Annotated in this window: 47 protein-coding genes (1 of these 47 running past the window's edge); 26 read left to right on the top strand and 21 right to left on the bottom strand. The window is 70.2% G+C overall.

Features of this window, described 5'->3' with window-relative positions; translation table 11 throughout:
- The 5 genes in view from EJK15_RS16365 to EJK15_RS16345 are tightly spaced (at most 28 nt apart) and all read left to right on the top strand, a layout consistent with a single transcriptional unit that may run on beyond the window.
- A protein-coding gene (locus EJK15_RS16365) for a bifunctional 3-phenylpropionate/cinnamic acid dioxygenase ferredoxin subunit (RefSeq protein WP_138711280.1) crosses the window boundary here: on the top strand, positions 1-102 show its end. Its footprint begins 249 nt before the window's first position; only the last 102 of its 351 coding nucleotides appear in the window; its start codon lies beyond the left edge, outside the window; it ends in the stop codon at positions 100-102.
- Positions 99-1,343 carry an NAD(P)/FAD-dependent oxidoreductase gene (locus EJK15_RS16360; protein ID WP_171074343.1) on the top strand — a complete coding sequence of 415 codons (1,245 nt, stop codon included), beginning with the start codon at positions 99-101 and terminating at the stop codon, positions 1,341-1,343. Before EJK15_RS16365 ends, EJK15_RS16360 begins: the two co-directional genes overlap by 4 nt.
- A 14-nt stretch (positions 1,344-1,357) precedes the next feature.
- Complete coding sequence (locus EJK15_RS16355; RefSeq protein WP_138711279.1) at positions 1,358-2,443, top strand: S-(hydroxymethyl)mycothiol dehydrogenase; 1,086 nt, start codon at positions 1,358-1,360, stop codon at positions 2,441-2,443.
- On the top strand, positions 2,443-3,066 hold the full coding sequence (locus EJK15_RS16350) for an MBL fold metallo-hydrolase (protein ID WP_138711278.1): 624 nt from the start codon (positions 2,443-2,445) through the stop codon (positions 3,064-3,066). The genes EJK15_RS16355 and EJK15_RS16350 overlap by 1 nt, the downstream gene beginning before the upstream one ends.
- A gap of 28 nt (positions 3,067-3,094) precedes the next feature.
- Positions 3,095-4,210: an aromatic ring-hydroxylating oxygenase subunit alpha gene (locus EJK15_RS16345; protein ID WP_240777012.1), complete on the top strand. Its 1,116-nt coding sequence runs from the start codon at positions 3,095-3,097 to the stop codon at positions 4,208-4,210.
- 42 nt (positions 4,211-4,252) lie between these two features.
- On the opposite strand, the gene EJK15_RS16340 is transcribed toward EJK15_RS16345, so the two are convergent.
- The gene (locus tag EJK15_RS16340) at positions 4,253-5,026 is read right to left on the bottom strand and encodes an IclR family transcriptional regulator (protein WP_206060892.1); all 774 of its coding nucleotides are present in this window, start codon (positions 5,024-5,026) and stop codon (positions 4,253-4,255) included.
- A gap of 127 nt (positions 5,027-5,153) precedes the next feature.
- Here EJK15_RS16340 and betA point away from each other — a divergent pair, with 127 nt between their 5' ends.
- The gene (betA, locus tag EJK15_RS16335; RefSeq protein WP_138711277.1) at positions 5,154-6,794 is read left to right on the top strand and encodes a choline dehydrogenase; all 1,641 of its coding nucleotides are present in this window, start codon (positions 5,154-5,156) and stop codon (positions 6,792-6,794) included.
- Positions 6,795-6,872: 78 nt separating this feature from the next.
- On the opposite strand, the gene purU is transcribed toward betA, so the two are convergent.
- A complete protein-coding gene (gene purU, locus EJK15_RS16330) occupies positions 6,873-7,736 on the bottom strand; it encodes a formyltetrahydrofolate deformylase (RefSeq protein WP_138711276.1) in 864 nt (287 codons plus the stop codon).
- Positions 7,737-7,964: 228 nt separating this feature from the next.
- On the opposite strand from purU, the gene EJK15_RS16325 reads away from it, so the two are divergent.
- From EJK15_RS16325 to EJK15_RS16275, 11 genes are all read left to right on the top strand, one after another.
- Positions 7,965-9,425 (top strand): aldehyde dehydrogenase family protein, encoded by a 1,461-nt coding sequence (locus EJK15_RS16325; protein ID WP_138711275.1) that lies wholly within the window; start codon positions 7,965-7,967, stop codon positions 9,423-9,425.
- 24 nt (positions 9,426-9,449) lie between these two features.
- Positions 9,450-10,511, top strand: a complete 1,062-nt coding sequence (locus tag EJK15_RS16320) for a quaternary amine ABC transporter ATP-binding protein (RefSeq protein WP_138711274.1) — start codon at positions 9,450-9,452, stop codon at positions 10,509-10,511.
- Positions 10,508-12,505, top strand: a complete 1,998-nt coding sequence (locus EJK15_RS16315) for an ABC transporter permease subunit (protein WP_138711273.1) — start codon at positions 10,508-10,510, stop codon at positions 12,503-12,505. The genes EJK15_RS16320 and EJK15_RS16315 overlap by 4 nt, the downstream gene beginning before the upstream one ends.
- 37 nt (positions 12,506-12,542) lie before the next feature.
- Positions 12,543-13,520 carry an ABC transporter substrate-binding protein gene (locus tag EJK15_RS16310; RefSeq protein WP_240777011.1) on the top strand — a complete coding sequence of 326 codons (978 nt, stop codon included), beginning with the start codon at positions 12,543-12,545 and terminating at the stop codon, positions 13,518-13,520.
- Positions 13,521-13,701: 181 nt separating this feature from the next.
- Positions 13,702-16,104, top strand: a complete 2,403-nt coding sequence (locus EJK15_RS16305) for a GcvT family protein (RefSeq protein ID WP_138711272.1) — start codon at positions 13,702-13,704, stop codon at positions 16,102-16,104.
- 13 nt (positions 16,105-16,117) lie between these two features.
- Positions 16,118-17,374, top strand: a complete 1,257-nt coding sequence (gene glyA, locus EJK15_RS16300) for a serine hydroxymethyltransferase (RefSeq protein WP_138711271.1) — start codon at positions 16,118-16,120, stop codon at positions 17,372-17,374.
- Complete coding sequence (locus EJK15_RS16295) at positions 17,371-18,600, top strand: sarcosine oxidase subunit beta family protein (RefSeq protein ID WP_138711270.1); 1,230 nt, start codon at positions 17,371-17,373, stop codon at positions 18,598-18,600. Before glyA ends, EJK15_RS16295 begins: the two co-directional genes overlap by 4 nt.
- 9 nt (positions 18,601-18,609) lie before the next feature.
- Positions 18,610-18,888, top strand: a complete 279-nt coding sequence (locus EJK15_RS16290) for a sarcosine oxidase subunit delta (RefSeq protein ID WP_138711269.1) — start codon at positions 18,610-18,612, stop codon at positions 18,886-18,888.
- Positions 18,885-21,776 carry a sarcosine oxidase subunit alpha family protein gene (locus EJK15_RS16285; protein ID WP_138711268.1) on the top strand — a complete coding sequence of 964 codons (2,892 nt, stop codon included), beginning with the start codon at positions 18,885-18,887 and terminating at the stop codon, positions 21,774-21,776. The genes EJK15_RS16290 and EJK15_RS16285 overlap by 4 nt, the downstream gene beginning before the upstream one ends.
- Complete coding sequence (locus EJK15_RS16280) at positions 21,769-22,335, top strand: sarcosine oxidase subunit gamma (protein WP_138711267.1); 567 nt, start codon at positions 21,769-21,771, stop codon at positions 22,333-22,335. The genes EJK15_RS16285 and EJK15_RS16280 overlap by 8 nt, the downstream gene beginning before the upstream one ends.
- Positions 22,332-23,708 carry an L-serine ammonia-lyase gene (locus tag EJK15_RS16275; RefSeq protein ID WP_138711266.1) on the top strand — a complete coding sequence of 459 codons (1,377 nt, stop codon included), beginning with the start codon at positions 22,332-22,334 and terminating at the stop codon, positions 23,706-23,708. Before EJK15_RS16280 ends, EJK15_RS16275 begins: the two co-directional genes overlap by 4 nt.
- Here the strand turns inward: EJK15_RS16275 and EJK15_RS16270 are convergent.
- The 8 genes from EJK15_RS16270 to EJK15_RS16235 all read right to left on the bottom strand — a co-directional run bounded on the left by EJK15_RS16270 (position 23,705) and on the right by EJK15_RS16235 (position 31,668).
- The gene (locus EJK15_RS16270) at positions 23,705-25,081 is read right to left on the bottom strand and encodes an alkaline phosphatase family protein (protein ID WP_138711265.1); all 1,377 of its coding nucleotides are present in this window, start codon (positions 25,079-25,081) and stop codon (positions 23,705-23,707) included. The genes EJK15_RS16275 and EJK15_RS16270 overlap by 4 nt on opposite strands.
- Complete coding sequence (gene eboE / locus EJK15_RS16265) at positions 25,081-26,193, bottom strand: metabolite traffic protein EboE (protein ID WP_138711264.1); 1,113 nt, start codon at positions 26,191-26,193, stop codon at positions 25,081-25,083. Before eboE ends, EJK15_RS16270 begins: the two co-directional genes overlap by 1 nt.
- A gap of 2 nt (positions 26,194-26,195) precedes the next feature.
- Positions 26,196-27,038, bottom strand: a complete 843-nt coding sequence (locus tag EJK15_RS16260) for a TatD family hydrolase (protein ID WP_138711263.1) — start codon at positions 27,036-27,038, stop codon at positions 26,196-26,198.
- Positions 27,039-27,545, bottom strand: a complete 507-nt coding sequence (locus EJK15_RS16255) for an EboA domain-containing protein (RefSeq protein ID WP_138711262.1) — start codon at positions 27,543-27,545, stop codon at positions 27,039-27,041. It abuts the gene before it with no gap.
- Positions 27,490-28,368, bottom strand: a complete 879-nt coding sequence (locus EJK15_RS16250) for a sugar phosphate isomerase/epimerase family protein (protein ID WP_240777010.1) — start codon at positions 28,366-28,368, stop codon at positions 27,490-27,492. The genes EJK15_RS16255 and EJK15_RS16250 overlap by 56 nt, the downstream gene beginning before the upstream one ends.
- Complete coding sequence (locus tag EJK15_RS16245) at positions 28,365-29,210, bottom strand: SCO3242 family prenyltransferase (RefSeq protein ID WP_138711261.1); 846 nt, start codon at positions 29,208-29,210, stop codon at positions 28,365-28,367. The genes EJK15_RS16250 and EJK15_RS16245 overlap by 4 nt, the downstream gene beginning before the upstream one ends.
- Complete coding sequence (locus EJK15_RS16240) at positions 29,207-30,346, bottom strand: inositol-3-phosphate synthase (RefSeq protein ID WP_138711260.1); 1,140 nt, start codon at positions 30,344-30,346, stop codon at positions 29,207-29,209. Before EJK15_RS16240 ends, EJK15_RS16245 begins: the two co-directional genes overlap by 4 nt.
- Positions 30,347-30,465: 119 nt before the next feature.
- Entirely contained in the window at positions 30,466-31,668 is a 1,203-nt protein-coding gene (locus tag EJK15_RS16235; RefSeq protein WP_206060891.1) for an ROK family protein, read from the bottom strand.
- 113 nt (positions 31,669-31,781) lie between these two features.
- On the opposite strand from EJK15_RS16235, the gene EJK15_RS16230 reads away from it, so the two are divergent.
- From EJK15_RS16230 to EJK15_RS70605, 8 genes are all read left to right on the top strand, one after another.
- Positions 31,782-32,876 (top strand): Gfo/Idh/MocA family protein, encoded by a 1,095-nt coding sequence (locus EJK15_RS16230; RefSeq protein WP_138711258.1) that lies wholly within the window; start codon positions 31,782-31,784, stop codon positions 32,874-32,876.
- A gap of 2 nt (positions 32,877-32,878) precedes the next feature.
- Positions 32,879-34,312: a sugar ABC transporter ATP-binding protein gene (locus EJK15_RS16225; protein ID WP_171074346.1), complete on the top strand. Its 1,434-nt coding sequence runs from the start codon at positions 32,879-32,881 to the stop codon at positions 34,310-34,312.
- Positions 34,309-35,280, top strand: coding sequence for an ABC transporter permease (locus tag EJK15_RS16220; protein WP_138711257.1), 972 nt, complete (start codon positions 34,309-34,311; stop codon positions 35,278-35,280). The genes EJK15_RS16225 and EJK15_RS16220 overlap by 4 nt, the downstream gene beginning before the upstream one ends.
- Entirely contained in the window at positions 35,277-36,227 is a 951-nt protein-coding gene (locus tag EJK15_RS16215) for an ABC transporter permease (RefSeq protein WP_138711256.1), read from the top strand. The genes EJK15_RS16220 and EJK15_RS16215 overlap by 4 nt, the downstream gene beginning before the upstream one ends.
- Complete coding sequence (locus tag EJK15_RS16210; protein WP_138711255.1) at positions 36,214-37,440, top strand: ABC transporter substrate-binding protein; 1,227 nt, start codon at positions 36,214-36,216, stop codon at positions 37,438-37,440. Before EJK15_RS16215 ends, EJK15_RS16210 begins: the two co-directional genes overlap by 14 nt.
- A 37-nt stretch (positions 37,441-37,477) precedes the next feature.
- Positions 37,478-38,311 (top strand): sugar phosphate isomerase/epimerase family protein, encoded by an 834-nt coding sequence (locus tag EJK15_RS16205; RefSeq protein ID WP_138711254.1) that lies wholly within the window; start codon positions 37,478-37,480, stop codon positions 38,309-38,311.
- Positions 38,312-38,380: 69 nt separating this feature from the next.
- Complete coding sequence (locus EJK15_RS16200; protein ID WP_206060890.1) at positions 38,381-43,009, top strand: ThuA domain-containing protein; 4,629 nt, start codon at positions 38,381-38,383, stop codon at positions 43,007-43,009.
- A gap of 194 nt (positions 43,010-43,203) precedes the next feature.
- Positions 43,204-43,710, top strand: coding sequence for a galactose-1-phosphate uridylyltransferase (locus EJK15_RS70605; protein ID WP_171074342.1), 507 nt, complete (start codon positions 43,204-43,206; stop codon positions 43,708-43,710).
- Here the strand turns inward: EJK15_RS70605 and EJK15_RS70600 are convergent.
- Positions 43,703-43,870: a hypothetical protein gene (locus EJK15_RS70600; protein ID WP_171074341.1), complete on the bottom strand. Its 168-nt coding sequence runs from the start codon at positions 43,868-43,870 to the stop codon at positions 43,703-43,705. The genes EJK15_RS70605 and EJK15_RS70600 overlap by 8 nt on opposite strands.
- Positions 43,871-43,930: 60 nt before the next feature.
- Between EJK15_RS70600 and EJK15_RS16195 the strand changes: the two genes are divergently transcribed.
- The gene (locus EJK15_RS16195; RefSeq protein ID WP_171074340.1) at positions 43,931-45,202 is read left to right on the top strand and encodes a ferritin-like domain-containing protein; all 1,272 of its coding nucleotides are present in this window, start codon (positions 43,931-43,933) and stop codon (positions 45,200-45,202) included.
- Between the two features lie 135 nt (positions 45,203-45,337).
- On the opposite strand, the gene EJK15_RS16190 is transcribed toward EJK15_RS16195, so the two are convergent.
- The 10 genes from EJK15_RS16190 to EJK15_RS16145 all read right to left on the bottom strand — a co-directional run.
- Complete coding sequence (locus tag EJK15_RS16190; protein ID WP_206060889.1) at positions 45,338-46,756, bottom strand: 8-oxoguanine deaminase; 1,419 nt, start codon at positions 46,754-46,756, stop codon at positions 45,338-45,340.
- Positions 46,753-47,787 (bottom strand): ABC transporter substrate-binding protein, encoded by a 1,035-nt coding sequence (locus tag EJK15_RS16185; protein WP_138711252.1) that lies wholly within the window; start codon positions 47,785-47,787, stop codon positions 46,753-46,755. The genes EJK15_RS16190 and EJK15_RS16185 overlap by 4 nt, the downstream gene beginning before the upstream one ends.
- A 33-nt stretch (positions 47,788-47,820) precedes the next feature.
- Complete coding sequence (locus EJK15_RS16180; protein WP_138711251.1) at positions 47,821-49,395, bottom strand: ABC transporter permease; 1,575 nt, start codon at positions 49,393-49,395, stop codon at positions 47,821-47,823.
- 43 nt (positions 49,396-49,438) lie between these two features.
- The gene (locus EJK15_RS16175; RefSeq protein WP_240777015.1) at positions 49,439-50,221 is read right to left on the bottom strand and encodes an ABC transporter ATP-binding protein; all 783 of its coding nucleotides are present in this window, start codon (positions 50,219-50,221) and stop codon (positions 49,439-49,441) included.
- Positions 50,222-50,502: 281 nt separating this feature from the next.
- Entirely contained in the window at positions 50,503-51,894 is a 1,392-nt protein-coding gene (locus tag EJK15_RS16170; RefSeq protein WP_138711249.1) for an amino acid permease, read from the bottom strand.
- 141 nt (positions 51,895-52,035) lie between these two features.
- A complete protein-coding gene (locus tag EJK15_RS16165) occupies positions 52,036-52,866 on the bottom strand; it encodes a carbohydrate ABC transporter permease (protein ID WP_206060888.1) in 831 nt (276 codons plus the stop codon).
- Positions 52,863-53,804, bottom strand: coding sequence for a carbohydrate ABC transporter permease (locus EJK15_RS16160; RefSeq protein ID WP_206060887.1), 942 nt, complete (start codon positions 53,802-53,804; stop codon positions 52,863-52,865). The genes EJK15_RS16165 and EJK15_RS16160 overlap by 4 nt, the downstream gene beginning before the upstream one ends.
- A gap of 3 nt (positions 53,805-53,807) precedes the next feature.
- Positions 53,808-55,100: an ABC transporter substrate-binding protein gene (locus tag EJK15_RS16155; protein WP_138711248.1), complete on the bottom strand. Its 1,293-nt coding sequence runs from the start codon at positions 55,098-55,100 to the stop codon at positions 53,808-53,810.
- Positions 55,101-55,266: 166 nt separating this feature from the next.
- A complete protein-coding gene (locus EJK15_RS16150; RefSeq protein ID WP_138711247.1) occupies positions 55,267-56,277 on the bottom strand; it encodes a LacI family DNA-binding transcriptional regulator in 1,011 nt (336 codons plus the stop codon).
- A 115-nt stretch (positions 56,278-56,392) separates the two neighbouring features.
- The coding region (locus EJK15_RS16145; RefSeq protein WP_138711246.1) for an ABC transporter substrate-binding protein at positions 56,393-57,671 on the bottom strand (1,279 nt) is incomplete at its 5' end.

Below are 57,671 nucleotides of genomic sequence, written 5' to 3'. Positions count from 1 at the left end.
CGCACGCATCAGGTCGTCGTGGAGGACGACGTCATCTACGTCGTGCCGTCGGACGCGCCGCCCAACCTGCCACCGGGTGTCACCTTGAAGGGCCAGGCGTGAACACGGTCTGCGTGGTCGGCGCCTCGCTCGCCGGGCTGCTGACGGCCCGCGCCCTGCGCAAGCAGGGCTACGAGGGACGGCTCGTCGTCATCGGGGAGGAGCGGCACCGCCCCTACGACCGCCCCCCTCTGTCCAAGGACTTCCTCAAGGGCGCGATCGACGAGGCCGACCTGGCTCTGGAGGGCGACGGCGAGGATCCCCGCATCGAATGGCGGCTCGGCGTGGCCGCGACCGGCCTGGACGCGGCCTCCCGCCGTATCACGCTGAGCGACGGCACCTCGCTGGTGGCGGACGGCATCGTGATCGCCACCGGCGCGGCCGCGCGCAGGCTCCCGGGCACCGAGGGGCTGCGCGGCGTGCACACGCTGCGTACCCTCGACGACGCCCGCGCCCTGCGCGCGGAGCTGGAGACCGGCAGGAGACTGGTGGTGATCGGCGGCGGTTTCATCGGCGCCGAGGTCGCCGCCACGGCCCGCGAGCTCGGCCTGGGCGTCACCCTCGTGGAGTCGGGACCGGCGCCGCTGGCCGGCGTCGTCGGCCTCACGATGGCGCAGGCCATCGCCGCCCGGCACGAGCAGCGGGGCGTCCGGCTGATCGGCGGCGCCTGCGTGACAGAGGTGACGGGCACGGAGAGGGCCGACGGCATGCGACCGGGGGGCGGCTCGCTCCCGGCCGACGGCGTGCGGCCGGGTGACGGCTCGCTCCGGGCCGACGGTGTGCGGCTGGGGGACGGCACGCACCTGCCCGCCGACGTCGTGGTGGTCGGCATCGGAGCGGTGCCCAACACCGCCTGGTTGCGGGGGAGCGGCGTCGAGCTGGGTGACGGTGTGCTCTGCGACGAGGGCGGCGGCACCTCGGTCCCGGGGATCGTCGCCGCCGGCGACTGCGCGGCCTGGTGGGACCCCGCGCAGGGCCACCACCACCGGATCGAGCACTGGACCGGCGCCCGCCAGCGAGCCGCCGTCGCGGCGGCGACGCTGCTGTCCGGCGGCACCGCGCGCCCGGAGCCCGCGCGCCCGGCCTACTTCTGGTCCGACCAGTTCGACATGAAGATCCAGTTCATCGGGCGTGCCGGTGAGGCGGACACGGTGACGGTGGAGGAGGGTGACCCGGCCGAAGGCAGCTTCCTCGCCGTCTACCGGCAGGCAGCTCGCCCGGTGGCGGTGCTGGGCGTCAACCAGGTCCGGCTGTTCACCCGCTGGCGTCGCAATATGGAGACCGCGCCGGTTCAGGCCGGCTAGCACAGGAGTGAAACATGGCTCATGAAGTACGCGGCGTGGTCGCGACGGGCAAGGGCAAGCCGGTCAGCCTGGAGACGATCCTCGTGCCGGATCCGGGTCCCGGCGAAGCGCTGGTGAAGGTGCAGACGTGCGGCGTCTGCCACACCGACCTGCACTACCGCGAAGGCGGCATCAACGACGAGTTCCCGTTCCTGCTCGGCCACGAGGCCGCCGGTGTGGTGGAGGCCGTCGGCCCCGGCGTCGTCGACGTCGCGCCCGGCGACTTCGTCATCCTCAACTGGCGGGCCGTGTGCGGGTCCTGCCGTTCCTGTCTCAGGGGCCGCCCGCAGTACTGCTTCAACACCCACAACGCCACCCAGAAGATGACGCTCGCGGACGGCACGCCGCTCAGCCCCGCCCTGGGCATCGGCGCGTTCGCCGAGAAGACGCTGGTGGCCGCGGGCCAGTGCACCAAGGTCGACCCGGCCGCCTCCCCGGCCGCCGCCGGACTCCTCGGGTGCGGTGTGATGGCCGGCCTCGGCGCGGCGGTGAACACCGGCGGGGTCGGCCGGGGCGACTCCGTCGCGGTCATCGGCTGCGGCGGGGTCGGCAACGCGGCGATCGCCGGGGCCCGGCTGGCCGGCGCCGCCACGATCATCGCCGTCGACGTGGACGACCGGAAGCTCGACTGGGCCCGCGGCTTCGGCGCGACGCACACCGTCAACGCCAAGGAGGCCGACCCCGTCGAACGGATCAGGGAGCTCACCGGCGGTTTCGGCGCGGACGTGGTGATCGACGCGGTCGGCCGGCCCGAGACGTTCAAGCAGGCGTTCTACGCCCGTGACCTGGCCGGGACCGCGGTGCTCGTGGGTGTCCCCACGCCCGAGATGACGCTCGGCCTGCCGCTCCTCGACGTCTTCGGCCGCGGCGGCGCGCTCAAGTCGAGCTGGTACGGCGACTGCCTGCCGAGCCGCGACTTCCCCATGCTGATCTCCCTCTACCTGCAGGGTCGTCTCGACCTCGACGCGTTCGTCACCGAGACCATCGGCCTGGACGACGTCGAGGAGGCCTTCGCCAAGATGCACCACGGCGAGGTGCTCCGCTCCGTGGTGGTGCTGTGATGCGGATCGAGCGCCTGGTCACCTCCGGCACCTTCAGCCTGGACGGCGGCACGTGGGACGTCGACAACAACGTCTGGTTGCTGGGTGATGACGACCAGGTCCTCGTCGTCGACGCGGCCCACGACGACGCGGCGATCGCGGAGGCCGCAGGTGACCGCCGGGTCGCCGGGATCGTGTGCACGCACGCCCACAACGACCACGTGGCCGCCGCGCCCGAGCTGGCCGCGCGCACCGGGGCGCCGGTGCTGCTGCACCCGGACGACGAGGTGCTGTGGAAGCTCGCGCACCCCTCCGCGTCGCCCGACCGGCCGCTGGTGAACGGGCAGATCCTGCGGATCGGCGACTGCGCCGTCCACGTCCTGCACACCCCGGGGCACGCCCCGGGAGCGGTGTGCCTGTACGTGCCCGAGCTCGGCGCGCTGTTCTCCGGCGACACCCTCTTCCAGGGCGGGCCGGGAGCCACGGGCAGGTCGTACAGCGACTTTCCCACGATCATCTCGTCCATCAGCCAGACCCTGCTCACGCTCCCCGCCGAGACGGTGGTGCACACCGGGCACGGCGACGACACCACCATCGGAGCCGAGGCTCCGCAGCTAGAGGACTGGATCCGCCGCGGACATTGACCCGGCCTGTACCCAGAGGAGTACTCCCGTGACCACCGCAACGACCTCCAGCGTGATCCCCACCCTGCCGGGCCGCTACTACACCGATCCGGAGATCTTCGCGCTGGAGCAGAAGAACATCTTCGAGACGATGTGGTTCTGCGCGGTGCGCTCGTCCGACCTGCCCAAACCGGGCTCGTTCAAGACGGTGCAGGTCGGCACCGAGAACCTGATCATCAGCCGAGCGCGTGACGGGTCGGTCCGCGCCTTCTACAACGTCTGCCGGCATCGCGGCGCGACCCTGTGCACGGAGGAGTCCGGCGAGGTCAAGCGGGCCTTCCAGTGCTCCTACCACGCGTGGACGTACGACCTGGACGGCAAGCTGATCGCGGCGCCCAACCTGACCAAGATGGCCGACCTGGACCGGGTGCGGTACGGGTTGGTCAAGGTGCACGTGCGGGAATGGCTCGGCTACGTGTGGGTCTGCCTGGCCGACGACCCGCCGTCGTTCGAGCAGGACGTGCACGGCGCGGTGGAGGAGCGGCTGGGCGCGCTGCAGCTGATCGACAACTACGACGTGGCGAACCTGGAGGTCGGCCGGCGGATCGTCTACGACGTCAAGGCCAACTGGAAGCTCATCGTCGAGAACTTCATGGAGTGCTACCACTGCGCCACGATCCACCCCGAGCTGACGGAGGTGCTGCCGGAGTTCGCCGACGGCTACGCCGCGCAGTACTTCGTCGGCCACGGCGCGGAGTTCGGCGAGCGGGTCGAGGGCTTCACCGTGGACGGCTCGGAGGGGCTCGACCGCATCCCGACGCTGAGCGAGGAGCAGGACCGGCGCTACTACGCGATCACCGTCAAGCCGCAGGTCTTCATCAACCTGGTGCCCGACCACGTCATCCTGCACCGCATGTTCCCCCTCGCCGTCGACCGCACGGTGGTCGAGTGCGACTGGCTCTATCTCCCCGACGTCGTGGCCGGCGGCAAGGATCTGGACAAGTCGGTCGAGCTCTTCCACCGGGTCAACGAGCAGGACTTCGACGCCTGTGAGCGCTGCCAGCCCGCGATGAGCTCGCGCACGTACGCCCAGGGCGGCGTGCTGGTGCCCAGCGAGCACCACATCGGCGGCTTCCACGAGTGGGTCCAGGACCGGATCGGATAGCGGCGAGCGGCGAAGGCCGCGTGGCGATGAGGCCGGAGCGGGTCAGCCCGCGTAGCCGAGCCGCCGGCTGATCTCGGCGGCCCCGCCGATGAGGACGGGCGCGAGCTCGTGAATGCGCTCGGCGCTGAAGCGGTAGGCAGGCCCGGAGGCGCTTACCGCGGCGACGACCTCGCCGTGGTAGGCGCGGATGGGCGCGGCCACGGCGTTCAGCCCGTCCTCCAGCTCCTCCAGGCAGAAGGCGTAGCCCGTCTGGCGCGTCTCGGCGAGCTGCTTCTGCAGCGCGTCGACGTCGGTGATCGTCCGGGAGGTGAAGCTCTCCAGCGTCCCGTCCGACAGCAGCCGGGCGAGCTCGTTGTCGTCGAGGTGGGCGAGCATCGCCTTGCCGCTCGAGGTGGCGTGCAGAGGGGTGATCTGGCCGACCCAGTTGTAGGCGGTGACGGCCGACGGGCCGCGGACCTGGTCGAGGTTGACCGCGCACGCGGAGCGGAGCACGGCGATGTTCACCGTCTCCCCGATCTCCTCGGCCAGCCGGTGGCAGACGGGCCGGGCCCGCTGGATGATGTCCATCTGCGTGCTGACCCCGCCGGCCAGCCGGATGATGCCGAAGCCCAGGCGATATTTGCCGCGGTCCTCGGCCTGCTCCACCAGGCCACGTGCTTCCAGCGCGCCGAGCAGCCGGAAGGCGGTCGACTTGTGCACGTCGATCTCCGCCGCCACCTCGCTGACTCCGGCCTCGCCCCGGCGGGACAGGATCTCCAGCACGCTGATCGCCCTGTCAACGGACTGCACGCCTCCACTGCCCGAGTCGTTGCTCATAGCGAAACTGTAAGTGCTACAAGGAACTCGCGTCGAACGTAACGCCAAAAGATCTCATGTTGCACCTAGTGAAACGCGGTGCGTATAGCGATACAATTCGGTGAAACGTGCGATGAGACGAGGCACCATGACGTCACAGCAGTACGACTTCGTCATCGTCGGAGGTGGCTCGGCGGGCTGTGCCCTGGCCAACCGGCTCTCCGCGGACCCTGCCACGCGCGTGCTGGTCCTGGAGGCCGGCCGCCCGGACTATCCGTGGGACGTGTTCATCCACATGCCCGCGGCCCTGCCCTTCCCCATCGGCAACCGCTTCTACGACTGGCGCTACGAGTCCGAGCCCGAGCCTCTCATGCACGGCAGGCGGATCTACCACGCCCGCGGGAAGGTGCTCGGCGGCTCCAGCAGCATCAACGGCATGATCTTCCAGCGGGGCAACCCGATGGACTTCGAGCGCTGGGGTGCCGACCCGGGGATGAAGAACTGGGACTACGCGCACTGCCTGCCGTACTTCAAGCGGATGGAGAACTGCCTGGCCGACCCGGGCACCCCCTTCCGCGGCCACGACGGGCCGCTGGTACTGGAGCGCGGGCCCGCAGGCACGCCGCTCTTCGGGGCGTTCTTCGAGGCCGTCCAGCAGGCCGGCCACCCGCTCACCGACGACGTCAACGGCTATCGCCAGGAGGGCTTCGCCCGCTTCGACCGCAACATCCGCGGCGGCCGCCGGCTCAGCGCCGCCCGCGCCTACCTGCACCCGGTGCTCAAGCGCCCGAACCTCACGGTCAAGACCCGCGCGTTCGTGTCGAGAGTCCTCTTCGAGGGCACGCGAGCGGTCGGCGTGGAGTACGACGGCGGCACTGTCCGCGCCAAAGAGGTCATCCTGTGCGGCGGCGCCATCAACTCGCCGCAACTGCTGCAGCTGTCCGGCGTCGGCAACGCGAGTGAGCTCTCCGCGCTGGGCATCGGCGTGGTGCACGACCTGCCGGGCGTCGGCGAGAATCTGCAGGACCACCTGGAGGTCTACATCCAGCACGGCTGCTCCCAGCCGGTCTCGATGCAGCCCAACTTGCAGAAGTGGCGCCATCCGTGGATCGGCGCGCAGTGGCTCTTCCTGCGCAAGGGGCCTGGGGCGACCAACCACTTCGAGGCCGGCGGCTTCGTCCGCAGCAACGACGACGTCGGCTACCCCAACCTGATGTTCCACTTCCTGCCCATCGCCGTCCGCTACGACGGCTCGGCGCCCGCGGGCGGGCACGGCTACCAGGTGCACGTCGGGCCGATGTACTCCGACGCCCGCGGCTCGGTGAAGATCAAGAGCACCGACCCGCGGCAGCACCCCGCCCTGCGCTTCAACTACCTGTCCACCGAGCAGGACCGCCGGGAGTGGGTGGAGGCCGTCAGGGTGGCCAGGAGCATCCTCGGCCAGCCCGCGCTGGCCGAGTTCAGCACGGGGGAGCTGTCGCCGGGACCGTCCGTCGCGACCGACGAGGAGATCCTCGACTGGGTCGCGAAGGACGGCGAGACCGCCCTGCATCCCTCCTGCACGGCCAAGATGGGGATCGACGAGATGTCCGTGGTGGACCCGGAGACCATGCGCGTGCACGGCGTCGACGGGCTGCGTGTGGTGGACGCCTCCGTCATGCCGTACGTCACCAACGGCAACATCTACGCGCCGGTCATGATGCTGGCGGAGAAGGCGGCCGACCTGATCCTCGGCAACACTCCGCTCTCGCCGGAGACCGCCGGTTTCTACCGGCACCAGAAGACGTGAAAAGAGGCGGTGGGGCCCGCCGCGGCCCCACCGCCTCTTTTCGCGCGTCTCAGCGGGCGCGATTTCTCCGCTGAAGCCTCAGCGGAAGACGACCGTGCGGTCGCCGTTGAGCAGCACGCGGTGCTCGCTGTGCCACTTCACGGCGCGGGCCAGCACCTGGGCCTCGACGTCCCGGCCCGCCGCGATCAGGTCGTCGGGGTCGAGCTCGTGGTCCACCCTGGCGACGTCCTGCTCGATGATCGGGCCCTCGTCGAGATCCGCAGTGACGTAGTGCGCGGTCGCGCCGATGAGCTTCACTCCGCGCTCGTGGGCCTGGTGGTACGGCTTGGCGCCCTTGAACCCCGGCAGGAAGGAGTGATGGATGTTGATGGCCCGCCCTTCTAGTCGTTTGCACATGTCGTCGGACAGGACCTGCATGTAGCGGGCGAGCACGACGAGGTCCACGTCGTACTCCTCGACCAGCTCCAGGGTCCTGGCCTCCGCCTCGGCCTTGGCCGCGGAGGTCACCGGCACGTGGTGGAACGGCAGGCCGTAGGAGGTCGCGAGCGGCTCCAGGTCGGGGTGGTTGGAGACGATCGCGGGGATCTCGATGTTCAGCCCGCCCACTTGCCGGCGGAAGAGCAGGTCGTTCATGCAGTGGCCGAACTTCGACACCATGATGAGCGCCCTGGTGGGGGTCGAGGCGTCGTTGAGCCGCCAGGTCATCTGGAAGGAGTCGGCGACGTAGGCGAAGCCGGCGCGCAGTTCCTCCAGCCCGTGCTGGGCCGCGAAGTGCACGCGCATGAAGAAGCCGCCGCCCCTGCGGTCGTTGAACTGCTTGCTCTGCAGCATGTTGCCGCCGTGCTGCACCAGGAAGCTGGTCACGGCGTACACGATGCCTGGCTTGTCGGTACAGGAGACCGTGAGGATGAACTCGCGTCCAGGATCGGGCCGAGGAGACATCGCACCTCCTAGCGTGTTGCGCATGGCGCACAATGGTGGTCTATGCGCAACAGGGTGTCTCTCCAGGCATGCTGTAGTCAAGAGGCCAGGGCGCGACGCAGCGGAAATAACAGCGAGGCGATTCGTCAAGTGATTTCTGCTAGGCCTTGACTAATGCGTGGAGGGCGTCAATCCTGTTCCTCAATCAGCATTGACTTGCGCCATACGCAACGATCAAAAGGTGTGCCGATGACCGATCTCTATATCGGCGGCACGTGGACCAAGCCGGCCGACGGTGGACAGCGCGGCATTTACTCGCCCGCCGACGGCAGTCTCGTTACCACGGTCGCAGAAGCCTCCGCGACCGACACCGTGGCCGCTATCCGGTCTGCCAGACAGGCCTTCGACCGGGGTCCGTGGCCTGCCACCCCCGCCCGCGAGCGCGGAGCCCTGCTGTCCAAGGTGGCCGGCCTGCTGGAGCGCGACCGCGCGGTCTTCGCCCGCGCCGAGTCGGGCGACACCGGCAAGCGCCTGGTGGAGAGCGAGTACGACGTCGACGACTCCGTCGCTTGCCTGCGCTACTTCGCCGGCGTCGCGGGCACCGACGCGGGCCGCGTGATCGACACGGGGCGCGACGACGCGATCAGCCGCATCGTCTACGAGCCGGTCGGCGTGTGCGGCCTGATCACACCGTGGAACTACCCGCTGCTGCAGGCCACCTGGAAGGTGGCGCCCGCGCTCGCCGCCGGCAACACCTTCGTGCTCAAGCCCAGCGAGCTGACCCCGAGCACCGCGATCCTGCTGATCCGCGCGCTGGAGGAGGCCGGCCTGCCCGCGGGCGTCGCCAACCTGGTCCTGGGCGCCGGCCCGGCGGCGGGGGCGCCGCTCGCCGAGCACCCGGACGTGGACCTGGTGTCGTTCACCGGCGGCGTGGACACCGGGCGGCGGATCATGGCCGCGGCGTCCGCCACGGTCAAGCGGGTGGCGCTGGAGCTCGGCGGCAAGAACCCCAACATCGTCTTCGCCGACGCCGACTTCGAGACCGCGGTCGACTTCGCGCTCACCGCCGTGTTCCTGCACTCCGGCCAGGTCTGCTCGGCCGGGGCACGGCTGCTGGTGGAGGACTCGCTGCACGACGCGTTCGTCGACGAGGTCGTCCGGCGGGCCGAGCTGATCCGGCTGGGCGGGCCGTACGACGCCGAGGCCCACACCGGCCCGCTCATCTCCGCCGCGCATCTGGCCAAGATCGAGGAGTACGTGGCGGCGGGGCTCGCCGAGGGCGCCGTCCTGCGCTGCGGGGGACACCGGCTCGACGGGCCCGGCTTCTTCTACCGGCCCACCGTGCTGGACGAGTGCAAGCAGGGCATGCGCGTGGTCCGCGAGGAGTCGTTCGGCCCCGTGCTCACCGTGGAGCGCTTCACCACCGAGGACGAGGCCGTCCGCCTCGCCAACGACACCGAATACGGCCTGGCGGGCGGCGTCTGGACCCAGGACGCCGGCAGGGCGCAGCGGGTGGCGGGCCGGCTGCGGCACGGCACGGTGTGGATCAACGACTACCACCCCTACGTACCCCAGGCCGAGTGGGGTGGCTTCAAGCAGTCGGGCATCGGCCGCGAGCTCGGCCCGACCGGCCTGGACGAATATCGCGAGATCAAGCATGTGTGGCAGAACACCCGCCCGCGCCCCCAGCGGTGGTTCCCAGCGAACTGACGCTCCGACGACCAAGAGGTAGTCATGACCGTGCCGTCAGTGGCCGAACGTAGTGGACTCGACATCGATGCCCCTCCCGTCCTCTCTGTGCGCGGACTGTGGAAGGTGTTCGGCCCCAAGGCCGAAAGCGTCGTCGGCAGCTCGCTCACGCGCAAGGAGCTCAAGGAGCAGACCGGCTGCGTCGCCGCCGTCCGCGACGTCTCCTTCGAGGTGCGCCGGGGCGAGGTGTTCGTCGTCATGGGACTGTCCGGCTCGGGCAAGTCCACCCTCGTCCGCTGCCTGACGCGGCTGATCGAGCCCACCGCGGGCGAGATCCTGCTCGACGGCGAGGACGTGGGCAAGGCCGACGACCGCCGGCTGCGCGAGCTGCGCAGGCACCGCATGGCCATGGTCTTCCAGCACTTCGGCCTGCTGCCGCACCGGTGCGTGCTCGACAACGTCGCCTTCGGGCTGGAGATCCGCGGGGTCGCCAAGCGGGACCGGTACGAGCGGGCGCGCGAGGTGGTCGGCCTCGTCGGCCTCAACGGCTTCGAGAACTCCTACCCCGACCAGCTCTCCGGCGGCATGCAGCAGCGCGTCGGCCTGGCCCGGGCCCTCGCGGCCGACCCCGAGGTGCTGCTGTTCGACGAGCCGTTCTCCGCGCTGGACCCGCTGATCCGGCGCGAGATGCAGAACGAGGTCATCCGGCTGCACCACGAGGTGGGCAAGACGATGGTGTTCATCACCCACGACCTCAGCGAGGCACTCAAACTCGGTGACCGCATCCTCATCATGCGCGACGGCGAGCTCGTCCAGGTGGGCACGCCCGACCAGGTGGTGGGCGCGCCGGCCGACGACTACGTCAGGGACTTCGTCAGCGACATCCCGCGCTCGCACGTGCTGACGCTCCGGTGGATCATGCGCCCGCCGCTGCCCGACGAGCCGCTCGACGGGCCCGAGCTCGGCCCCGACGTGGTCATCCGGGACGCCGTCCACGCGGTGCTCTCCGCCGAACGGCCGGTGCGCGTCATGGACGGCGAAAGCCTGCTCGGCGTGGTCACCAGCGCGGAGATCCTCGAGGTGATCGCAGGGGGGCCGCATCAATGACGGCCGCCTCCGCGACCACGTCCTTCGCCGCCCGGCTGCCCGCCCGCAGGTACCTGATCGCCCTCGTGATCGCGTTCTGGGCGGCGGGCTGGGTGCTGCTGCGCGGGCGCGACACGCTGGCGCTCGGCGGAGCCGAGCTGACGCCGCTGCACGCCGGGCTCAGCGCGGCCATGGACGCCATCGACGACAGCCGCAACAGCAATCCGTTCTTCCTCTACTTCATCAACTACATCCGGCTCTTCCTCGACGAGGCCGTGACGTTCGTCCAGGCCCTCATCAGCCAGCCCGCCATGGGCCGGCCGCTCCCCGTGCTCGGCTGGCTCGGCGTGGTCGGCCTGGCCGCCGCGATCGCCTGGCTGTACGGCAACCTGAGGGTCACGCTGCTGACCGCCGCCGGGTTCCTCGCCTTCGGCGTGCTGGGTCTGTGGCAGGAGAGCATGGACACGCTGGCGCTCACGCTGACCGCGGTGGTGCTGTCGCTGGCCGTCGGCATCCCGCTCGGAGTGTGGGCGGGACTGAGCGACCGGTTCCACCGGCTGGTCACCCCGGTGCTCGACTTCATGCAGACCATGCCGACGTTCGTCTACCTGGCGCCGCTCACCCTGTTCTTCCTCATCGGCCCCGCCAGCGCGACGGTCGCCACGATGATCTACGCGATCCCGCCGGCCATCCGGATCACCGCGCACGGCATCCGGCAGGTCTCGCCCGACACGCTGGAGGCCGGCACCTCGCTCGGCGCCACCTCCGCGCAGGCGCTGCGCCACGTGCGGCTGCCGATGGCCAAGCAGACGATCATCGTCGGCGTCAACCAGACCATCATGGCCGCCCTGTCCATGGCCACCATCGCGGCGCTCATCGACGCGCCCGGCCTGGGCCAGACGGTCCTGAAGGCGCTGCAGACGCTCGACGTCGGGACGGCGTTCAACGCCGGGCTGGCCATCGTGATCATGGCGGTGGTGCTCGACCGGGTGACCTCGGCGGCCAGCCGCCGCCTGGAGGTCGCGCGCCGGGCCGGGCGGTTGCGCACGGTGCGGGGCCGCCGCCTGGAGGTGACGGGCGTCCTCGGCGTCGCCGCCGTGCTGGCCTACCTGTCCTACACCTACGTCTGGGCGGCGGAGTTCCCCATCGACGCCAACCTCGGCTCGTACGTGCGCCGCGCCGCCGACGCCGCGAGCCTGTGGGTGCAGGACAGCCTGGTCACCTACACCGACGCCGTGAAGAACCTGCTCACCAACGGTCTGCTCAACCCGTTCCAGGCGCTGCTGACCGGCTCTCCCTGGTGGCTCGTCACCGCCGTGGCCGTGGCCGTCGCCCTGCTGGTGGGCAGCGCGCGGGCCGCGCTGGCCACCGCGGCCGGCCTGTTGCTGCTGGTGGTGCTGGGGTTGTGGCAGGACAGCATGGTCACGCTCGCCTCGACGCTCGTCGCGACCGTCCTGGTCATGCTGCTCGGCATGGTGGCCGGGGTGTGGATGGGCCGCAGCGACCGGGCCGACATGGTGCTCCGGCCCGTGCTGGACGCGGGGCAGACGATGCCGGCCTTCGTCTACCTGGTGCCCATCCTCGGCCTGTTCGGCCCGACGCGGTTCACCGCGATCATCGCGGCCGTGGTGTTCGCGGCGCCCGTCGCGATCAAGCTGGTCGCCGAGGGCATCAGGGCCGTCTCCCCGACCACCGTCGAGGCCGCCACCTCGGCGGGGGCCAGCAGCTGGCAGCTCATCTCCAAGGTGCAGCTGCCGATGGCGCGCAGTGCCGTGACCCTGGCGGCCAGCCAGGGACTCATCTACGTGCTCTCCATGGTGGTCGTCGGCGGCCTGGTCGGCGCGGGAGCGCTCGGCTACGACGTCGTGGCCGGATTCTCGCAGCACCAGCTGCGGGGCAAGGGGCTTGCCGCCGGGCTCGCGATCGTCGTGCTCGGCATCGTGCTCGACCGCATCATGCGGGCCGCCACCGAGCGGGCCGACAAGGCGGCGCACGGTGGAACACATCAGAACTGAACCCGGCCGCCGGCCGGAGGACATACAGGAGGACCAGGTGTCAGTTACCAGGAGCGGAAAGGTACGGGCCGCCGTGCTCATGACCGGCGCAGGCCTCCTGCTCACCGCGTGCGGAGGAGCGAAGGTCGGTGAGGCCCAGCCCGCGGCCAGCGGTGGCGCGAAGGCCTGCGGCACCGTGAACATCGCGATCAACCCGTGGGTCGGCTACGAGGCCAACGCCGCGGTGATCGCGTACGTCGCCGAGAAGCAGCTCGGCTGCAAGGTGGTCAAGAAGGACCTGAAGGAGGAGGTGGCCTGGCAGGGCTTCGGCACCGGCGAGGTCGACGCGGTCGTCGAGAACTGGGCTCACGACGACCTCAAGAAGAAGTACATCGAGGACCAGAAGGTCGCCGTGTCCGCCGGGCCGACCGGCAACAAGGGCATCATCGGCTGGTACGTGGCGCCGTGGATGGCCGAGAAGTACCCCGACATCACCGACGGGAACAACCTCAACAAGTACGCCTCCCTGTTCAAGACCTCGGAGTCCGGCGGCAAGGGCCAGCTCCTCGACGGCGATCCCTCGTTCGTCACCAACGACGAGGCCCTGGTCAAGAACCTCAAGCTCGACTACAAGGTCGTGTACGCGGGCAGCGAGACCGCGCTCATCACGGCCTTCCGCCAGTCGGAGAAGCAGCAGAAGCCGATCCTGGGCTACTTCTACGAGCCGCAGTGGTTCCTCTCCGAGCTCAGGCTGGTCAAGGTCAACCTGCCCGCCTACAAGGAGGGCTGCGACGCCGATGCGGAGAAGGTGGCGTGCGACTATCCGCCGTACGAGCTCGACAAGATCGTGAGCAAGAAGTTCGCGGACTCGGGCAGCCCCGCCTACACCCTGGTCAAGAACTTCACCTGGACGAACGACGACCAGAACCTCGTGGCCAAGTACATCGCCGAGGACAAGATGTCGGCCGACGAGGCGGCCGCCAAGTGGGTGACCGACAACCCCGACAAGGTCAAGGCCTGGCTGCCCAGTAGCTGAGATCCTCCCCTTCGCGCCCGGCCCGGTCGACGACTCGATCGGGCCGGGCGCGCGCGTGTGCGCAGGCACCGCAAACCGTACGGAATAAGACAGAACACACCCTTGACACCCGGAACGCGGCGAGCGACGCTTGTTGCGAACAGTGCGCTTGGTTGCATGCATCGCAACAACGGAGGTGGCTATGACGGGCCCCAGCGTCGTCATCATCGGCGCGGGCGTGGTCGGCGCGGCTCTCGCCGACGAACTGTCCGCTCGCGGCTGGACCGACGTGACCGTCGTCGACCAAGGAGACGTGCCCGCCACCGGCGGATCCTCCTCCCACGCCCCCGGTCTGGTGTTCCAGATCAACGGCTCGAAGACCATGACCGAGATGGCCCGTTACACCGTCGAGAAGTTCGTCGAGCTGGACAGCTTCCACCAGGTCGGCGGGCTCGAAGTGGCCACCACCCCCGAACGGCTCGCCGAGCTGCGCCGCCGCCAGGGCTGGGCCGCCTCCTGGGGGATCGAGACCCATCTGCTCTCGCCCGAGGAGAGCGTGGCCAGGCACTCCCTCCTCGACCGCGACAAGGTGCTCGGCGGGCTGTACATCCCCACCGACGGCCTGGCCAGGGCGGTCAAGGCGGTCGACGCGCAGCTCTCCCGGGCCCGCGAGCGCGGCGTACGGGTGCTGCCCCGGCACGAGGTGCTGGACGTCAGGACCGAGGGCGGCCGGGTCACCGCGGTGGTGACCGACCAAGGGGAGATCCCCGCCGACATCGTGGTGTGCTGCGCCGGGATCTGGGGGCCGCGGGTCGCCCGCATGGTCGGCATGGAGCTGCCGCTCACCCCGCTCGCCCACCAGCTCGCCTGGACGGGGCAGGTGCCCGACCTGGCCGGCCAGGCCGTCGAAGCCTCCCGGCCCATCCTCCGCCACCAGGACGCCGACCTGTACTACCGCGAGCGCTTCGACACCCTCGGCATCGGCTACTACGGCCACCGCCCCATGCCGGTCGACTCCGACGACATCCTGTCCGTCGACGCCGCCGAGGTGATGCCGTCGGTGCTCACCTTCACCCCCGACGACTTCGCCGACGCCTGGTCGCAAACCCAGGAGCTGCTCCCGTCCACCCGCTCGGCCAAGATCGAGGAGGGCATCAACGGGCTGTTCTCCTTCACCACCGACCACCTGCCGCTGATGGGCCCGTCGCGCGAGGTCGAGGGCTTCTGGGTGGCCGAGGCGGTCTGGGTCACCCACTCCGCCGGAGTCGGCCGCGCGATGGCCGAGTGGCTCATCGACGGCCACTGCGCGTCGTTCGACCTGCACGAGTGCGACGTCAACAGGTTCGAGCCGCACCAGATCGCGCCCGACTACGTGCTGGCCCGCGGCTGCCAGAACTACGTCGAGGTCTACGACATCATCCACCCGCTCCAGCCGATGGAGGATCCCCGCCCGCTGCGCACCAGCCCCTTCCACCCCCGCCAGCAGGAGCTCGGCGCGGTCTTCCTGGAGGCGTCCGGCTGGGAGCGCCCGCAGTGGTACGGCGCGAACGAGCCGCTGCCGCAGGGCCGCGAGATCCCCGTCCCCGGCGACTGGGCGGCCCGGTACTGGTCGCCGATCGTCGGCGCGGAGGCGCAGGTCACCCGCGAGTCCGTCGCCATGTACGACATGACCGCGCTCAAGCGGCTGGAGGTCGGCGGCCCCGGAGCTGTCGCCTTCCTGCAGCGCCTCACCACCGGCGACGTGGACAAGTCTGTCGGCTCCGTGACGTACTGCCTGCTGCTCGACACCGACGGCGGCATCCGCAGCGACGTCACCGTGGCGCGGCTCGGCCCGCAGCACTTCCAGGTCGGCGCCAACGGCAACCTCGACCTCGACTGGCTGGAGCGGCACCGCCCCGCCGACGTGTACCTGCGCGACGTCACCCCCGGCACCTGCTGCATCGGCGTCTGGGGACCCAAGGCGCGCGACCTCGTCCAGCCGCTCACCACCGCCGACCTGACCGCGCTGCGCTACTTCCGCGGCACCCGCGCCTACATCGGCAACGTGCCCGTCACGATGCTCCGCCTGTCCTACGTCGGCGAACTCGGGTGGGAGATCTACACCACCGCCGACCTCGGCCTCAAGCTGTGGGACACCCTCTGGGCGGCCGGCCGCGACCACGGCGTCATCGCCGCCGGCCGCGGCGCCTTCACCAGCCTGCGGCTGGAGAAGGGGTACCGCTCCTTCGGCACGGACATGACGTTCGAGCACGACCCGTACGAGGCCGGGCTCGGGTTCGCGGTCAAGCTGGACAAGGGCGACTTCATCGGCCGCGACGCGCTGCTAGCCCGCAAGGAGTCGGTCACCCGCCGGCTCGCCTGCCTGCTCACCGGCGAGGTCGTCATGGGCAGGGAGCCGGTGTACGACGGCGAACGCGCGGTCGGCTACGTCACCAGCGCCGCCTACGGATACACGATCGGCAAGGGCATCGCCTACGCGTGGCTGCCCGCTTCCCTCGCCACCCCGGGCCAGAGTGTCCACATCGGCTACTTCGACCGGCGCGTCGAAGCCGTGGTGGCCGAGGAGCCCCTGTTCGACCCGGCGATGACCCGGCTGCGCGGTTAGGAAAGGACGTCACATGATCGACACCCCGCTGGACGTGGCGGACCCGGAAGTCCACGCCGCCATCGAGGCGGAGCTGGCCCGGCAGCGCTCGACGCTGGAGATGATCGCGTCGGAGAACTTCGCGCCCGTGGCGGTCATGGCCGCCCAGGGCTCGGTGCTCACCAACAAGTACGCCGAGGGCTACCCGGGCAGGCGCTACTACGGCGGCTGCGAGCACGTCGACGTGATCGAGCGGCTCGCCGCCGACCGGGTCAAGGCGCTGTTCGGCGCTGAGGCGGCCAACGTGCAGCCGCACTCCGGCGCCCAGGCCAACGCCGCGGCCATGGCCGCCCTGCTGGAGCCCGGCGACGCCATCCTCGGCCTCGACCTGGCCCACGGCGGCCACCTCACGCACGGCATGCGCATCAACTTCTCCGGACGCCTCTACAAGGTCGTCGCCTACCACGTGCGCGAGAGCGACCACCTGGTCGACATGGACGAGGTGGAGCGGCTGGCCCGCGAGCACCGGCCGAAGCTCGTCATCGCCGGCTGGTCGGCCTACTCCCGGCAGCTCGACTTCGCGGCCTTCCGCCGGATCGCCGACGAGGTGGGCGCCTATCTCATGGTCGACATGGCGCACTTCGCCGGCCTGGTCGCGGCCGGCCTGCACCCCTCTCCGGTGCCGCATGCCCATGTGGTCACCACCACCACGCACAAGACCCTCGGCGGCCCGCGCGGCGGAGTCATCCTGTCGACCGAGGACCTCGCCAAGAAGATCAACTCCTCGGTGTTCCCCGGCCAGCAGGGCGGGCCGCTGGAGCACGTCATCGCCGCCAAGGCCGTCGCTTTCAAGATCGCAGCCGAGGAGTCGTTCCGCGAGCGGCAGCGGCGCACGGTGGAGGGCGCGCGGATCCTCGCCGACCGGCTGCTGGCCCCCGACGCCGTCGCCGCCGGGGTCAAGGTGCTCACCGGAGGCACCGACGTCCACCTCGTCCTGGTGGACCTGCGCGACTCCGAGCTGGACGGCAAGCAGGCCGAGGACCGGCTGCACGCCGCGGGCATCACGGTCAACCGCAACGCCGTGCCGTTCGACCCGCGCCCGCCGATGGTCACCTCAGGGCTGCGGATCGGCACGCCCGCCCTGGCCACGCGCGGCTTCGCCGCCGGCGACTTCAAGGAGGTCGCCGACGTCATCGCGGGCGCCCTGATCCCCGGCGCCGACCTGTCGTTCCTGCGCGGCAGGGTCGAAGCCCTCGCCGGCAAGCACCCCCTCTATGGAGAGGCCCGATGACGCGTCCCCCCGGAGCCGACCTGCCCGACCACCCCGACCGGTTGTGGAGCGCCGCCGAGCCCAAGGCCGCCTACGACGTGGTGATCGTCGGCGGGGGCGGCCACGGCCTGGCCACCGCCTACTACCTGGCCAAGAACCACGGCATCACGAACGTCGCGGTCCTGGAGCGCGGCTGGCTGGCCGGCGGCAACATGGCCCGCAACACCACCATCATCAGGTCCAACTACCTGTGGGACGAGAGCGCGGGCATCTACGAGCACGCGCTCAAGCTCTGGGAGGGGCTGGAGGAGGAGCTCGGCTACCCGCTGCTGTTCAGCCAGCGCGGCGTGCTCAACCTCGCGCACAGCCTCCAGGACGTCCGCGACAGCGTACGCCGGGTGGAGGCCAACCGGCTCAACGGCGTCGACGCCGAGTGGCTGGATCCGGCGCAGGTGAAAGAGGTCTGCCCGATCGTCAACGTCTCCCCGGACGTCCGCTACCCGGTGCTCGGCGCGACCTTCCAGCCGCGCGCGGGCATCGCCAAGCACGACTACGTCGCGTGGGGGTACGCCCGGGCCGCGGCCGCGCTCGGCGTCGAGTTCATCGAGAACTGCGAGGTCACCGGGCTGCGGGTGAGCGGCGGCCGGGTCACCGGCGTGGACACCACCCGCGGCGCGATAGCGGCCGGCCGGGTGGCGCTGTGCGCCGCCGGGCACACCTCGGTCGTCGCCGCCACGGCCGGCATCGACCTGCCGCTGCAGAGCCACCCGCTGCAGGCGCTGGTCTCCGAGCTGCTCGAGCCCGTCCATCCGACGGTCGTCATGTCCAACGCCGTCCACGTGTACGTCAGCCAGGCCCACAAGGGAGAGCTGGTGATGGGCGCGGGCATCGACACGGCCAACTCCTACCGCCAGCGCGGCGCCTTCCACATCATCGAACGGCAGATGGCCGCGGCGCTGGAGCTGTTCCCGGTCTTCGCCAGGGCGCACGTGCTGCGCACCTGGGGCGGCGTCGTGGACGTCTCGCCGGACGCCTCGCCGATCGTCGGGCTGAGCCCGGTCGACGGCCTGTACCTCAACTGCGGGTGGGGCACCGGCGGTTTCAAGGCCACCCCCGGCGTGGGCTGGTGCTTCGCCCACACGGTGGCCCACGACGACCCGCACCCCCTCGCCGCCCCCTTCTCCCTTGATCGATTCGTCACCGGGGCGCTCGTCGACGAGCACGGCGCCGCCGCGGTCGCCCACTGAGGACGTCACATGATGCTGATCCCTTGCCCATGGTGCGGCCCTCGCGAGGAGGCCGAGTTCCACTACGGCGGGCAGGCCCACGTCGCCTACCCGGAGAACCCGGCCGCGCTCTCCGATGAGGAGTGGGCCCGCTACCTGTTCTTCCGCGACAACCCCAAGGGCGTGTTCGCCGAGCGCTGGAGCCACTCCGCCGGCTGCCGCCGGTGGTTCAACGCGCTGCGCGACACCGCGACCAACGAGCTCCACGCCGTCTACCGCGTCGGCGAGCCGCGGCCGGTGGCCTCATGAGGCGGGACGGCGGCGGCCGGATCGACCGCTCCCGCACCCTGCGCTTCCGGTTCGACGGGCAGGAGTACACCGGCCACCCCGGTGACACGCTCGCCTCCGCGCTGCTGGCGGCCGGTGTGCGCCAGGTCGCCACGAGCGTCAAGCTGGGCCGCCCGCGCGGCGTGTTCTCCGCCGGCAGCGAGGAGCCCAACGCGGTCGTCCAGATCGAGGAGCCGTTCCCGGAGCCGATGCTCCCCGCCACCACCGTCGAGCTGTACGACGGCCTGGTCGCGAGGAGCCTGGCCGGGCAGGGACGGCTGGCCGCCGAGCCGGACCCGGCCCGCTACGACGCCGTCCACGCCCACTGCGACGTCCTGGTGGTCGGCGCCGGCCCGGCGGGGCTGGCCGCGGCCCGCGCCGCCGCCGACTCCGGCGCGCGGGTCATCCTCGCCGACGAGCAGCGCGAGCCGGGCGGCGGCCTCCTCGGGTCGCCGGACGCGGTGGACGGCGTGCCCGGCGCGGAGTGGGCCGCCGCGACCGCGGCTCACCTGGAAGGGCTCCCTGAGGTGCGGGTCCTGCGGCGCACCACCGTCTTCGGCTACTACGACGACAACTACCTGGTCGCCGTCGAGCGGCGGACCAACCACCTCGGCGCGGCGGCCCCCGCGCACGTGGCGCGCGAGCGGGTCTGGCGGATCAGAGCGCGGCAGGTGGTGCTGGCCACCGGCGCGCACGAGCGGCCGATCGCCTTCGCCGGCAACGACCTGCCCGGCGTGATGCTGGCCGGCGCGGCCCGCACCTACGTCAACCGGTACGGGGTGCTGCCGGGCCGCCGGGCGGTGGTGTTCACCGCGAACGACAGCGCCTACGCGGCCGCTCTTGAGCTGTCGGAGGCGGGCGTCGAGGTGGCGGCCATCGTGGACGTACGGACCGCTCCGGGCGAGCGCTGGGCCGCCCGGGCACGCGAGCGCGGCATCGAGCTCCTGACCGGGCAGGTGGTGACAACCGCCCGCGGCGACGGACAGCTCTCCTCGGTCGTGGTCGGGGAGCCCGGCGTCAGCGGCGTCATCGGCGACGGCGACGGCGACGGGAGCGTCTCACGTGAGCGCTCGATCGACGCCGACCTGCTGCTCGTGTCCGGCGGGTGGAATCCGGTCGTGCACCTGTTCAGCCAGTCGGGCGGCACGCTGCGCTACGACGAGGCGCTCGGCACGCTCGTCCCGGACACCTCCCGCCAGGCGGTCAAGGTGGCGGGTGCGGCCGGAGGCGTGTTCACGCTGCCCGGCTGCCTGGCAGGCGGCACCACCGCCGGAGCCCGCGCCGCGTCCGCGGCCCGCTCTCCGCAGGCGGTGCCGCCGCGCGAAGCCGCACCCCCTTCGCCCGCCGGGCCCTCCCTCCGGGAGGCGGCGGAGCCGGAGGCGGTCACCGCCCTGGCGTACTGGCTGGTTCCCGCGACCGACTACTCGGCGCACTTCGTGGACCTGCAGCGGGACGTGACCGTGGCCGACATCCACCGGGCGACCGGTGCGGGGCTGCGCTCCGTCGAGCACATCAAGCGCTACACCACCGCGGGCACGGCCCACGACCAGGGCAAGACCTCCGGGCTGCTCACCTCGGCGGTCGTGGCCCACGCCGTGGGCGCGTCGGTGGCCGAGCTGGGCACCACCACGTTCCGCGCGCCGTACCTGCCCGTGAGCTTCGCGGCGCTGGCCGGTCGCGACCGCGGCGCGCTGCACGACCCGGTCAGGGTGACGGCGCTGCACGAGTGGCATGTCGCGGGCGGCGCGCTGTTCGAGAACGTCGGCCAGTGGCAGCGGCCCTGGTACTTCCCCCGCCCCGGCGAGGACATGGAGGCCGCGGTCCTGCGGGAGTGCCGGGCCGCGCGCGAGAGCGTGGCGGCGATGGACGCCTCCACGCTCGGCAAGATCGACGTGATCGGGCCCGACGCCGGGGAGTTCCTGGACCGGCTCTACACCAACCTGATGAGCTCGCTGAAGGTCGGCTCGATCCGCTACGGCGTGATGTGCCGGCCCGACGGAATGGTCTTCGACGACGGCACGGTCATCCGCCTGGCCGGCGACCACTTCCTCGTCACCACCACGACGGGCAACGCGGCCGCCGTGCTCGACTGGATGGAGGAGTGGCTGCAGACCGAGTGGCCCTGGCTGCGGGTCCACTGCACGTCCGTCACCGAGCAGTGGGCCACGGTCGCGCTCGTCGGCCCGAGGTCGCGCGAGGTGCTCGCCGGGCTCGCGCCCGGACTGGCGGTGGACGCGGCCGACTTCCCGTTCATGACCTGGCGGGAGGCGGACGTGGCGGGGATCCCGGCGCGGGTGTGCCGGATCAGCTTCTCCGGCGAGCTGGCGTACGAGATCAACGTGACCTCCTGGGACGGCCTGCGCCTGTGGACGGCCATCATGGACACCGGGCTCGTGACCCCGTACGGCACCGAGACCATGCACGTGCTGCGGGCCGAGAAGGGCTATCCCATCGTCGGCCAGGACACCGACGGCACCGTCACCCCGCACGACCTGGGGATGTCCTGGGTGGTGTCGAAGAAGAAGCCCGACTTCATCGGCAAGCGCTCCTTCGCACGGGCCGACACCGCGCGGGCGGACCGCAAGCAGCTCGTCGGGCTGCTGCCGGAAGATCCGGAGCTCCTGCTGCCCGAGGGGACCCACCTGGTCTCCACGGCCACGCTGCCGGAGCCCCCCGTACCCATGCTCGGCCACGTGACGTCCAGTTACCGCAGCGCCGCCCTGGGCCGTACGTTCGCCCTCGCCCTGGTGAAGGGCGGGCAGGGCCGTCTGGGGGAGCGGCTGTACGCGCCCGTCGCGGGCACGCTGGTGCCCGTCACCGTCACCTCCCACGTCCTGTACGACCCGGAAGGAGCGCGCCGTGATGGCTGAGCGCAGGAGCCCGGCCGCGGCCTACACCGGCCGGTTCGAGGCCGCGTCGCGGGGAGAGGGGCTGCGGCTGGCGGAGCTGCCCTTCCTCACCCACGTCAACGTGCGGGTCGACCCGGCGAGCCCGGCGGCCGGGGACATCGCGGATGTGCTGGGAGTGCCGCTCCCCGCCGAGCCCTGCACCGCCGTCCCCGCCGGCTCCGGCGTCACCGTGGCCTGGCTCGGCCCGGACGAGTGGCTGGTGATCGCACCCGAGGGCTACCAGCCCGAACTGCTGCGCAAGGCGCTCGGCGAGCGGCACGGGTCCATCGTGGACGTGTCGGCCCAGCGCACCACCCTGCTCGTGGCGGGCCCGCGCGCGCGTGACCTGCTGGCCCACGGGTGCGCCCTCGACCTGCACCCGAGCGTGTTCGGCCCGGGCAGGTGCGCGCAGACCGTGCTGGCGCGGGCCCAGGTCGTGCTGCTTCCCCGGCAGGACGGGTTTCTCGTGCTGGTCCGCTCGTCCTTCGCGGCCTACCTGTCGGAGTGGCTCCTCGACGCGGCCACGGAACACGTGACATGAGCATCGGCGTCTTCGACCTGTTCAAGATCGGCATCGGGCCGTCGAGCTCTCACACCGGTGGACCGATGGCCGCCGCGCACAAGTTCGCGCGGGGGCTGCACGAGGACGGGCTGCTGGCGCGCACAGCCCGCGTCCAGGTGATCCTGTACGGCTCGCTCAGGCTGACCGGGAAGGGCCACGGCAGTGACAAGGCCGTCCTGCTGGGCCTGTCGGGTGACAAGCCCGAACTGGTCGACGTCGACGGCATCGAGGCCCGCCTGGCCGAGATGCGCTCCGCGGGCACCGTCCGGCTGTACGGCACGCGCGAGATCCCCTTCGTCGTCGGCGAGGACCTCGTCTTCGAACGCAAGATCGCCCTGCCGGGGCATCCCAACGGCATGCGCTTCACCGCCCTGGCCGCCGAGGGCGCGGTGCTGTGCGAGAAGATCTACTACTCGGTGGGCGGCGGCTTCGTGGTGGATGAGAACGCCACCGGTGCCCAGCGCATCAAGCCGGACGACACCGTCCTGCCCTACCCGTTCACCACCGCCGAGGAGTTGCTCAAGCACTGCTCCGCCACCGGGTTGTCGATCTCGGGGCTGATGCTGGAGAACGAGAAGGCCTTCGGCCGCACCGAGCAGGACATCCGCGCCGGGATCTTGCACCTGTGGCAGGTGATGTCGGAGTGCGTGCGCCGCGGCATCGCCAAGGAAGGCGTGCTGCCGGGCGGCCTCAAGGTCAGGCGCCGCGCCAACCAGCTCCACCGCCGCCTGCAGTCGGAGCCGCCGGAGAAGGACCCGCTGCAGGCCATGGACTGGGTGGCGCTGTTCGCGCTGTCGGTCAACGAGGAGAATGCCGCCGGCGGCCGGATCGTCACCGCCCCCACCAACGGCGCGGCGGGCATCATCCCGGCGGTGCTGACGTACTACACGCGCCTTGTCCCGGGTGCGGACGACGACGGGGTGATCCGCTTCTTCCTGACCGCCGCCGCGATCGGCGTGCTCTTCAAGGAGAACGCCTCCATCTCCGGCGCCGAGGTGGGTTGCCAGGGCGAGGTCGGCTCGGCCTGCTCGATGGCCGCCGCCGGGCTGACCGAGGTGCTCGGCGGAACCCCGGAGCAGGTGGAGAACGCCGCTGAGATCGGCATCGAGCACAACCTGGGGCTGACCTGCGATCCGGTCGGCGGACTGGTGCAGATCCCGTGCATCGAGCGCAACGCGGTGGCCTCCATCAAGGCCATCGCCGCCGCCCGCATCGCCCTGCGCGGCGACGGCCGCCACTTCGTCTCGCTGGACAAGGCCATCAAGACGATGCGCGACACCGGCCGCGACATGCTCGACAAGTACAAGGAGACCTCGCGCGGCGGCCTCGCGGTCAACGTCATCGAATGCTAGGCCCCGCCGATGTCCGTCTCCTTGCTGTTCGTCCTGGTGGTCCTGAGGCGATCCCGTGCCAGGCCGGCCAGTAGTTCCTTGATTTCGGTCGCCTCGTAGGCGTCACGGTCGAAGGGGCCGATGATCAACGGGCCGTCGTCGAGGAGGTCGGGCAGCCGGCCGTGACTGCCCCGCACCGGTGCCGGGTCGAGCGGCACCACCGGCATCGTGTAGCGGAAGCCCAGTTTCTTCTTGGCCAGCGCCGCCGCGGCACGGAGTTTGACGAACGGATCGCTCGGGTTCATGAAGAGCTCGGCGGGGTCGTAGCCTGGCTTGCGGTGGATGTCCACGAGCCTGGCGAAATCCGGAGCCCGGTCGTCGTCGAGCCAGTAGTAGTAGGTGAACCAGGCGTCGGGCTCCGCCACCGCGACGAGCTCACCGGCGCGTTCGTGGTCGAGCCCGTATTTCGCCTTGCCCGCATGGTCGAGCACCTCGTCCACGCCGGCCAGGTCGGCGACGACCTCGCGGGCGCGGCCGAGGTCGGCGGGGTCGCGCACGTACACGTGGGCCACCTGGTGGTCGGCGACGGCGAAGGCCCGGGACGTCCACGGGTCGAGGTACTCCATCCCGGCCTGGGTGTAGACCTCCAGGAGGCCCGCGGTGCGCAGCGCCCGGTTGATGTCCACCGGGCGGGACGCCGGGGTGATGCCGTATTCCGAGAGTACGACCACCTCGGCGTCCTCGGTGAGGAGCGGAGCCAGCGCGGCGTCGACGGCGCGTGCCGCGGCGCTCGCCTCGGGGCCGGCGGGGCCGTACCGCTGCAGGTCGTAGTCGAGGTGCGGTACGTAGACCAGGAGCAGGTCCGGCCGTTCGCGTGCCAGGATGCGGCGGGCGGCGGCGATGATCCATTCGGAGGAGGCGATCCCCGCGGTCGGGCCCCAGTAGCTGAAGAGCGGGAACGGCCCCAGCGCGGCCTCGAGATCGTCGTGGAGTGAGGGCGGGCGGGTGTAGCAGTCGGGCGACTTGCGGCCGTCGGCGTGGTAGATGGGGCGCGGGGTGACGAGCAGGTCGGTCGGCGCGCCCATCGCGTACCACCAGCAGACGTTGGCGGTGCGCAGGCCCGGTGCGGCGGTCCACAGCTGGTCGCCCTGGATGAGCGCGTTGTGCTGGCGCCACAGCAGCACTTCGCCGAGGTCCCGGAAGTACCACCCGTTGCCGACGATGCCGTGGTCGCGGGGCATCGAACCGGTGAGCAGGGTGGCCTGCATCGAGCAGGTGACGGCCGGGAGCACGGGCCGGAGCGCGGCCGCCGCCCCCACCTTCGCCACGTTCGGCATGTGCGCCAGCAGGCGGGGAGTAAGCCCCACCACGTTGATCACGACCAGCGGTGCCATCACAGCTCCTTCAGTCCCAGCGAGGCCAACTGCCCCCGCATCCAGTCGAGCTCGGCGGCGATGCCGGCGGCGATGTCCGGCGGCGCGCCGGGGAGCACGTTCCAGGTGTAGGTCTCCACCTCGACGTGCCTGGTCAGCGGGGCGACGCCGCCGAGGAGCTCGTGCAGCAGGCCACGCAGATAGGGTGCGCTGGAGGTGAGTGGCGGCGGCGGGGCGGCATGCAGCGGGACGTGGAAGTGCACCCGCCAGCTCTCTTCCGTGGGCAGGCCGCCGGCCAGGGCCTCTCCCAGGTCGTCGGCGAAGCCGCTGGCTGAGCGCGTCTGGTGGAGGAATCTGGCCTCGTCGAACGCCGCGAGCGCCCGTTGCGTTCCCGGCGGGGCCTCCAGGGCGCACGATGCCTGGAGCTTCACGATCGGGAGCCCTGAGCCTGCGCCCGCGCCGGGTTCCTCGAAGCCCACGGCCATATGGCAGGCGTCCAGGCAGAGGCCGAGGTAGTCGTGATCCACGTCGCTCAGCAGGCCGGCCGCCTGGGGTGTCGTCTCGATGATGCAGCCGGGCTCCGGCTCGAAGCCCAGCCGGATCACCTTGCCGGTCCGCAGGGCCAGCGCGCGCAGACCCTGGGCGACCGCCTCGAGATTGGCCATGACCGCCGTCGCCTTCTCCCTGGTCCACCCGGTCCGCCAGGCGAGGGGGAGCGTCGAGATCGTTCCCTCTGCGACGTCGTCCGGCAGCAGCGCGGCGAGGATCTCGGCGAGCCCGAGCGTGTAGCGCAGCCGTTCCGCGTCGGCCCAGTCAGGGGTGTACACGCGGTACTTCACGATCTCGTCGTGGAAACCGCGGTAGGGGAACCCGTTGAGGGTGACGACCTCCAGCCCGAGCGCGGTCAGCCGCTCGCGCAGCCTGACCAGCTCGCCGGGCCGGGCGAGCAGGTCCGCGGCGGCGTGCTGGGACAGCCACAGGCCGAGACCGAGCCGTTCGGTGCCGAGCAGTTGCCTGACCTGCGCGGCGACGCCGGAGAGCTGACCGTGGATGCCGGGGAGATCCTCGGCGGGGTGCACGTTGGTGCAGTAGGACAGGTGCACCGTCGACCCGTCCGGATGCCGCAGCCGCATGGTCAGCCCCGCTTGATCGTGTTGCCGGCGTAGTCGGGGTCGGCGGGGACGGCCTCCAGGTCCAGCCGGCCGCTCTGCCCGTAGAAGGCGACGGGATTGCGCCAGAGCACCTGCTCCACGTCGTCCTCGCCGAAGCCGGCCGCGAGCATGACGTCGGCGACCTCGCGCGTCTTCAGCGGATCGCTGCGGCCCCAGTCGGCGGCCGAGTTCACCAGCATCCTGGCCGTGCCGTGCTCCTTGAGTACGGCCACCATCCGGTCCGGGTCCATCTTGGTGTCGGGGTAGATCGAGAATCCCATCCAGCAGCCCGAGTCCGCGACCATGCCGACGGTCAGCTCGTTGAGGTGGTCGACGAGCACCCGCTCGGGGGCCGTCCCCGCGGCCCTGACCACGTCGAGCGTCCGGCGGGTGCCGGTGACCTTGTCCCGGTGCGGCGTGTGCACCAGCACGGGGAGATCGTTCTCCTGCGCCATGGCGAGCTGGGCCTCGAAGGCCCGTTCCTCCTCGGCCGTCATCGAGTCGTAGCCGACCTCACCGACCGCGACGACGGAGTCCTTCAGCAGGTACCGCGGCAACTCGGCCAGCACCCCCGCGCAACGCGGGTCGTTCGCCTCCTTCGGGTTGAGCGCGAGCGCGCAGTGGTGGCGGATGCCGTACTGCGCGGCACGGTACGGCTCCCAGCCGAGCAGTGCGTCGAAGTAGTCGAGGAAGCTGCCCACGTTGGTGCGGGGCTGGCCCAGCCAGAAGGCGGGTTCGACCACGGCCCGGACGCCTGCGGCGTGCATGCGCTGGTAGTCGTCGGTGGTCCGGGAGGTCATGTGGATGTGGGGGTCGAAGATGCGCATTCAGATCCTCTCCATGACGTCGCTGGGGACGGGCCGGCCGGCCGCCCGCAGCTCCGCCGCGTAGTCCGACAGCATCCGGGCGAGCTCGGCGTCGAACCGGCGCTCCAGGCCGGCCACGGAGGCCAGCGGGATCGACATGAAGACGCACTTGAGCACTCCCTGGCGGAACGAATGGTCGTCCAGCCACTCCGAGCCGTACGGGCCGAGGGCCGCGGCGACCAGCCGGGCGTCATTGGCGCGCAGCGCGTCCTCCACCAGCCCGACCGCCGCCGCGCCCAGATCGAGCTCGGGCAGGGCGGTCAGGATCGCCAGTCGCTCGCCGGTGTCGCCGGTCTCGTACAGACGGCGGATCACCGCGTGGTCGCCGCGCAGCGCGCCGAGCAGAGCTCGCCGGGCGGCAGGGCCGCCCAGCCGTTCGGCCTGCGGGAAGAGCCGGTGGATGGCGAGCGGGTCAGTCTCGACCCGCAGTACGGCCTGTGCCAGCCACTCCTGGGCCGACTCCCTCATGTGCCCTCCTCAAGAAATCGATCGATCGGCGGGCGACCTGCGGGGCCGCATGGCTGTGCCGGGCCAGCTCCACGGCCACCAGACCGGAGTAGCCGTGCAGCGCGGCGAGCACCGGCACGAAGTCGATCTCACCCTCGCCGAACTCCAGGTGCTCGTGGACTCCCCGGCGCATGTCCTCGATCTGCACGTGCACGGTGTACGGCAGCGCCCGCCGGACGCACGCGGGCAGGTCCTCGAGCTCCACGCAGTGGCAGTGCCCGATGTCGAGGGTGAGGCCGAACCTGGGGTGGGCGCCGAGCATCCCGTGCAGCCGCTCGAAACCGTCCAGATCGGCGACGAGCATGCCGGGTTCGGGTTCGAACCCCAGGGTGACGCCGATCCGGTCCGCCTCGTCGAGGAGCCGCTCGCACTGTCCGGCCAGTCGCGTGAACGCCTCTGCCTCCGCCATGCCGTCAGGCCGGACCCCGCTCCACAGATGCACCACGGGAGCGCCCAGATCGGCGGCGACCCGCATCGCCGTGGTCAGGAACTCCGCCCTGCGCTCGGCGCCGTCGCTGATGAGGGTCGGATGGTGCTTGCGCCAGGGATCCAGGGTGTACCGCCCGCCCGTCTCGACGACGGCCTGGAGGCCGAGACGTCCGAGGAGCCCCGCGACCCGGGACACCTCCGCGGCCAGACCAGGGGAGTGGGGGTCCAGATGGCCCCGGTCGAGCGTGATCGCCGCACCGGCGTACCCCAGGTCGCACAGGACCGCGAGCGCCTCGGCGAGCCGGTGGTCGGCGAAACCGTTGGTGCAGTAGGCCCAGTTCATGGTGCCGGTCACGATGTCGCCATCCGGGACGAGAGCCACTTCCCGATGGGCAGCGAACACAGCAGCGCGCCCGCTGTCGCGAACCGCCCGCTGCCCGCGACCGCCGCCGCCTGGAGCGGGATCAGGCCGAGGATGCTCAGCCGGACGGCTTGCCGCACGTTCTCGGGGTCGGGGTGGGCCCGTAACCCGGCCTGGACCGGCAGGGTCGAGGCGAGATAGCCGGCGATGAGGACACCGGCGCTCACCCGGGCGGCGGCTCCGCTGCGCAGGCTGGAGGCGACCGCCAGACCGGCCGCCGCGGTGCTGGCGGCGAGCGCACGCCGAACGGTCTCTGGCGTCGCTCCCGCCACCTCGGCTCGGCCCAGGATGCTGATCCCGTAGGTGTGCGCGCCGACCGCCAGCGCCATCGGCACGGCGGCTCTTCCCTCCGCACCGGCGCCCAGCAGCACGTCCAGCACGCGGCAGGTCGCCATCGAGGCCGGTCCCGCCGGCGTCCGCTTGAGGCCCAGGTCATAGGCCCACACCGCCCCGGCCAGCAGGCCGGCGACGGTGAGGCCACGGCGGCCGCCGGTGAGGGCGGCGGTGACCAGGCCGGCGCCGGTCAGGGCGGCCGCGAGCCCGAGTGCGGCGCCCGGGCGGACCCTGCCGGACGGGATCGGGCGTTCCGGTCGCTCGATTGCGTCGGCCTCACGGTCGGCCCAGTCGTTGAGCGCCATGCCCGACCAGTAGATGAGCACCGATGCCAGGGCCAGGCCGGGCGCCGGACGCCGCCCCGCGGCGGCGGCCCCCGCCATGGTGTCGCCGGGAACCGACAGCGCGGCCGGCGCGCGCACCAGCTCCAGCACCGCCCTCACGACAGCTCCTCGGCGAAGGCGAGCAGCCGGGCGTACTGGCCGGCCAGGGCGTGCTCGTGCGTCCCCAGCGGGTTCTTGAAGAAGTAGCCGAGCTCGGGAAGCACACCACGCCGTCCTTTCTCGTGCGCGCGGGCGACCAGCCTGGCCAGGTCCAGGACGAGGGGAGCGGCCAGCGCCGAATCGCAGCCCTGCCAGGTGAACTGCAGCGCCATCCGCACGCCGAGAAAGCCCTCGAAGGTCACGTGGTCCCAGGCGGTCTTCCACTCTCCGAGGTCCTGGACATAGTCGATGTGCGTCTGCCCCTCGACGGGCTCTCCCATGACCTTGGCGACGACCTGGTCCTTCGAGAGCTGCTTGCTCGACCTGGCGGCCGGGTCGGCGAGCGTCGCCCCGTCGCCCCCGCCGAGCAGGTTGAGCCCGGACCAGGAGCGGACACGTAACGCCCGGCCGGCGAACATGGGCGCGAGTGCGCTCTTGATCAAGGTCTCGCCGGTCTTCCCGTCGCGTCCCGCGTACGGCACGTCCCGTAAGGCCGCGAGTTCCGCCAGCGCGGGCAGGGTCGGCCCGGTGGAGGGTGTGAACTCCACATAGCCGCACCCGGCGTGGAAGGCCGCATAGGCGTACAGGGAACTCGGCGGCAGGACGTCGTCCCCCGCCGCGAGCCGCTCCTCGAGGTCGGCCAGCCTCTCGAACTCCGGACGCGGGCCGACCGGCGGCTCGGTCGACGACACGTTGACGACGACCACCCGGGCCAGCCGGTGCCGGGCGCGAAAGCCGGCGATGTCGCCGATCAGGCGGGCCGCGGCCGCGGCCTGCCCGCCGTCGCCGGGGACGTGGCCCGGCCGGATCTCGGCGTCGGCGGCGTCCAGATCCGAAGCGAGCAACCGTGGCAGGTCCGGCGGGATCACCCCCGCCCTGCTCAGCTGTTCGGCGCGTTTGCGCAGAGAGATCTCGGTGACGTCGTGGCCGCCGAAGACCAGGTCGGCGAGTGGGACCAGGTGCCCGGGAAAGTCTGGCGACTCGGTCACGCATCCCTGCGGGGACGTCACCCCAGACCTGATGGCCGCGGCGCCGACGGTCGCAGTGGTCGCCACGGATCCCCGTGCCCCGATGAGCCACACGCCGACCTTGTCCATGCAAGCTCCAACTTGTCGGGCCTACCCCGGTATGCGGTAAGCATCCGGATGCAAGTAACCGCGATGTTAAGAGCTACTTTTGTCGACGGTCAAGCAGAAGTTCAGCCGAAACCGGCTTATCACCCACCGCTCAGGGCCATCACCGCCTGGTCCACCGCCTCGGGCGCCAGCACCTGCTCGATCACCATCACCGCCGCGCCGGTCACGCCGGCGCGGTCGCCGAGCTCGCTCGCCAGGATGCCGAGGTGCTGCGTGGCCAGCGGCAGCGACCTGCTGTAGATCACCTCGCGAATGCCCGCGAGCAGGTGCTCGCCCGCCTCGGCGAGGTCCCCGCCGACGACGATCAGCGAGGGGTTGAAGAAGTTGACGACGGACGCCAGGACCGTGCCGATCTCCCGGCCGGCCTGCCGGACCGCCTGAACCGCCCGGATGTTGCCCGCGCGGACCAGGTGGACGACGTCGCGGCTGACGGAGGTGTCCTCGCCCGCCGCGCGCAGGCGCGCGGCCAGCGCGCCGCCGCCTGCCACGGCCTCCAGGCACCCGGTGTTGCCGCAGCGGCAGGTGACGTCCTCGAAGGACGGGACCCGGATGTGGCCGATGTCGCCGGCCGCTCCTTGGGCGCCGCGATGCAGGCGGCCCTCGCTGATGATCCCGCAGCCGACCCCGGTGCCGATCTTGACGAAGATCATGTGCTCGACCTGCGATCTCACCGCCCAGTACTCGCCGAGCGCCATGATGTTCACGTCGTTGTCGACCAGCACCGGGGCGCCGAGCCGTTCGCCGAGCCACTCGGGCACCGCGAAGCGGTCCCAGCCGGGCATGATCGGCGGGTTGACCGGCTTGCCGGTGTCGTGTTCCACCGGGCCGGGGAGGCCGACGCCGATGCCGCACACGTCGCCGGCGTCGCGGCCGCATTCGGCGAGCAGCTCGTGGAAGGTCCCGACGAGCCAGGTCAGCACGTGCACCGGACCGCGATCGATGGGCAGCTCGGCGCTCCGCTCGGCGAGCACCATGGTCGCGAGGTCGGTCACGGCGAGCCGGGCGTGCGTCACGCCGAGGTCGGCCGCGAGCACGATCCGCGCGCTCTGGTTGAAGGCGAAGGTCGTCGCCGGACGGCCGCCGGAGGAGATCGCGCCGTCGGTCGGCACCACCCAGCGCTGATTCAGCAGAGCGTCCAGCCGGAGGGAAAGCGTCGAGCGGGCCCAGCCGGTGAGCTGCGCCAGCTCGGCACGGGTGCGTGGGCGCCCGTCGCGCAGGATCGAGAGCAGAGCCCCTGCTCCGGTTGCCGAGCTACCGGTGTCGATCGGCGTGCTCTCAGTCAACACCTGCTCCGTTCATCCAGGGACCATTTTTCGCGATCACAGACTGATTATGCCGCATCCACGGCCATCTTTTGCTTGACCATCGACATAAGACGCCTTTAGCATCCCGCAACATGAGGGATATAAGCCCGAAACCCCCCGATAGCCCAAGGGTGGGCATCATCGGGACAGGTTTCATGGGGCGGGTGCATGCCCGCGCCGCACGGCTCGCCGGTGCGACCATCGCCGGAGTGGCCGGATCGCGACCCGAGAAGGCGCAGCAGGCCGGTCTCGGCCCGGCGAAGGTGTTCGCCTCCGCCGATGAGCTCATCGAGTCCGGCGAGATCGATCTGGTGCATATCTGCACCCCCAACCACCTCCACGCCCCGTACGCCCTCAAGGCTCTGTCCGCCGGACTGGCCGTGATCTGTGAGAAGCCGCTCGCCACGGACGCGGCGACCGCGGTGCTGATGGCGGGCCGGGCGGCCGAAGCGGGACTGGTCGCGACGGTGCCCTTCGTGTACCGCTTCCACGCCATGGTCAGGGAGGCCCGGCAGCGGATCGCCCGCGGCGACGTCGGCAGGATCAGCCTGATCCATGGCAGTTACCTCCAGGATTGGCTGCTCAGCCCGGACGACGACAACTGGCGGGTGGACCCCGAGCTGGGCGGGCCGAGCCGGACGTTCGCCGACATCGGCTCCCACTGGTGCGATCTGGCGGAGTTCGTCACCGCCGACCGCATCGTCGGTGTCTGCGCGCAGACCGCCGTCGTCCAGTCCAGGCGTGCGAGCACGTCGCCCGTGATGACGGAGGACGTGGCCACCGTCCAGTTCCGCACCGCCTCCGGGGCCGTCGGCACGCTCGCCACCAGCCAGGTCTCCCCGGGCCGTAAGAACCGCCTGTTCATCGAGGTCTCCGGCACCGAGGCGAGCCTCGCCTTCGACCAGGAACAGCCCGAACTGCTCTGGGTGGGAGACCGCGCCGGATCGCGGGCCCTCATGCGCGATCCGCAGACCCTGTCCGAGGCGGCCCTGCCCTACTCCCCGCTGCCGGCCGGGCATGCTCAGGGGTACCACGACTGCTTCGACGCCTTCGTCGCCGACACCTACGCCGTGCTCCGTGGTGAGCACCGCGACGGGTTGCCGATGTTCGCGGACGGCGCCCGGGCCGCCGCGATCTGCGATGCCGTCCTCGCCTCGGCGCAGACGGGGAGGTGGACCGAGTGCTGAGCATGCGCGGCATCGGCAAGAGCTTCCTGGGCGTGCGGGTGCTGTCCGGAGTCGACCTGGACGTGACGGCCGGCGAGGTGCACGCCGTCGTCGGCGAGAACGGGGCGGGAAAGTCCACCCTGATGAAGATCATCTGTGGGGTGCACGCGCCGGACGAGGGCACGATCGAGATCGACGGGCGGCCGGTCTCCTTCGGTCACCCGCTCGACGCGCAGCGCTCCGGGATCGCGATCATCTACCAGGAGTTCAACCTGCTGCCCGAGCGCACCGTCGCCGAGAACGTCTTCCTGGGGCGCGAGCCGGTCAGGCGCGGCCTGGTCGATCGGGCCGCCATGGAGGAGGCGACCGCGCGGCTCCTCGACGAGCTAGGCGAGCGCTCCTTCGGACCGCGTGTCCCGGTGCGCCGGCTCTCGGTCGCGCAGCAGCAGGTCGTCGAGATCGTCAAGGCGTTATCGATCAACGCCCGGCTCGTCGTCATGGACGAGCCCAGCGCGGCACTCGCCGAGCACGAGGTCGAGCTGCTCTACCGGTTGATCGGGCGGCTGCGGGAGCGCGGCGTCGCCGTCGTGTACATCTCCCACCGATTGCGCGAGGTGTTCGACCTCGCCGATCGGGTCACCGTGCTCAAGGACGGCTCGCGCGTCGCCACACGCCCGATCGCGGAGGTGTCCTCCGACGAGCTGATCCGCTTGATGGTCGGCCGCGACCTCGGCACCTACTTCCCACCCCGCTCGGCGGGGGCCGGCGAGGTACGGCTCGGCCTGCGCGGAGCGGGCAACCACAAGCTCCGCGACATCGATCTGGAGCTGCGGGCCGGCGAGATCGTCGGCATCGCGGGCCTGCAGGGGTCCGGCAGGTCGGAGCTCGCCAAAGCGATCTTCGGCGCGGAACCGTTCACCAGGGGCGAGATGACCCCGTCGCGCCCCCGCTCGGTCAGGGAAGGCGTGGCCATGGGGATCGGGCTCGTCACCGAGGACCGGAAGGCAGAAGGGCTCGTTCTGCGCCAATCGGTGCGCGACAACGCCCTGCTCGTCGCCCGCGCGGTGGGCGCCAAAGGCCGGAACGGCGTCCGCGACCTGCTGGAGCGGGTCCGGCTCTCGCCTCCGCGCCAGGAGCAGGAGGTCCGTTACCTCTCCGGGGGCAACCAGCAGAAGGTCGTGCTCGCCAAATGGATGACGATGGCGCCGCGCGTGCTGCTGTTTGACGAGCCGACCCGGGGCGTCGACGTCGGGGCCAAGGCCGCGATCCACGACCTGATGCGCGAACTGGCGAATGACGGCATGGCCATCATGATGATCTCTTCCGAGCTGCCCGAGCTCATCGGCATGAGCGATCGCGTCGTCGTCCTGCGGGACGGCCGGATCGCGGGCGCGTTGCCGGCCGGACCGTCGGAGGAGGCCATCATGCGCCTGGCCGCAGGAGAGGAGGTGTCATGAACGCGGTCCCGGTGACGGCGCGGCTGCGCGAGCCCACGCAGGTGGTGTTCCTCGCGCTGCTCGGCCTGATCGCGGTCGGCTGGGTCCTCGTCGCGATCGACGGCGGCCAGTTCCTGACCATGGAGAGCGTCGTCGGGATCCAGCAGCGTTCGGCGGCGCTGGGCATCGTGGCGATCGGGCAGACGCTGGCGATCCTGGCAGGGTCGCTCGACCTGTCCGTGGCGTATCTGATCAGCCTGACCTCGCTGGTAGCGGCGGAGATCATGGCCGGCCAGGACGGGAACGTCCTGCCGGCGATCGCGGCGGTGCTGGCCATCAGCGCGCTGGTGGGGCTGGTCAACGGACTGGTCATCACCAGGCTCCAGGTCCACGCGTTCATCGCCACGCTCGGCGTCGCGCTCATCATCAAGGGCATCGTCGACCACCTGTACGACGGCCCTGCGGGCAAGGTGCCCGAGTCGTTCCAGCTCCTCGGCTACTCCCGGATCGGACCGGTCCCCGTCTCCGCCCTGCTCTGGGCAGGCGTGGCCGTCGTGGCCTGGTTCCTGCTGAGCAGGAGCCGGCTGGGATACCGGATCTACGCGGTCGGCGGAAACGAGGAGGTCGCCCGCCTGTCCGGGATCCGCACGGGCCGGGTCATCGTGCTCACCCACGTACTCTGCTCCGTCTGCGCGGGCATCGCGGGGCTGCTGCTCGCCAGCAGGCTCGGGGCGGGCGCGCCCACGGTGGGCACCGACGGCGGCTACGACCTGGAGTCCATCGCCGCGGTCGTGCTCGGCGGGACCGCGCTGGCCGGAGGCAAGGGCGGGGTCGCCGGGACCGTGGGCGGGGTCCTGCTGCTCGCGGTCCTGGACACCATCTTCAACCAGCTCGAGGTCAATTCCTTCGTCAAGGACGTGGTCCGCGGCGTGGTCATCGTCATCGCGGTGGCCGTCTACGCCCGGCGCGGCATGAGGCGGTCGTCATGAAGCGGGCACTTCCCATCTTCGCGGTCCTCGTGGTGTTGCTGGCCGCGATCGCGGTCGCCAATCCCTTCTTCCTGGAGCCCGCCGGATTCCTGGCGTTCCTCAAACGGGCCGCGCCGCTGGTGATCCTCGCCGCGGGACAGTACTTCGTCATCGTCTCCGGCGAGTTCGACCTGTCGGTCGGCTCGCTGGTGACGGCCGAGGTGGTGATCGCCGCACGCCTCATCGACGGCGACGAATCCGTCACCTGGCCGGTCATCGCCCTGCTGATCGTCATCGGGCTGCTCGTCGGGCTGGTCAACGGCGCGGTCACCACCAAGCTGCGGGTCCCGTCGTTCATCGTGACGCTCGGCATGCTGCTCATCCTGTCCGGAGCGGTGTTCCTGTGGACCGGCGGCGCGCCGCGCGGCGCGCTGTCGGAGGGCTTTAGGGCCTTCGGCCGCGCAGGTCTCGGACCGGTGCCGTGGTCGGTGCTCATCCTCCTCGCCGTGGGCGCGGCGGCGCTCCTGCTCATGCGCGCCGACTTCGGCAAGACGCTGATGGCGACCGGCGACAACGAGCGGGCCGCGGCACTGTCCGGGGTCCGCATCGACCGGGCCAAGACCTTCGCTTTCATGCTCTCCGGCCTGGCCGCGGCCGTCGCGGGCATCCTGCTCGGCGGCTTCGCCGGTGTCTCGGCCCAGGTCGGCCAGGGACTGGAGTTCTCCGCCATCACCGCGGTCGTCCTCGGCGGCGTGGCGCTCGGTGGCGGCCGTGGCTCCGTGCTCGCCGCCATGGCCGGAGCCTTCACGCTGGAGGCGCTGTTCACCCTGCTCAACCTGTACGGGATCTCGGGGGCCCTGGAGTTCACCGTGCAGGGCGTCATCATCATCGCCGCGGTGGCGGCGGGAGCCATCCGCCTTCCCTGGAAGTTCACCCCCCGAAAAGGAGACGCACATGCCGCGCCATAAGGCCGCAGTCGCCGTACCCGCCGTGTTCGCCGTGCTCGCCCTCGCGAGCTGCACCACCGACAAGCCGCCGGCCGCCCAGAGCACCGCGCCCGCCTCAGGAGCCACCCAGACCGCCACCGAGACCGCGCCGGGCTCGGGCACGGGCGAGCAGTCCAAGTTCTTCGTGCAGGCGGACTTCGACGCCCAGCTGGCCATGCGCTCCCAGACCCCGGAAGGCCCGGACGGCAAGCCGTGGGAGCAGGCCATCGCCCCGCAGATGGTCGACACGGCCAAGTACAAGAAGGACGGGCCGTACAACCTGTGCTTCTCCAACGCCGCGGTCAACAACCCGTGGCGGCAGGTCGGCTGGAAGACGATGCAGGCCGAGGCCGGCCAGCACAAGGACATCGCGAAGTTCACCACCCTGGACGCCGAGGGCAAGGACGACAAGCAGATCTCCGACATCGCCGAGCTGCAGGCCAAGAACTGCGACGCACTGATCATCTCGCCCAACACCACGGCCACGCTCACCCCGGCCGTGACCGCCGCGTGTGAGAAGGTGCCCGTCATCGTGTTCGACCGGGGCGTGGAAACGGACTGCCCCGTGACGTTCATCAAGCCGATCGGCGGCTACGCCTTCGGCGCCGACGCCGCCGAGTTCCTGGTCGAGAAGGTGCCGGCCGGCGGGAAGGTCCTCGCTTTGCGCATCCTGCCCGGCGTGGACGTGCTGGAGACCCGGTGGTCGGCGGCGAAGGTGGTGTTCGACAAGAGCAAGGTCCAGGTCGTGGGGGTGGAGTTCACCGACGGCGACGCCGCCAAGACCAAGAGCATCGTCAGCGACTACATCCAGCGGCACGGCAAGATCGACGGCGTCTGGATGGACGCGGGGGCCACGGCGGTGGCGGCCATCGAGGCGTTCGAGGACGCCGGCCTGCCGGTTCCGCCGATCAACGGCGAGGACCAGCAGGACTTCCTGCAGAAGTGGAAGGACGCCAACCTCACCGCCATCGCGCCCACCTACCCGACCTACCAGTGGCGTACTCCGGTCATCGCCGCGCTGAAGATCCTCAAGGGCGAGGAGGTCCCCAAGATGTGGAACCTGCCGCAGCCGAAGGTCACCACCGAGAACCTGCCGACCTACCTGCAGCCGAACATGCCGCCGCTGCACTACGCGCTCTGCGGCTGCGAGGACCTGCCCGGGTTCCCGGAGACCTGGGGCGGGAAGAAGGGCTGATCGGCTCCTTCCGCGCACCGACGACGAAGAGGGACGCATGTTCTCCATCGGAGTGAACACCTGGGTCTGGGTGTCCCCGCTGACCGACGACGAGCTGGTACGGCTCGCGCCCCGCATCGCGGGGTGGGGCTTCGACGTCATCGAGCTGCCCGTCGAGCGACCCGGCGACTGGGATCCGGGCAAGGCCGCCGCGGTGCTGACCGAGCACGGACTGGCCGCGTCCGTCGTGCTGGTCATGCCGCCAGGGCGCGAGCTCGTGGCCGCCTCCCCGGAGGCGATCCGCGACACCCAGGACTATCTGCGGCACTGCGTCGACGTGGCGGTGACCGTCGGCTCTCCGGTGATCGGAGGGCCGGCGTACGCCTCGGTCGGCCGTACGTGGCGCCTGTCACCGGACGAGCGCCGCAGCGTCTACGCCGAGCTGCGCGAGAACCTGCGGCCCGTGCTGGACTACGCGGCCGGCCGCGGCGTGAAGCTCGCGGTCGAGCCGCTCAACCGGTACGAGACCAGCCTCATCAACACCGTCGAGCAGGCACTCGACGCGCTGCCCGAGGACTGCCACCTGGCACTCGACACCTACCACATGAACATCGAGGAGAAAGACCCCGCCCAGGCGGTCCGGGTCGCGGCGGGCCGGATCGCACACGTGCAGGTGTGCGGCACCGATCGCGGCACACCGGGAGCCGACCGCTTCGACTGGCCGGGCTTCACCCGGGCTCTGCACGACGCCGGCTATGACGGGCCGCTCGTCATCGAGTCCTTCACCGCGCACAACCAGACCATCGCCACCGCGGCCTCCATCTGGCGGCCGCTCGCCGAAAGCCAGGACGCGCTGGCCGTGGACGGCCTCGCCTACCTGCGCACCCTCTGACGCCCGCCTTCCCACGGCGCCCTTTCCCGCCTCTTCTCGAGGTGTCCCCGCACCCCCCGGAGATTCGCCATGCGACGATTTCTCGCTGTCCTCTTACTCCCGGCCTTGTTGCTGACGCTGGCGCTGAGTCCCGCCCAGGCGACGAGCACCACGGCTCAAGCCCAGTTCCGTGCCCTCCTGTTCACCAAGACGGCGGGATTCGTGCACGGCTCCATCCCGGCCGGCATCCAGATGGTGACCGAACTGGCCGCGGCCAATGACTTCGAAGTGGTGCAGAGCGCCGACTCGTCGGTGTTCAACGACACCGACCTGGCCACGTTCGACGTGCTGATCATGTTGCAGAACTCCGGCATGGTCTGGGAGAACGACGCCCAGCGGCAGGCGCTGCAGAAGTTCGTCCGGTCGGGCAAGGGCGTCGTGGCCGTCCACAACGCGACCGACATGGGCATCGAGAACGAGTTCCCCTGGTGGGACGAGCTGGTCAACGGTGGCGCCCACATGCCGGCGCACTCGCCTGGCACCCTGCAGGGGCTGGCCAAGGTCGTCGACCGGGTGCACCCCTCCACCAAGAACCTCCCGGAGCGATGGCAGCGCGCGGAGGAGTGGTACAACTTCGCGCCCAACCCGCGCGGCAACGTGCACGTCCTGGTCGCCGCCGACGAGACGACCTACAACCCCGGCTCTGCGGCCATGGGGGCGGACCACCCGATCTCCTGGTGCCGCCGGGCCGAAGGCGCCCGGGTCTGGGCCACCGCCATGGGGCACGAGGCCGCCTCCTACACCGAACCGGAGTTCCGCGAGCACGTCCTCGGCGGCATCAAGTGGGCCGGCGGCGCCGAGCCGGGCGACTGCGGCGGCACCGTGTGGAGCAACTTCGAGAAGGTCACCCTCGACGACAACACCGCCGACCCGATGGAGCTGGACGTGGCCCCCGACGGCCGGGTCTTCTACGTCCAGCGCAGGGGCGAAGTGAAGATCCACAAGCCGGACACCCACATGACCGTCACGGCCGCCACCCTGAACGTCTACACCGGCGGCGAGGACGGTCTCGTCGGCATGGAGCTCGACCCGAACTTCGCCCAGAACGGGTGGATCTACCTGTACTGGTCGCCGAACGACAGCGCCGAAGACGTCAATCGGCTGTCCCGGTTCACCGTGCAGGGCGACACCATCGACCTGAGCACCGAGAAGAAGATCCTCGAGGTCCCGGCTTACCGGGCCAGGACCTACCCCGAGCCCGGGCACACCGGCGGCGCGGTCGAGTTCGGCCCCGACGGCACCCTCTACCTGAGCGTCGGCGACGACGTCCCGCCCAACCTGTCCACTGACTGGCAGGGCTACGCGCCGCTCGACTGGCGGCCCGGCCAGCACATGCTGGACACCGCCCGCACCGCCGGCAACACCAACGACCTGCGTGGCAAGGTCCTGCGGATCAAGCCGACGGCCGACGGTGGCTACGACATCCCCGAGGGCAACCTGTTCCCGCCGGGCACCGCGAAGACCCGTCCCGAGATCTACGCCATGGGCTTCCGTAACCCCTTCCGGTTCACCGTGGACTCCAAGACCGGCTGGCTGCACGTGGCCGACTACGGTCCGGACCGGGGCGCTCCCACCACCGACCGGGGCCCGGAGGGACTGGTGGAGTACAACGTCATCAAGGCGCCGGGCAACTTCGGGTGGCCGTTCTGCCACGGTGACGATCAGCCGTACGCGCCGTACAACCCGGACACCAAGGAGGTCGGCGCCAAGTTCGACTGCGCCAACCCCGTCAACGAGTCGCCGAACAACACCGGCCTCACCGAGCTGCCGCCGATCCAGAAGCCGGTCATGTGGTACGGCTACGGCACCTCCCCGACCTTCCCCGAGCTGGGCTCGGGCGGCTCGGCGCCGATGAGCGGTCCCGTCTACCGCTACGACCCGAACAACGCGTCGGAGACCAAGTTCCCGCCTTACTTCGACGGGGTGAACTTCTTCTACGAGTGGGCACGCCACTACGTGAAGGAGATCCACTTCGACTCCAACGACCAGCTGCTCAAGATCGACAGCTTCATGGGGTCCACGCCCTTCCTCAAGCCGATGGACATGACCTTCGGCCGGGACGGCGCGCTGTACCTGCTGGAGTGGGGCACCTCTTTCGGCGGTGGCAACAACGACTCCGGCCTCTACCGGATCGACTACTCGGCCGGCGCCCGCTCGCCGGTGGCGAAGGCGACCAGCTCGCGGATCGACGGCCTCACCCCGCTGAGCGTGGAGTTCGACGCATCCGGTAGCTACGACCCCGACGGCGACTCCCTCAGCTTCGCCTGGGACTTCGACGGTGACGGCACCGTCGACTCCACCGAGGTCAAGGCCACCCACGTGTACGAGACCGCCGGCCGGTTCACCGCCCAGCTCAAGGTGACCGACAACACCGGCAAGGAGGGCTTCGCCAACATCGAGATCACCGCGGGCAACAGCCGGCCCACGGTGACCATCGAGGCCCCCCTGAACGGGACACCGATCCAGTTCGGTCAGGAGGTGCCGTACAAGATCAAGGTCACCGACCCCGAGGACGGGGAGATCGACTGCGCCAAGGTGTTCGTGAACCCGACGCTCGGCCATGACGACCACGAGCACGAGACCGTGGAGATCCCCGGGTGCGAGGGCGTGCTCAACACCGGCGACCTCGGCGGTCACCCGGACGGCGCCAACCTGTTCTACGTACTCAACGCCCACTACACCGACGGCTCGCAGGAGATGCCGCTCACCGGGCACGCCAAGGTCGTCCTGCAGCCGATGCGCAAGCAGGCCGAGTTCTTCACCGCCCAGTCCGGCGTCCGGATCGTCGACGAGACCGGCGCGGAGAGCGGCAAGCGCATCGGCGACATCAGCAACAACGACTGGATCTCGTTCACGCCGATGAACCTGCACGCCATCAAGGGCGTGAACTACCGGCTGTCCAGCCCCACCGGCGGCGGCTTGATCGAGCTGCGCGCCGAGTCTCCCACCGGCCGGCTGCTCGCCAGCACCGCCGTCCCCATGACGGGGGGCTGGAACGACTACCAGCAGACCCAGACCGCCTCTGTGGCGGCGGACGCGGCCACCTCGACGCTCTACGTGGTGTTCAAGAACTCCGCCAACAACGCCTTCGACCTGGACGCCATCCAGTTCGTGAGCGATGCTCCTCCCCCCACGATCGAGCCGGGTGTCTACACGATCACCGCCCAGCACAGCGGCAAGAACGTGACCACGCAGGACGCGTCGACCGCGGACAACGCCAAGCTCGTCCAGATGGGCGCCACCGAGGATCCCATCCAGCGGTGGGAAGTGGTGCCCGCGTCTGGCGGCTACCAGCTCAAGAACGTCGGCAGCGGCAAGTGTGCCGACATTCCGGGCGGCACGACCACACCCGGCACCCAGCTGGTCCAGTGGGCATGCCACGCCGGCAGCACCGGCGACGCACCCAACCAGCACTTCAACGTGGTCCCGACCGGCGGCGGCGAAGGCCTCTTCCAGATCGTCTCCGCCAAGACCGGGCTGTGCGTCGACATCAACGGCGTCTCCCAGGCCGACGGCGCCGCGGTGATCCAGTGGAACTGCTCGGCCTCCCTCAACCAGACCTTCCGCCTCACCAAGATCGGCGGTGACCCCGTCGACGAGACGGCGCCGACCACCACGGCGAAGCAGAACCCGGCCGCGCCGAACGGCAAGGAGGGCTGGTACACCGCAGCTCCGGTCGAGATCACCCTCACGGCGGCGGACGAGGAGGGCGGCTCCGGCGTGGCCGCCACCGAGTACCGGATCGACGGCGGCGCCTGGACCGCCTTCAGCATGCCGTTCATCGTCAGTGGCGACGGCGAGCATGCTCTTGAGTACCGCTCCCGGGACGGCGCGGGCAACGTCGAGCAGGCCCGCTCACTCACCGTCAAGATCGACGCCACCGCCCCGCAGACCACCGCGTCGTTCGCCGAGCCGAACGCGAACGGATGGAGCAAGGACTCGGTCCCGGTCGAACTGGCCGCGCAGGACGCCCACTCCGGCGTCAAGCTCATCGAGTACTCGCTCGACGGCGGCGACTGGACGGCTTACACCGGACAGGCCGTGGTGGTGGACGGCGATGGCGAGCACGAGCTGCGTTATCGCACGCACGACGCAGCGGGCAACGCCGAGGAGGAGAAGGCCGCGGTGCTGAAGATCGACGCCACCAAGCCCATCCTGCTCGTGTCGGGCGTCGCCGACAGTGAGGTGTACGGCGACTCTCAGGACCTGCTGATCAGCTGGGAGGCTGTGGACGCCACCTCGGGCATCCGCAGCACGACCGGCACCCTCGACGGCGCGGCCCACACCTCCGGTTCGGTGCTGCCGTTGTTCACCCAGACGCTGGCCCCGCACACGGTCGCGGTCACCTCGACGGACAACGCGGGCAACTCGGTGACGACTTCGGTGCGGTTCAACGTCGCCACGTCCTTCCGGGACATGCAGAACCTGCTCGACCGGTTCCGCGCCACCAACTGGCTGTCGCTGAGGGCACACGACAAGCTGACCGACGAGCTGACCAAGGCCAGGAAGGCGGAGGCCGGCGGCGAGGACGCCAAGGCGCTGCGACGCCTGGACGAGTTCAAGAAGCTCGTCGCCGACGGGCAACTTGTCCCGCGCGCCGACGTGCGCCAGGTGCTCACCCGCGACGCCGACAAGATGATCTCGGTCATCCGCGGCTGACATCACCGGCTCGGCCGGGCCGGCTCCGATCAGCCGGTCCGGCACGAGAGAAAGGACCACCTGCAGCAGAACACCCTCATGGACCGCCGCCCCGCGACGTCGCGGGGCGGCGGCATGGGCATGTGCTCAGGCAGCTCACATCCTGAGAGGAAACATCGGAGCTAAGCCCGTAACAGGCCTTGCAGACGCGATCCATGTCCTTCGTGCCGCTGCGCCACCGTCATCTGTTCGACGTCTCCCGGGCGCACTACGACGACGACGCCGGCCGCTGCCTGTACGCCGACCTCGTCGATGCCGAGATCGAGGACGGACGGCGGCTCGTCGACGCCGGCGACCGCGCTGTGGCCTTCGTCCCGTACGCCGCGCACATGCCGTACGAGATCTGGCTGGCCCCCTTCGAGCACCGCGCGTCGTTCGCCGATGCCTCCGATGACGCGCTGCAGGCCGTCGGGGCCCTGCTGCTGCGCGTGCTCGCGGGGCTGCGGCGGCTGCTCGGCGATGTGCCGTACAACTACGTCGTCATCAGCGCGCCCAACGGCGAGCAGGACACGCCCTACTTCCTCTGGCACGTGCGGATCATCCCGAGACTGTCGGTTCCAGCGGGATTCGAGCTCGGCTCGGGTATGGCGATCAACACGGTCCCGCCCGAACAGGCCGCTGAGAGACTACGGGCGGCCATCGGCTCCCGTCCGGTCACTTGACCACCAGAGTGGTCTCCATGCCCTGAGCCCGGTGGTTGCCGACCGGGCACCACACTTCGTGGCTTCCAGGCCGGAGGGTGACCGTGAACTGGGTCTTCGCTCCGCCGTCGATCGTCTCCGACTGCTGCTCGCCGCTGATTCCTGGACCGCTGATGGCCATGGCGTGCGGCGCGCTCCCTGGGGAGAAGCGCCGGCATGTCTGCTGTGCAACTCTGTAAGCATGGCTGAGCCCCCCATCGTCATCGAGCACCGCGAGCACGTGTGGTACCTGCTCGTCCAAGCGTCCCAGCTCGAGCACATGATCATGTGCCAGTACCTCTTCGCCGAGTTCAGTCTCAAGACCGATGGCCTCACCGGCGAGCAGCAGGCCGCGGTGGACCGCTGGCGCAAGGAGCTCCACGGCATCGCCGTACAGGAGATGCTCCACCTGGCTCTGGTGGCCAATCTGATGGCGGCCATCGGCGCGGCGCCCACCTTCGGCAGGCCCAACTTCCCGCAGGCGTGCGGCGCGTTCCCACCCTCGGTGCAGATGCGGCTGCTGCCCTTCGGCGAGGCGGCCCTGACCCACTTCCTCTTCCTCGAGAGGCCCGAGGGCATCGAGCGGGCCGACGCCGCCGGTTTCATCTCCTGTGATCCTCCGCCGGAACCCGTCGCGTCCGGCGAGATCTTCCCCCGGGCGCAGGAGTTCGCCACGGTCGGCCATCTCTACCGCGGCATCAGGGACGGCTTGACCGCCCTCGTCGCCGGGCTTGGCGAGGAGCAGGTGTTCTGCGGCTCGCCCAGGGCGCAGGCCACCCCGGAGCTGTTCCGCTGGCCTGAGATGGTGGCGGTGACCGACCTCAAGTCGGCGTGCGCCGCCATCGACGAGATCATCGAGCAGGGCGAGGGGGCGCAGGGCGACTGGCAGGACGCCCACTACGGTCGTTTTCTGAAGATCTGGGAGGAGTACACCACGCTGCGGGCCGCCGACCCGGACTTCGAGCCCGCCCACCCTGCGCTCGGTACGTTCACCCGCCAGCCCTTCGACGTGCAAGAGCCGCAGCCGTTGATCGGCGACCCGCACTCGCTGGTGCTGGCCGAGCTGTGCAACCTCGCCTACGAGGTGATCCTATGGATGCTCACCCGCTTCTTCACCCACACCGACGAAAGCGACGACGAGCTCGACGTCCTGATCAGCGGAGCGATTGCGATGATGGCGGGCGTGCTGCGGCCGCTCGGCACCGAGCTGACCCGGCGGCCCGCCGGTCCCGCGCATCCGGGACGTACGGCCGGGCCGGCCTTCGAGATGTACTACCTGATGGACAACGTGGTCCCCTGGCGCGAGGCCGCCTGGACGGTGCTGATCGAACGAGTACGCCAGATCGCCGGCAGATGCGCCTCGCACGCGTCCGGTGACCAGGTGATCGCCACGGCCGCGCAACGAGTCGCGGCAGTGGCCGACTCGCTCGAAGCCGCTCGCCGCAGAAGCTCCGAGGCGCCCGGACCGCTGTGACGCCGGTGCAACACCGCCGACGGCGAACTGCGGGCAGCGCCAGCTGTCCCTGCGGGCGCTCAGCGACCTGTCCGGAGTGAGCATCGGTGTGGTCAGCGAGATCGAGCGCGGAATCGGCACGTTCGGACGAGGTGGTCATCCGCCCGCCAGTTGCTGGATGCGGGCGGACGCGGCCCGGTGCCGAGCGAGAATGTCCTCGACACCGGGGGCGACGAGCTCGCCGTGCTCGACCACGGGCCTGCCGGCGACAACGGTGTGGCGGGCGGCCGAGGGGCCGCAACGGAGCCAGGCCTCTATCGGGTCGGTGAGGGCGCCCGCGTAGGCGATGCCCTCCAAGGGCCAGCACACCACGTCACCGACGGCTCCTACCGTCAGTTCCCCGAGTTCACCGGTGCGGCCCAGGCAGGCGGCGCCGCCGCGCGTGGCCATGTCAAGGACGTCGCGGGCGGTCATGCCCGTCGGGCCCAGCCGCTGGCGGCCGAGGAGCAGTGCCGTACGGGATTCGAGCCAGAGCGAGGCCGAGTCGGTGGAGGCCGACCCGTCACAGCCCAGGCCGACGGGCACGCCTGCGCGGCGGAACTCCCGAACCGGGGCGAAACCACCTCCACCGATCAACATGTTGGAGCTCGGGCAGTGGGCTACTCCGACGCCCGCCGCGCCGAGCCGTGCGATCTCCTCGGAGGAGGGGTAGATGCAATGGGCCACCCAGGAACGCCCGGTCATCCAGCCCACCTCCTCGAACTGCTCGATCGGCCGCCTGCCGAAGCGTTCCAGGCAGTACGCATCCTCGTCCGGGTCCTCGGCCAGGTGGGTATGCAGGCGGACGTCGAGCCGCTCGGCGAGTTCCGCGGCGCGGCGCATCAGGGTGGGGCTGACGCTGAACGGTGAACACGGGGCGATGGCCACCCTCACCATCGCGCCGTGCGCGGCATCGTGATGTCGTTCGACGAGCCGTTCGCAGTCGGCGAGGATCTCGTCTTCGTCCTGGACCACGGAGTCCGGGGGCAGACCGCCGTCCTTGGCGGACACGCTCATCGAGCCGCGCGTCGGATGGAACCGGAAGCCGAGCTGCCGGGCGGCCTCGATCTCCGCCGACCACAGGTCGCCGCCCCCCGACGGCGCGACGTACAGGTGATCGGTGGACGTGGTGCATCCGCCGAGGGCGAGTTCGGCGAGGCCGGCCCACGCGGACAGGTAAGACGCCTCCTCGTCGAGACCTGCCCACAGCGGGTAGAGACCGGTCAGCCACTCGAACAGGGTGCCGTTGACAACCGGCCCGTAGGAGCGGGTGAGGTTCTGGTAGATGTGGTGATGGGTGTTGATCAGGCCTGGGGTCACCAGGCACCCACCCGCGTCCAGCACCCTGGCCGCGGCCGGCTCAGGACCGGTGCCCACCCCGCTGACGAGCCCGTCGGTGATGGCCACCCAGCCGCCCGCGAGCTCCCGTCTCTCGCCGTCGCAGGTCGCGACCAGTACGGCCCCGCGAATCAGCAAATCCGCCGGGAGACGGGGGGAGGGCTCGGCGTGGTCGGCCTCCGCTCGCCTGGCGGTCACGTGTTGATCTTGGCGAGGACGTCCTTGGTGAACAGGTCCTGGACGGTGATGGTGATACCCACCTTCTTGAGAGTTTCGACGGTGGTGCTCATCGCGGCGTCGGGCAGGTCGATCGGCTTGGGCACGTCGGGCGTGACGATGAGGCTGTTCATCGCCTTGCTCTCGCCGAGCTGCTGTGCGGCGTCCAGCCCTTGGTCCTTGCCGTACGTCCCCACAGCCAGGTCGGTGCCCGGCTGCGGATCGGCGATGTTGTCCAGCCAGCCCTTGCGTGTCGCGGAAAGGAATCCCGCGAGCAGGTCGGGCTTCTCCGCGATCGTCTGCTCGGTGGCGAAGAAGCAGTCCGACAGGACGCTGAATCCGAAGTCGGCGAGCAGGAACGTGTTGGTCTTGATCCCGCGTGCCTCAAGTGTCGGCGGCTCGTTGGTGACGTACACGATCTGACCGTCGACTTCCCCGTTCGCCACAGGCGCGGGGTCGAACTGGACAGGAACGATCGTGAGCTGGCTCTTCTTGATGTTGTTGAGGCTCAGCATCACGTCGAAGGCCGTCTCGTTGGCCGCCGCCACGCCGATCTTCTTGCCGATCATCTCCTGCGGCGAGTTGATCGGCGTCTCGGCCTTGCTCAGGATGCAGAAGGGCGACTTCTGCAGCAGCGCACCGATGATCTTGATGGGGGCGCCCTGGAGACGGGCTGTCGCGATGGCGTCCGCGTTGAGCATGCCGACCTCGGCCTTGCCGCTGGCCACGATCGTCGCCGGACTGGCGTTCGGGCCGCCGGGCAGCCAGGCGAGGTCGATGCCCTCGGCGGTGAAGTATCCCTTGTTCAGGGCGAGCCAGGTGCCGGCGAACTCCGTGGTGGGAAGCCAGCTGAGCTGGAAGGACATCTTCTCGGTGGACTTGCCGCCGCTCGCGGAGCCGGCGGGGGCGGCGGTGTCGTCGCCGCTGGAGCAGGCGGCGAGAAGGGGAGCGGCCAGGCCCGCCGCGGTGGCGATCCCGCCGATTCTGAGCAGGTCACGACGGCTGTAGAACATGAGCGTGTTTCCTTTCGAGCGTGGGGAGGAGAGTCAGGAGAACCGGCGGAGCAGGCTGCTCTCCGCGGCCGCGGCGATGGCGTAGGCGACGATCGATACCGCGGTGACCAGGACGACCGCGCTCCACAGCAGGTTGTACTGGGCGTTCACGCTGGCTCTGAGCATGAGGAAGCCGAGGCCCTGCCCCGTCGCCAGCCATTCGGCCAGGAGCGCGCCGAGCAGCGCCGTCGGGGCGGCCACCCGGGAGGCGGCGAAGATCGACGCCATGCCGTACGGCAGGCGGACGGCGGCGAGTGTCCGCAACGGCCCCCCGCCGTATGTCGCGACGAGATCGACGGCCGACTGGGGGGTGGCGCGCATGCCCGCCACCACGGTCACCAGGCACGGGAAGAACGTGACGAGTCCCGCGATCACGATGACGGTGAGCACGTCGCGGCCGAAGACCAGCGCGATGAGCGGCGTCATGGCGACCAGCGGCACGGTCCGCAGGGTGACCGCGATCGGCATGACGACGGCCTCGGCGAACCGGCTCACGACCACGAGCGAGGCGAGCACGACGGCGGCGACGGTGCCCGCCGCGTAGCCCAGGGCGGCATTGCGCAGCGTGACCCCCAGCGGGCCGAGAACCTGGTCCAGGTTGCCGGAAAGGTACGTCCACACGTCGAGCGGGCCTTTGGCGAAGAACGGGCTCAGGCCGCTCACCTTGATGAGAACCTGCCAGAACACCAGCATGAAGGCCGTACCGGCCAGGCCGGTGGCCAGCGCGATCACGGTGCGCCTGCCGAGGCCGCCCTGACGGGTCGGCGACGGAACCGCGGCGGTGGACCCCGACCGGGCCCACGGGGCGATGAGGCGTTCAGCGACCGTCGTCAGCCCGTAGGCGACGCCGGCGAGGAGGGCGGCGTCGAGGGCGAGGCCCCAGGTCCGGGTGGCGTCGAGCGTCTGCTGGCTGTAGACCATGGCCACGCCGAGGCCTTGGCGCCCGCCGAGGTACTCCCCGATCACGGCGCCGAGAACCGCCGCCGGGGCGGCGATGCGCAGGCCCCCGAAGAGCGCGGGCAACGCCGCCCACACCCGGACGCTGCGCATCTGCCGCCAGCGGCCCCCGCCGGCCGCCGCGACCAGGTCCAGGCTGGTGGCGTCGGCGGAGCGGAAGCCGAGCATGACGGCGACGAGCGTGGTGAAGAACACACCCTGCGCGGCCACGACGATCTGCGGGTCATCGCCCTCCAGGACCGCGGTGAGGATGGGCGCGATCGCGACCAGCGGCAGGCAGTAGAGGGCCACGAAGAACCGGAACGCCACCAGCTCGATGGGCTTGACCAGGACGAACACCACTCCTGCGGCGATCGCGAGGAGGTTGCCCCACAGCCATCCCCACGCCGCCTCCTGAGCCGTCTGGGCGAGGTGCGGCAGGGCGAAGGAGACATCCTGTACGGCCCGGCCGACGACGGCGACGGGGCTGGGCACCGTCCGCCCGCCGGAGAACACCGTTGTCGCGAGGATCTGCCAGACGAAGAGGACGGCGAGCGGTCCTGCCAGCCGCGACACGGCGGGGGAGATCGCCAGGGAGACCGGTGCCGCTCTCCGCGTGGTGACGGCGGTCACTGTGGCCTCCCGCCGCACGGAGTGGTCATGCGGCGCGGGGCGGTCATAGGGCCGATCCGTAGCCGAAGAGGATCTCCGAGAGGCGATCCTCCAGCTTGTGGAATTCGGGGCTCCGCAGCATCTCCGGTGTGCGGGGGCGGGGCAGATCGATCTCGACGGTGGTCGCGATCCTGCCTGGGCGCGGGGTCATCACCGCGACCGTGTCCGAAAGGAACACCGCCTCGGTGATCGAATGGGTGACCAGCAGCGTGGTCGTGGCTCGGGCGGTCCAGATCCGCAGCAACTCCAGGTTGAGACGCTGCCGGGTCATGTCGTCCAGCGCGCCGAACGGCTCGTCGAGGAGGAGGATCCTGGGCTCGATGACGAGGGCCCGAGCGATGGCGACACGCTGGCGCATGCCGCCCGACAACTGCGCCGGACGGGCCTTCTCGAAACCGTCCAGGCCGACAAGTTTGATCAACTCCTCGATCTGGCCCTTCGCCGGCTTCATGCCGCCGACCTCGAGGGGCAGTCTGATGTTGGCATGGACGCTGCGCCAGGGCAGCAGCGCCGAGTCCTGGAAGGCGATGCCCACACCGTGCGCGCTCCGTACCGCCTCGGGTGTCTCTCCCTGGATCAGCGCCTCCCCGTCCGTCGGGCTGTCGAGGCCCGCCAGGATCCGCAGCACGGTTGACTTGCCGCATCCGGAAGGGCCGAGCAACGTCAGGAAGTGGCCCCCAGGGATCTCCAGGTCGACCCCGTCCAGCGCGGTCACCGTCGATCGGCTGAGCTGGAACTCCTTGCGCAGGCCGCGCAGCGTCAGTCCTGCGATCGCCTTTTCCGCCACAGTCAAAGAACGCTCCCACCAGGTATTTGGTGAGATGCTCGCCGCGTACGGCTACGCTCCCCTTTCCCGCTTGTAAAGTTGCCGTTTCGCGGCGCGCACGAGCATGGCGGGCGTTGGTGATAGTGCGTTCCTCCAGCTCAGCCGGATCCGGTCCCAGCGCTTTCTATGCGGGCGCACAGTTGACAGCGGGCGGCGAACGCCCTCCGGCAAGACGCCGGCTCGGCCGAAGACGGCCTAGCCAGCGCACGGGATCCTGGCCGGCGCCGGCCTGGTGAGGGCTGCTACACCTGGAGCTCCGAGTGCCGGCGGCTGTAGGCGAAGTAGACGACCAGTCCCAGCAGGAACCAGACGCCGAACCGCACCCACGTCGTCGGGTCCAGGAACGTGATCAGCCACAGGGAGAACACCACCCCGATCGCCGGCACCACGGGCATCCCGGGGGTGCGGAAGGACCTGGGCAGCTCCGGGTGGCGGTAGCGCAGCACGATCACCGCCACGCACACCACCACGAACGCCAGCAGGATCCCGATGTTGGTCAGCTCCGCCGCCTCCCTGATGGGCAGGAACCCGGCGATCACCGCCGAGGCGGCGCCCACGATCCAGGTGACGCGCGAGGGCACGCGGCGTACCGGGTGCAGCTTGGCGAACCATTGGGGCAGCAACCCGTCGCGGCTCATGGAGAACCAGACCCGGGTCACGCCGAGCATGAACGTGAACATGACGGTCAGGATGCCGATGATGGCACCCGCCGCGATCACGGTCGCCAGCCCCGACAGCCCGACGGAGGCGAAGGCCGAGGAGAAACCGCTCTCGGGGTCGATCTCCCGGTAGTTCTGCATGCCGGTGAGCACGAGCGTGGCGAGCACGTACAGGATCATGGAGATGACCAGCGAGTAGACGATGGCCCTGGGCATGTGCCGCTGGGCGTCCTTCGACTCCTCGGCGGCGGTGCTCATGGCGTCGTAGCCGAAGACGGCGAAGAACACGGTGGCCGCACCGGTGATCGCGCCGCCGACGCCGAACGGGAAGAACGGCGTGTAGTTGGCGGTGCTCACGTAGAAGAAGCCGACCACGATCACCAGCAGCACCACGGCGACCTTGAGCGTCACCACGAACGTCTCGAACCTGGCCGCGCTCTTGATACCGAGGTTCAGCAGGTAGGCGATGAGCAGGCACAGGAGCACCGCGAACAGGTCGACGACGCGCCCCTCGCCGGTGCCGGGCGCGCCGAGCATCCAGGCGGGCAACTGGAGGCCGAGCTGCTGGACGAGGAAGCCGAAGTAGCCGGAGATGCCGATGGCCACGACCGCGACGATCGCGGTGTACTCCAGCAGCAGGTCCCAGCCGATGAACCAGCCCACGATCTCGCCGAGGACCGCGTAGCCGTAGGTGTAGGCGGACCCGGCCTTCGGGATGAGCCCGGCGAACTCGGCGTACGAGAAGGCGGCGGCGGCGCTGGCGACGCCGGCGATGAGGAAGGAGACGAGCACGGCCGGCCCCGCCGTCTGGTTGGCGACCGCTCCGGCGAGGGCGAAGATGCCCGCGCCGATGATGCCGCCGACGCCGATGGCGGTGAGCTGCCACAGGCCGAGCGTGCGGGACAGCTCCCCTTCGTGCTCGACGGCGATCTGCTCCACGGGTTTGCGTCTGAAGACGCTCTGCGAGGACACCATGACACCCTCCTCCCGCGTGCCCTGCCCCCGGTGCAGACTCCTACGCCCGGCCCTCACCTGCCGCTTGACCTGCCGAAGGAGCCGGCGTCCCGTGGAATCGCGACCGCGCGCTCGCCTCGTTCATGGGCCCAGCGCATGACCTCACCCCTTGGTCGCGCCTCCCGTGAGCCCCTTGACGAACTGCTTCTGCAGGAACAGATAGAAGATCAGCACCGGGAGCGTGGCCAGGAACATCAGCGCGAACACGGTGCCGAAGTCGGCCTGGTACTGGCCGATCGACCGGTAGATGCCGGTGGTGATCGTGGTGCCCTGGGAGGGACCGAGGATGACCAGCGGATTGATGAAGTCGTTCCAGATCCACACACCGAGGAAGATCAGCACGCTCGCGGTCGCCGGGCGCAGCAGCGGGAAGACCACCCGCCAGAAGGTCTTCGACCGCGAGGCGCCGTCGATCGCCGCCGCCTCCTCCAGTTCGATCGGGATGCCGCGCAGGAAGCCGGAGAACACGAACACCCCGAACGGGATGTAGTAGCCGACGTTGAACAGCACCAGTCCCTGCACCGTCGTCATCAGCCCGAGGAACTGCAGGACCTGGGTGATCGGCATGAGGATCACCTGTGGCGGGATCATCAGGCCGGACAGCAGCAGGAGCATGGCCACGCGCGCCCACCTGCTCCGGGAGCGGGCGAGGTAGTGCGCGAGCATCGCCGACAGTACGGTCAGCACGATGATCGACAGTGTGGTGACGACCACGCTGTTGGTCAGGCTCGCCCAGAACAGATTGTCCGGGCGGGTGAGCAGGCCGGTGAGGTGCTCCAGCGTCGGCGGGACGGGCAGCCCGGCCGGATCCTGCGTGATCTTCTCGCCCTGTTTGACGACGTTCACCAGGATCATGTACAGCGGGACCACGAAGAACGCGCTGATGATCAGGGCGGTGACGTGGCGTAGCCAGGGTGCTCGCGAGTCGTTCACAGGCTGACCTCCCGCCGGTTGAGGATCTTGAGCGTGACGGCGGAGGCGGTGGCGATGATGACGAGCATGACGATCGCCATCGCCGACGCGTACCCCTGCCGGTTGGCCACCAGGCCGGTCTGCAGGACGTTGTAGGCGATGGTCGCGGTCGTCCCCGTTCCCGGGCCGCCGTGGGTGATCACTTGCACGTGGTCGAAGGTCTTGAACGCCGAGATCAGCAGGACCACCGTGTTGATGGTCAGCGCCGGCGCCAGCAGCGGCCAGGTCACCGAGCGGAACCGGCGTACGGGGCCTGCGCCGTCCATCGCCGCGGCCTCGACGAGCTCCCTGGGCACCCCTTGGAGCCCGGCGAGGTAGACGACGACGCAGAAGCCGAGCAGCTGCCAGGACAGGATGATCGCGATCGAGTAGAGCGCGATGCGCGGGTCGGAGAGCCAGCCCGGCGGGTCGGCGATCCCGAGCGCGCGCAGCGCCTGGTTGACCAGTCCCTGATCGTCCAGCATGCGGGTCCACACGATGCTCACCACGACTGAGCTGAGGACCATCGGGGTGAAGAAGACGGTGCGCATCGCGTTGTAGAACCAGCTCCTGCGGTCCAGCAGGAGCGCGATGCCGAGCCCCGCCACGTTGGGCACGACGACGACGATGACGGTGAGGATCGTGGTGACCCGCAGCGAGGTGAGGAACTCCGCGTCGGTGAAGAGCACCTGATAGTTGCGCAGGCCGACGAAACGCGTCGGCGGGTTGAACGGGTTGTGGTTGGTGAGGCTGTATCCGAAGCTGATCATGATGGGGAGGAGCACGAAGCAGGCGTAGATGAACAGGCCCGGCGCGCCGAAGAAGGCGAACGTCCTGATCTTCTCCGCCATCGCCCCGAAGGGCCGGCCCGCCGGCCGCGGCGTGGTCCGGGCCGGCGGCGTCTGGGTGTGAACCGCCATGGATCAGGAGGCCTTGGACCACTCGTCGTCGAGCGCGGCGGTCACCTGCTCGACGGTCTTGCCGCCCGTGATGAGGTCCTGCGCCCCGGCCCGCCACTTGTCGACCACGCCGGGGAGCAGGCCGTCGTCGCCGGCCTCCCAGCCGAAGGCCTGGACGATCTTGCCGTCTCGCAGGCCCTGCTGGTAGAGGTCGTAACCGAGCTTGAACACCGTGCCGGTGTCCGATGGGGGCGTATATCCCTTGATCGCCGGATAGAGGCCGTCGTTGTGTACGGAGTCGTCGAGGTTCGTCTTGTCCAACGTGTAGGCCAGCGCGAACTTCTTGGCCTCGGGCAGGTGCTTGGCCGTGGCGCTCACCGACAGGCCGCCGCCGGTGAAGGCGGGCACGACCGTGGCGCCGTCGTCGCCGGGCCAGTTGAAGGCGCCGATCTCCCAGTCGGGCTTGCGCTTGGGGTCGTCCCCGGCGGCGGCGAACCAGTTCCCCATCGGGTACATCGCGCCCTTCCCGTCGAGGAAGGCCTGTTCGGTCGCCGCGTAGTCACGGGAGATGTCCTTCTTGTCGATGTAGCCCTTCGCGGCGAGGTCCGCGAACTTGGCGGCGGCCTTGACGAAGTCGGGGTCGCTGAACTTCACCGTTCCCGCGCGCCGCTTGGCCATCCAGTCGGGGGTCTTGGCATACAGGTCCGTGGCGAGGGTGGCCGTCCACAGCAGCGTGGAGGCGAAGGGATCCTTGCCGCCGCCGATGACGAAGGGGGTGATGCCCTTGGCCTTGAGCTTGGCGGCGGCGTCGAGCAGCTCGGCGTACGTCTTCGGTGGCGCGGCGATCCCGGCCTTGGCGAAGAGGTCCTTGTTGTAGTAGACGACGGGGATCGTCTGGGTGTTGGCCGGCAACTGGTAGACCTTGCCGTTGACGGCGCCGTTGCCGGGCGCGACGAAGTCCTTCAGCTCCTCGGGGGTGAAGGCCGCCATGGCGCCGCTCTCGGCGAACCCGGCGGGGGAGACGGCGACCATCACGTCGGGGAACTGGCCGGAGGCCAGGAGCTGCTTGGCGTAGGAGACCCGGTCCTCCGTCGGCGAAACGAGCTTCTTGACCGTGATGTCCGGGTACTTGTCGGTCACTCGCTTGATCGCCGCGTCCCAGACCTGTGGCGTGAGGTTGGGCGTCTCGAAGACCAGGAAACTGATCTCCTTCTTGGCTGTGCCGCCGGTCTGGCTGGTGGGCTGCTGCTGGCCGACAGTGCACGCGGTCAGGGCGATGGCGGCGGCGAGAGCCGTCAGCAAAGCCTTGTGCCTCATGAGGATGGCCTTCCGGGGGAGGGGGAGGGCTTCGGCGCCGGCGGTCCGCTCAAGGCACGCCGGAGATGTCTCCGTTACCGCTCACGTGAGCGCTCACGGAGACATTCCTCCAACGATGGCATGATGTCAAGAGTGAATCTTCGCACCGTGCGCCCGGGGTAAGAGGTCACGTGGAGCCGCGCACGAGGAGTTCCGGGCGGATCACGGCGTCCAGGACGGCGGCCTCGCCGGGCCCGGCCAGCAGCAGCGCCGCCTGCTCGATCGCGATCTCGCCGAGGCGCCTCTTGTCGAGGTGGAGCGTGGTCAGCGGCGGATCCACCAGCTCGCCGATGCTCAGGCCGTCGAAGCCGAGGAACGCGCAGTCGCCGGGCACCCGCAGGCCGAGCTGGACGGCGCGGCGCTGTGCTCCGATGGCGATCATGTCGTTGTAGGCGAACACCGCCGTCACGTCAGGGTGCGCCGCCAGCAACTGCTCCATCGCCGTGCCCCCGCCCTCGACCGAGTTGTGCGCGGGCTGGATCCAGCCGGCGTCGACCGGCAGGCCGCGTTCCGTCATGATCTTGAGATACAGGTCGCGGCGGGTGTCGGGCGCCTGCGCCGTGACGTACGTCAGGTCGTCGATCATCGCGATCCTGCGATGGCCGCGGTCGATCAGGTACTCCAGCCCCTGCCGTACGCCGGACTCGAAGTCGATGCGGACGCCGGGCACCGACGGCGCCCGATCGCCCTTGTCGAGCAGGACGAACGGCAGGTTGGCCGCGGCGGCCTTGACGATCGCGTCCTGATGCAGCAGGAAGGCCACGCCCACGTCGACCTGGTCGAACAGCATGTCCACGACCTCCAGCTCCTTACGGTGGTCGCTGCCCGTGCTGTAGACCACGACCTGCCATCCCCGGTGTTCGGCGGCCTCCAGCAGGCCCGCCGCCACCTCCGGGAAGAACGGGTTGAGCACGTCGGCGATCACGAGGCCGACGGTGGTCAGGTGCTGGCGCACCAGCCCCCGGGCGAACCGGCTGGGGCGGTAACCCATCGCCCGCGCCACGTCGAGGATCCGCTGCCGGGTCTCCGGATCGATCTCGGTCTTGTTGTTGATCGCCCGGGACACGGTCTGGCGGGACACCCCCGTCGCGCGCGCCACGTCATCGATGGTGACGCGGGGCCTTCTGTTGGTGGACACGAAGGGACTGTAACCCTCCCGAACGCGATCAACAGAGTTCGCCTTCCGTGCCCTGGAAACACGTGGGCGGCCCGGCGGGGGAGTGTGTCCCGCCGGGCCGCCGTTCGTGCGGGGGTCAGCCGCCGTTGGTGAGGGTGAAGCCTTGCTCGGTGCCGAAGGCGGTGATGCGGTCCTGCCAGGTCTTCAGCGCGGCGGACAGGTCTCCGCCGCCGTCGATGGCCTGGCCCACGGTGTCCTTGAAGATGCTGTTGGCGTACACCTGGAACGGGAGGTACTGCCAGTCGGCGCGGACGGCGGCCGAGGCGTCGCCCAGGACCTGGTTGATCTTCTGGCCGCCGAAGAACTCCTGCGGCGCGTCACGGAACGCCGGGTCGTCGAGCAGCACCTTCGTGGCGGGGAACAGCCCGGCCTCGGTGTTCAGCGACTTGACGGCCTCAGGGTCGGAGTTGAGCCACTCCGCGAAGGCGACGGCGGCCGGGATGTTCTTGCTCTGCGGGATGACCGCCACCGAGGAACCGCCGTTCTCGGCGTTCATCGGCTTGGCCGCGTCGTACTGCGGCATCGGGGCGACCGCCCACTTGCCCTTCGTCTTGGGAATGGAGTTGATGATGCCGTTCGGAGCCCAGGCGCCGGTCAGCCAGACCGCGTACTTGCCGGAGTCCATGCCCTTCCACCACTCGTCGGTCCAGCCGGGCTGCGGGTCGACCAGCTTCTCGCCGAGCAGGGTGCCCATGGTGCTCACCCACTGCTTCACGCCGGGGTCGGAGTCGAGCGTGACGCCGACCGAGGTCCCGTCCGTGGTCTTGAACGGCGCGCCGCCCGCCTGCCAGATCAGGCTGTCCACGCCGCCGGCGTCACCGGGGTCGATGGAGGTGATGAAGTTGTCCGCGTTGTCGGCCTTGATCTTCTTGGCCGTCTCGACGAACTCCGCCCAGGTTTTCGGCGGCTCGAGCTTCAGCTTGTCGAAGATGTCCTTGCGGTAGAACATCGCCATGGGGCCGGTGTCCTGCGGGATGCCGTAGACGCCGCCGTTGATCGCGACCTGGCCCCACGCCGAGTCGGCGAACTTGTCCTTCAGCGAGTCGGCGCCGTACTCGGACAGGTTGACGACCTGCTTGGCGAGGGCGAACTGGGGCAGCGCGAAGTATTCGATCTGCGCCACGTCGGGCGCGCCGGAGCCGGCCTTGATCGCGGTCTGCAGCTTGGTGTACTGGTCCGCGGACTGCCCCGCGTTCACCACGTTGACCTTGATGTTCGGATACTTCGCGGTGAAGCGGGCGACGGTCTTCTCGATCCCCGTGACCCACGTCCAGAACGTCAGCTCGGCGGGCTTGGTCAGCGCGTCCTGCACGGCCGCCGAGCTGACGTTCTGGACGTGGGTCACGGGGATCGAG

Origin of the sequence: Nonomuraea basaltis, from assembly GCF_005893125.1 — a bacterium.
Taxonomy (GTDB): Bacteria; Actinomycetota; Actinomycetes; order Streptosporangiales; family Streptosporangiaceae; genus Nonomuraea; species Nonomuraea basaltis.
This window is presented reverse-complemented; position numbering and strand designations above follow the sequence as displayed.

Coding starts and splice junctions, on each gene's coding strand:
- betA (WP_138711277.1), top strand. CDS start 5,154: ATGACGTCACAGCAGTACGACTTCGTCATCGTCGGAGGTGGCTCGGCG.
- EJK15_RS16295 (WP_138711270.1), top strand. CDS start 17,371: ATGACGCGTCCCCCCGGAGCCGACCTGCCCGACCACCCCGACCGGTTG.
- EJK15_RS16290 (WP_138711269.1), top strand. CDS start 18,610: ATGATGCTGATCCCTTGCCCATGGTGCGGCCCTCGCGAGGAGGCCGAG.
- EJK15_RS70605 (WP_171074342.1), top strand. CDS start 43,204: ATGTCCTTCGTGCCGCTGCGCCACCGTCATCTGTTCGACGTCTCCCGG.
- EJK15_RS16215 (WP_138711256.1), top strand. CDS start 35,277: ATGAAGCGGGCACTTCCCATCTTCGCGGTCCTCGTGGTGTTGCTGGCC.
- EJK15_RS16260 (WP_138711263.1), bottom strand. CDS start 27,038: ATGCGCATCTTCGACCCCCACATCCACATGACCTCCCGGACCACCGAC.
- EJK15_RS70600 (WP_171074341.1), bottom strand. CDS start 43,870: ATGGCCATCAGCGGTCCAGGAATCAGCGGCGAGCAGCAGTCGGAGACG.
- EJK15_RS16160 (WP_206060887.1), bottom strand. CDS start 53,804: ATGGCGGTTCACACCCAGACGCCGCCGGCCCGGACCACGCCGCGGCCG.
- eboE (WP_138711264.1), bottom strand. CDS start 26,193: ATGCGGCTGCGGCATCCGGACGGGTCGACGGTGCACCTGTCCTACTGC.
- EJK15_RS16210 (WP_138711255.1), top strand. CDS start 36,214: ATGCCGCGCCATAAGGCCGCAGTCGCCGTACCCGCCGTGTTCGCCGTG.
- EJK15_RS16280 (WP_138711267.1), top strand. CDS start 21,769: ATGGCTGAGCGCAGGAGCCCGGCCGCGGCCTACACCGGCCGGTTCGAG.
- EJK15_RS16275 (WP_138711266.1), top strand. CDS start 22,332: ATGAGCATCGGCGTCTTCGACCTGTTCAAGATCGGCATCGGGCCGTCG.
- EJK15_RS16225 (WP_171074346.1), top strand. CDS start 32,879: ATGCGCGGCATCGGCAAGAGCTTCCTGGGCGTGCGGGTGCTGTCCGGA.
- glyA (WP_138711271.1), top strand. CDS start 16,118: ATGATCGACACCCCGCTGGACGTGGCGGACCCGGAAGTCCACGCCGCC.
- EJK15_RS16320 (WP_138711274.1), top strand. CDS start 9,450: ATGACCGTGCCGTCAGTGGCCGAACGTAGTGGACTCGACATCGATGCC.
- EJK15_RS16255 (WP_138711262.1), bottom strand. CDS start 27,545: ATGAGGGAGTCGGCCCAGGAGTGGCTGGCACAGGCCGTACTGCGGGTC.
- EJK15_RS16270 (WP_138711265.1), bottom strand. CDS start 25,081: ATGGCACCGCTGGTCGTGATCAACGTGGTGGGGCTTACTCCCCGCCTG.
- EJK15_RS16205 (WP_138711254.1), top strand. CDS start 37,478: ATGTTCTCCATCGGAGTGAACACCTGGGTCTGGGTGTCCCCGCTGACC.
- EJK15_RS16240 (WP_138711260.1), bottom strand. CDS start 30,346: ATGGACAAGGTCGGCGTGTGGCTCATCGGGGCACGGGGATCCGTGGCG.
- EJK15_RS16220 (WP_138711257.1), top strand. CDS start 34,309: ATGAACGCGGTCCCGGTGACGGCGCGGCTGCGCGAGCCCACGCAGGTG.
- EJK15_RS16170 (WP_138711249.1), bottom strand. CDS start 51,894: ATGGTGTCCTCGCAGAGCGTCTTCAGACGCAAACCCGTGGAGCAGATC.
- EJK15_RS16155 (WP_138711248.1), bottom strand. CDS start 55,100: ATGAGGCACAAGGCTTTGCTGACGGCTCTCGCCGCCGCCATCGCCCTG.
- EJK15_RS16350 (WP_138711278.1), top strand. CDS start 2,443: ATGCGGATCGAGCGCCTGGTCACCTCCGGCACCTTCAGCCTGGACGGC.
- EJK15_RS16195 (WP_171074340.1), top strand. CDS start 43,931: ATGGCTGAGCCCCCCATCGTCATCGAGCACCGCGAGCACGTGTGGTAC.
- EJK15_RS16340 (WP_206060892.1), bottom strand. CDS start 5,026: ATGAGCAACGACTCGGGCAGTGGAGGCGTGCAGTCCGTTGACAGGGCG.
- EJK15_RS16315 (WP_138711273.1), top strand. CDS start 10,508: ATGACGGCCGCCTCCGCGACCACGTCCTTCGCCGCCCGGCTGCCCGCC.
- EJK15_RS16200 (WP_206060890.1), top strand. CDS start 38,381: ATGCGACGATTTCTCGCTGTCCTCTTACTCCCGGCCTTGTTGCTGACG.
- EJK15_RS16355 (WP_138711279.1), top strand. CDS start 1,358: ATGGCTCATGAAGTACGCGGCGTGGTCGCGACGGGCAAGGGCAAGCCG.
- EJK15_RS16285 (WP_138711268.1), top strand. CDS start 18,885: ATGAGGCGGGACGGCGGCGGCCGGATCGACCGCTCCCGCACCCTGCGC.
- purU (WP_138711276.1), bottom strand. CDS start 7,736: ATGTCTCCTCGGCCCGATCCTGGACGCGAGTTCATCCTCACGGTCTCC.
- EJK15_RS16230 (WP_138711258.1), top strand. CDS start 31,782: ATGAGGGATATAAGCCCGAAACCCCCCGATAGCCCAAGGGTGGGCATC.
- EJK15_RS16185 (WP_138711252.1), bottom strand. CDS start 47,787: ATGTTCTACAGCCGTCGTGACCTGCTCAGAATCGGCGGGATCGCCACC.
- EJK15_RS16325 (WP_138711275.1), top strand. CDS start 7,965: ATGACCGATCTCTATATCGGCGGCACGTGGACCAAGCCGGCCGACGGT.
- EJK15_RS16305 (WP_138711272.1), top strand. CDS start 13,702: ATGACGGGCCCCAGCGTCGTCATCATCGGCGCGGGCGTGGTCGGCGCG.